Below are 57671 nucleotides of genomic sequence, written 5' to 3'. Positions count from 1 at the left end.
GAAACGCGGTCCATGGGAATGTCGCTCACATCATCTGTCGGGTGTGGGGCTGGGTGGGCAGGAGCCGAGCAGCGTGCCCGGGCTCAGCAGCTTTCCGGGGTCCAGAGCGGACTTGACCGCGCGCATGGCGGCGACCTCGGTGGGTGAGCGGGTCAGGTGCAGGTAGCGGGCCTTGGCACGGCCCACGCCGTGTTCGGCGCTGATGCTGCCACCGGCCTGCGAGACCCGTCGCAGGACCGCCTCGGTGACCGCTTCCTCCTCGCGGACCGGTACGTCGAGCAGGTTGACGTGGACGTTGCCTTCGGCCAGGTGCCCGAAGACGTACGGTCGCGCACGCCCCGCCAGCAGACCCGGCAGGTCGCCGACGAAGCCCGCGAGGTCGGCGAGCGGCACGGTGACGTCGAGCTTGACGGGAACCCCGGCGGCGTTGACCGCCTCGGTGTGCCGCTCGCGGTAGGCCGCGAGCCGATGCCGGTCGGCGTCGCGCAGAGCCACGGCCACTTCGCGCACCGAGGGGTGCTCCACCGCCTCGGCGAGTTCTCCGGCCGTGTCGTGGCGGCCGGCGCACTCGACCAGCACAAGGACGGGATGCGGCGTGCGAAAGGGCGCTGGCAACCCCGTCTTCTCCATGACCAGCCGCAGTCCGTCGGCGGTGAAGAACTCGGCCAGCTCCAGGGACTCGAGCCGGCGCAGCGTCACCAGCAGGGCGACGGCGGCCTCGAGCGAGTCGAGGGCCAGCAGGGCGGTGACGCGGTGGGGGAGGCGGGGGACCAGCCGGAGGCGGGCCCGGGTGATCACGGCGAGAGTGCCTTCGCTGCCGACGAGCAGGCCGGTCAGGTCGTAGCCCGCGTTGTCCTTGGGCAGTCCCGCCAGCCGGTCCATGACGCTCCCGTCCGGGAGCACCGCTTCGAGGCCCGCCACGTTGGCGCGGGTCGTACCGTACCTGACGACGCGTTCGCCGCCCGCGTTGGTGGCCAGCATCCCGCCCAGGGTGGCGGAGTCCCGGGAGGCGAGGTCGACTCCGAACTCCCAGCTCTGCGAGCGGACGTACCGCTGCAGGTCGGCCAGCGTCGTGCCCGCGCCGGCCGTCACCTGCTGCGCGCCGTGGTCGACGGGGCCGACGGAGGTGAGGCGGCGCAGCGACAGGACGACCTCGTCGCCGTCCGGGCCGGGCACCGAACCGCCGACCAGCCCCGTGTTGCCTCCCTGCGGGACCAGCGGGACGCCCAGGTCGTGGCACGCCCGTACCGCTGCGGCGACCTCGGCGGTGTCACCGGGGCGGACCACCAGCCGGGACCGGCCGGTGTACCGGCCGGTGAAGTCGGTCTCGTAGGAGGCGCGTACCTCGGGGTCGGTCAGCACATGGGCGGGCCCGACGACGGCCGAGAGCCGTTCCACGAGTCGGTCGGGATGCATACGGTCGGCTCCTGTCCGTCCTTCTCCGGTCCGGCTCAGAGGGCGGGCTCGAGCACGGGCCCGGTCACCGGGGCCTCCACCTGGATGTGGATGTCCTCGTTGATCAGCCGCTCGCACAGCGACACCGCGGAGTCGGTGTCGGCCGCACGCACCGACACGTAGCCGAGCCGGTCCCAGTTGTCACGGACCGACCGCACCGTGTCCCCCGGCCGTACCGACACGTGCGCGCCGAGCACGTCAGGGTGTGCGGCCACCTCTTCGACACCGGAGACGGCGGTGACGGTGCCCGGGTCGCGCAGCACGAAGCGCACACAGGCCGCGGCCACCGGCCGCGGCTCGCCGGCCAGCTCCTGGACCGCGCGCAGCGGCCAGCCGACCCCGTACGCCGCCAGGTCGATGCCGTACGCCGTCCTGACGAGTTCGCCGATGTGGCCGCCGCCGATCCGGTTGTGGGACTCGATCACCACGGGGCCCCGCGCGCCGAGCCGGATCTCGGTGTGGCTGGGTCCGTCGGCCAGGCCCACGGTGGTGAGGAACTCGGCCACCGCGTCGACCACCGTGGTCCGGTCCGCGGGGGAGAGACGGGCCGGCATCGCGTGTCCCAGCTCGGCGAAGTGGGCCTCGTCCACGAGTTTCTCCGTCACCGCGACCACGACATGGCGGCCGGCGAAGCTGAAGGCCTCGACGCTGAACTCGGGCCCGTCGATGTAGGCCTCCATGAGGAACTCGCTGACCTTGAAGAGCGTCGTGCCGCGGTCGGTGCGGCTGCCGAGGAGTGCGCGCAGGCGCTCCCAGACCGCCGGCAGCTCCTCGGGACCGTTCACCCGCGTCAGGCCGAAACTCGCCGTCGTGTCGGTCGGCTTGACGATGAACGGGTAACCGGCCCGCTCCCCGAAGGCCTCCAGCGAAGCCCGGTCGGTGACGCGCGCGCTCGGGACGGTCAGCCGGCTTCCCGTCGCGGCGAGGTGATCGCGCATCGCGCCCTTGTCACGCAGCCGTTTGATGACCTGGTGCGGCGTGCCGCCGAATCCGAAGTGGTCGTTCAGGCGGGCCGCCGTCTCGAGCCCTCCCTCGGTGAGGCAGACCACGGTGTCGAACCCCCAGACCTCCTTCGCGGCTTCGGCCAGCGGGCGTACGACGTCCCAGTCGGTGTAGTCGATCATCAGGAGCGCGTCGACGAGTCCGGTCTGGAACGCGTTGATCTTCTCCGGGTGCTGAACCAGCACGACGCGCGTGCCGAGGGCGGCGGCCCGTTCGACGTGGGTGTCGGTGCCCCCGAGGAGCAGCATGGTGCGGTCCGTACTCAACGGACGGTTCCTTCCGGTACGGGATCGTTGATGTCCGTCCGCCGCTCGCGCCAGCGGTACGGGCGGCGACGCAGCGGAACGGTCTCCACCAGGGCGCCGAGCCGCCGATGATGACGGGTCAGGGCGCCGAACGGAGCCTTCAGAGGCGCACTATAGGCATCCGTTCTCCGGATACGAAAGCGCGTCAAAGTAAAGGGATGGGTAATTTTCCGCACCCCGCCGCCGGAATGGATATTCCGTTTGTGCAGATGGGTGACGGTAATCAGGGCGAGGCCGGATGTCTTTGGCGCGAATGTGTCTGGCGTGGTGCCGGTTGCTGTGTCGCGGAGGGCTGGAACCCAATCAGGGAGGGGTTGTGGTGGAGGGTGATTCGCCGCAATCGCATGTGCCTGTGCCGACATGACCAGGCTTCGGACCTGCGCACATCGAGTGGAACGCATCGCCGAAATCACGTGCGCGGAAGGCATCCGGCTGTTTATGTTGTCCGTGCACTCCGCACGGGATCGAAAGGGAAGTCCTTGATGATTGCTTCGGTTCAAGACGACACTTCATCGATGCGCGTACATTCGTGACCGCGGGTACGGCTCTCAGGGAACGTCGGTATCGGTTCCTCGTCGCCGGATACGCGGTCTCTTCGTACGGCACCTATCTCAACCTGGTCGCACTGAATCTGTACGTGTACGCGGTGACCGGCCGGGCTCTGGCGGTCGGTATGTTCATGATCGTCAGATTCGCCGCGGGATTCCTGACCGGCCTGGTCTCCGGCCCCCTGCTCGCCCGTCGGTCCGCCAAGGACGTCATGCTCTGGGCGAACGTGCTCCAGGCCGCGGCGATGGGCCTGCTGGTGGTGGCTCCGGACGAGTTCCACACGCCGGCGCTGTTCACCGTCTCCGCCGTGGTCGGCGCCGCAGGCACCGTGTTCATGGTGGCCTTCCGCAGCTCGGTTCCGCACATGGTCGGCAAGGACCGGGCCATGTGGGCGAACTCCCTCATGGTCAGCTGGCGTTCCGCGGCCATGGTGGCGGGGTTCGCCTCCTCGGGCGCGGCGGTCTCCCTGCTGGGCTACACCGCTGCCTTCCTCGTGGACATGGCCACCTTCCTGATCTGTGCCCTCACGGTCGCGCTCGTACCCGTCGCACGGGGCTCGGCCGACCGACCGGAGCAGGAGGAAGGCCGCGAGGGCGGCGGGGCGGAGGGCCGGCCCGCCGCGGCTCTCGCCGTGCTGAGCGCCGTCCCGGCCCTGCTGCTCATGGTGGCGCTGCGCGGCGTCGACGCCCTGGGCTCCTCCTCGCACAACGCGGCCCTGCCCGTGTACTCCACCCAGCTCGACACCTCCGACCCGGCGATCTTCGTCAGTGTCTTCTGGTGCGTATGGGCCATCGGCAACGTCCTCGTCCAACAGGTGCTGCGCCGGTACGAGAAGCGCACGGGGCGCTCGGTCGGAGCGCTCGGGTTCGGGCTCGGCACCATCGCGATGTCCGCCACCTTCATCCTGGCGTTCGCCGGCTTCCCCTGGGCCGTGACCGTCCCGGTCGCCCTGCTCGCGGGCGCGGCGGACGGAATCACCGAAGTGTCGTACACCTCCCACCTGCAGACCCTGCCGAGTGCTCTGCGCGTCCACGCCTTCGGGCTCTCCGCCACCGTGGAGAACCTCGGATTCGGTATCGGCATGATCGCGGTCGCGGCCGCGCTGGACGCCTTCTCACCGCTGTCGGTCGTCGCCGTCGCACACGGCGCGGCCATCGTCGTCGCCCTGGTCTTCGTGGCCCAGGTGCTGGGACGACGCCGAGCGGCAGTGGGCGGCGACGACGAGAGGAACAGCAATGCGGGACCGGCGCGTGGCAGTCATCGGGATGGCGCTCAGGCTTCCGGGGGCTGACACCCCTGAGCAGTACTGGCGCGACATACGGACCGGGGTCTCGCATGTGCGGCCCTTCACGGCAGCCGACTTCGCGGCGGCAGGCGTCCCCCAGGACGTCTACACCGATCCCGACTTCACGGGGTCCAGTGCGCTCCTGCACGGGATCGACGGCTTCGACGCCGCGTTCTTCGGCATGAGCGGCCGAGAGGCGACCCTGACCGACCCCCAGCAGAGGCTGTTCCTCGAGTGCTGCCACCACGTGCTGGAGGACGGGGGATACGCGGGCACAGCCGATCGGGTCGGCGTGTACGCGAGCATCGGATACCGCCTCTACTCGCTCCACAGCTATCTCGCCTCCCAGATAGGGGAGTCGGGTCTCAGCGACGACTGGGTCCGGGTCAAGCAGATCCAGGTCGGCAACTACGCCGACTTCACCGCGAACCGCGCCTCGTACCGCCTCGGCCTGAACGGTCCCGCGGTGAACGTCGCGACGGCCTGCTCCAGCGGGCTCGTCTCCGTCCATCTGGCCTGTCAGGCACTTGTCGCGGGCGACGCGGACATGATGGTGGTGGGCTCGGCGGCGCTGCACCTGCCACAGATCACCGGGCACCGGCACGTCAGGGGATCGACGATCTCCCCCACCGGAGCGGTACGTGCCTTCGACGAGGGGGCGGACGGCACGGTCGGCGGCAACGGGGTCGCCGCCGTTCTGCTCAAGCCCCTGACCGCGGCACTGGCGGACGGGGACACCGTGCACGCCGTCCTCCTGGGTTCCGCGGTCACCAACGACGGCGCGGACAAGGGGGGCTTCGCGGCGCCGGGCGTCGCGGGCCAGCGGGACGCCGTGCTGGGCGCGCTGGACAGCGCCGGAGTCGGGGCGGAGACGATCGGCTATCTGGAGGCACACGGGACCGGCACCTTCAAGGGCGATCCGATCGAGTTCGCCGCGCTCACCGAGGCGTTCCGCCGGGACACCGACCGCAAGGCGTTCTGCGCGCTCGGCTCCACCAAACCGGCCATCGGCCACCTCGACAGCGCCGCCGGACTCGCCGGCCTGATCAAGGCCGTCCTCGTACTCCGGGAGGGGACGGTTCCTCCCCTGGTGAACTTCACCCGGCCCAACCCGCTGCTCGGCGTCGAGGACAGCCCCTTCACACTGCCGCGGCAGGCCACGGCCTGGCCGGCGGGCGGCCCCCGCCGCGCGGGCGTGCACTCCATAGGCATGGGCGGCACCAACGCACACGTCATCGTGGAGGAGCCTCCGCCCGCCCCCGCCCGGCCCCGGGGCGCCCCGCTGCCCGCCCTGCTGCCGCTGTCGGCGCAGAGCCCGCAGGCGCTGGCGGACAGTGCCCGTGCGCTCCTCGACACGTTGCGCGGACGCCCGGATCTCGATCCCGCCGATGTGCTGATGACCCTGGGCGCCGGGCGGCGCCATCTGCGCCACCGGCTGGTCGTCACCGCACCCCCCGAGGAACTGGCCGGGGCGCTGGACACGTTCCTGGACGACCAGGCCGGACGGCGGCCCGCACCGGGGGGAGCGGGTGCCGCGTACCACACCGGAACGGTGGAGGACGGGCAAGAGACCACGTCCGCCTTCGTCTTCAGCGGCCAGGGAAGCGGCCGGCCCGGCATGGCCGCCGCGCTCGCCGGACGCTTCCCCGTGGTGGCGGAGGTCCTCGAGGAGTGCGCCCGGATCCACCGGCAGGAGACCGGAGAGCTCGATTTCCTGGACCGGCTGCTCACCGACGAGGGGCCGCGGCAGTGGGACACCGCCTTCGCCCAGCCGGCGATCTTCGCACTGCAGGCCGCCCAGACCCGTCTCTGGCGGCACCTGGGCGTGACACCCTCCGCCGTCGCCGGACACAGTGTCGGCGAGTACGCGGCCCTGCACGCCGCGGGCGCCCTGTCCGTCGAGGACGGCATGAGGCTGCTCTGCCACAGGGGACGACTCATGCAGAGCACCGAACCCGGTGCGATGCTCGCCGTGTTCAGCCCGTTGGAGAGGGTCCAGGAGCTGCTCGCCGAGCTCAACCGGCCGGCCCGGGGGGCGCAGCCGCACGGCCGGCTCGAACTGGCCGTGTCCAACGGGCCCGCTCAGCACGTCGTCGCGGGCCGGCCGGGGGCGGTGGAGGCCGCGCGGCGCCGGCTCACCGAGACGGGGGAGGCGAGCGAGCCGCTTCCGGTGGACCGCGCCTTTCACACCGCCCTGCTGGACCCGGTTCTGGGGGAGCTGCGCGACCACGCAGCCAAGGTGGTCCTGCGGCCGGTGGAGGTGGAGTTCGTCAGCGGGCTGGAAGGCACCGTCCACCCGCCGGGCTGGCTGCCGGACGCCGACCACCTGGTGCGCCAGGCCCGGGAGCCGGCCGATTTCCACGCCGTCCTGCGGGCGCTGGCGTCCGTCGGCGTCCTGGTCGAACTGGGCCACGGCGCTTCCCTCACGGGTATGGCCCGCAGAGCCTTGCCCGGCACCCCCTGCGTTCCGACCCAGCCCCGCGCCACCGGCCTGGAGGGTCTGTGGGCCGCGGTGGCCCGGCTGCACTGCGCCGGCGCCGGCCTCGACTGGGCGGCGCTGCTGGACGACTCGGCGGGGCGGCGGATCCCGCTGCCGGGATACCCGTTCCAGCACCGGTCGTACTGGACCGGGCCCCCGCCACACCCCCTACCCGCACAGGGCCACTCGCCCACGAACGAAGGTTCCATGGAGGACGGCATGACCGAGCAGGACGTACTCGAGCGGATACTCGAACTCACCGCCCGCCATCTCGGCTACGAGACCGAGGGGGTGGCAGCCCGGCAGACGTTCATAGGCCTCGGGGCGGACTCGCTCCAGCTCATCGGCATGCTGAAGCAGCTGGAGGGCGAGTTCGGGGTGCGGCTCGCGATCCGGGACGTACTGGAGGACGCGGGGACCCCGGAGCTGACAGCCCGTCTGATCATCTCCCGCAGAAACGGGGACGCTCCCGGCGCCGTACCCGCCCCGGCCGCTCCGCCGGCGACGGTCGCCCAGGCCCCGGCCGCACCGGCTGTCGCCGAGATGCCCGCCGACGCGCCCGTGGCGGCGGCAGGAGTCACCGCGGCCGCGGATCAGTACGCGCACCGTTCGGACATCGCCGAGCTCAGCCGCCAGATCGACGTACTGGCCGAGACCCAGGCCGCCATGCTGGTCCAGCTCTCGGAGGCAATCGCCCTTCTCGGTGCCGAGCGTGTGCGATGAGCGGGACCGCGGCGGACCGGTCCGCCGAACTCTCCCGGAAGGTCACCGCGCAACTCGCCGCAGCCGGTGCGCGGCTCCCTGCGCCTTCCGCCGGACGCAGCCCACAGCCCGCCCCCGCCGCGCACGGCCCTCGTGTCGTCCTCCCTCCGGGCTCCGGCATGGCGGGCGACGGCGCCGACGCCGCGCAGCGAGCCCATGCCCAGGACCTCGGGCGCCGGCTCGCCGAGCGCACGCGTACCTCGAAGGAGCTGGCCCAGAGCCGGCGGGCCGTTCTCGCCGACAGCCGGGCTGTCGTCGGCTTCCGCCGCTCCACCAAGGAGACGCTGTACCCACTCGTCGCCCGCTCGGCGCGCGGGGCACGGCTCACGGACGTCGACGGCAACGACTACACCGACATCACCATGGGCTTCGGCGCCCTGCTCTTCGGGCACGAGCCGGAGTTCGTGACCCAGGCGGTGCGGGAGCACCTCGACAACGGCCTGCGCTTCGGCCCCCGGCCCGTCGAGGCCGGCGAGGTCGCCCAGATGCTGGCCGACATCACCGGTCTGGAGCGGGTGGCGTTCGCCAACTCCGGTACGGAGGCCAACTCGGCCGCCCTGCGTCTGGCCCGTGCCGCCACCGGACGCGACCGTGTCGTCATGTTCCGCGGCTCCTATCACGGCCACATCGACTCCGTGCTGGGCCGACCGGGTCCGGACGGCGGACGGGCGGTTCCCGTCACCCGGGGAATCCCGGACAGCGCCGTGGCCGATCTGCTCGTACTCGAGTACGGCAGCGCCGAGGCCCTGGAGACCATCGACGCGCTCGGCGACACCATCGCCGCCGTCGTCGTGGAGCCCGTCCAGTGCCGCAACCCCGGGCTGCGCCCCGTCGAGTTCGTGCAGGCTCTGCGCGCGCTCACCCGGCGGCGCGGCATCGTGCTCATGTTCGACGAGATGCTCACCGGCCTGCGCCCGCACCCGCGCGGTGCCCAGCACCACTTCGGTGTCGTCCCCGATCTCGCGACCTACGGCAAGGCGCTGGGCAGCGGTTACCCGATCGGGGCGATCGCGGGCCGCGCGGACCTGCTGGACGGGGTGGACGGCGGCTTCTGGCAGTACGGTGACGACAGCCGCCCCGAGACCGAGACCACCTTCTTCGGCGGCACGTACATGCAGCACCCGCTCTCCATGGTGGCGGCGAAGGCGGTGCTCACCCGCCTCGGCGCCGAGGGGCCCGCCCTCCAGGAGCGGCTGAGCGCCCGCACCGACGCCTTCGCCAGGGGACTGAACGACTTCTTCCGGGAAGAGGAATTCCCCGTCGAGCTGGCCCACTTCGGCTCCATGTTCCGGTTCACGCACCGGGCCGACATGGAACTCCTCTACCAGCACCTGCTGACGCGTGGTGTCTACGTGTGGGAGTGGCGCAGCTTCTACCTGTCGACCGCGCACACCGACAGCGACATCGAGCGGGTGTCCGACGCGGTGAAGGAGTCGCTGCGCTCTCTGCGTGAGGGCGGCTTCTTCCCGACGACCCGCCCACGCTCCGTGTCGCGGTCCCTGCCCCGTTCGAAGCCCGCACGCCCCCGCCCGGCCCCCGACTTCGGGGTCTACTTCTTCGGCGACTACCCCGACGCCGAAGGCGCCGGGGAGGGACAGCGCCCACCGCTGCCCGCCGACGCCTACGAAGAGATCATCGAGACGGCGCGCTTCGCCGACAGCCACGGCTTCAGCTCGCTGTGGGTGCCGGAGCGGCACTTCCACTCCTTCGGCGGCCTCTTCCCCAATCCCTCCGTGCTGGCGTCCGCGCTGGCCAGGGAGACCAGCCGCATCCGGCTGAACGCGGGCTCCGTGGTCCTGCCCCTGCACGACCCCGTCCGGGTCGCCGAGGAATGGTCGGTCGTCGACAACCTGTCCGGCGGGCGGGTCGGGATCGGCTGCGCGACCGGCTGGCACGCACAGGACTTCGCCCTCCATCCGGACCGCTTCGCGCGCCGCAAGGAGACCGGCCTCGCCCACCTCGACGACGTACGGACGCTGTGGCAGGGCGGGACCCTGCGGCGGACCGCCGGGGACGGCCGCGACACCGACATCCGGATCCACCCCCGCCCCGTGCAGGACGCACCCCCGATGTTCCTCGCCACCTCCGGGCGGCGGGACTCGTACGAGGAGGCGGCGGAGCGGGATCTGGGCATCGTCACCAACCTGATGAACCAGACGGTCGCGGAACTCGCGCAGAACATCCGCCACTACCGCAAGGTGCGTGAACGACACGGTCTCGATCCGGACGCGGGGCGGGTGACCGTACTGCTGCACACCTACCTCGGCGAAACTCACGCGACCGCCCGTGCCCAGGCCCTGGAGCCGATGAGCCGATACCTGCGCGCCTCGCTCCAGATGCGCGCCGCCGCCGGAGCGCTCGGGGGCAGCCCGCAGGACGTGGCCACGGCCAGTGACGAGGATCTGGACTACCTCTTCCGCCGGGCGTACGACCGCTACTGCGACGAACGAGCACTGATCGGCACCCCCGAGACCTGTTCCCCGATCGTGGACGCACTACGGGAGGCGGGCGTCGACGAGATCGCCGCACTGGTCGACTTCGGCATGCCCTCCGACCTGATGCGCGCCGGGCTCGAGCGCCTCGACGCACTGCGTGCCCGGCACCACGACCAGGGCCCCCGCCGGACGGCCGGGGAGCCGGCGCCCGTCACGGAGGCGCAGCGCCGGCTCTGGCTCGCCTCCCAGCTGATCGGCGACCCGGCGGCGTACAACGAGGTCCAGGCCGTGCGGCTGCACGGCACCCTGGACGAGGCGGCACTGCGCGAGGCGGTGGGCGGCCTCGTGGAGCGGCACGCCGCACTACGGACCGTGTTCCGCGCGGGCACCGGGGACGAGACGGTCCAGCAGGTCGTCCGGGACGGTACGCAGGTGGCGCTGCAGGTGTCGGACCTCCGGGGGCAGGACGCCGACGAGGCCGTCGCCCGGGTCATGGCGCAGGAGAGCGGGAGGCCGTACGACCTGGCCGAGGGCCCGCTGTTCACCCCCCGTCTGCTGATCCTCGCCGAGGACGAGCACGTCCTGGTGCTGGGCATGCACCACATCGTCACCGACGGTCACTCCGCCGCTCTCGTGGCGGCCGACCTGGAAGAGCTCTACACCGCTGCGAGCGAGGGCCGTGCCGCGCACTTCGCGAGGCCCGCCGGCACCACCGTCGCGGCAGCCGCAACCGAGCGGGATCCGGCCGACCTGGAGTGGTGGCGGCGCACGCTCCACCCGCTGCCGCCCGTGCTCACCCTTCCCACCGACCGGCCGCGCGGCCGACGCGTGGCGGGGAGCGGCGCGGCCGCGGAGATCCGCTTCGACGCCACGCGCGTGACCCTGCTCCAGGACTGGAGCGGTCAGCGGGGCGTCACCCTCTTCGCCACGCTGCTGACGGGGTGGCAGATCGTCCTGCGGGAGCGGTCCGGACAGGACGAGTTCGTGCTCGGCTCCACCTTCGGACGGCGCACGGCGGAGAACGCCGACACCGTCGGCTTCCACGCCTGTGTGCTGCCCCTGCGCGCGTCGGTGACGGGGACGACGTCCCTGACCGACGCCGTACGGTCGACCCGGGACGCCCTGTTCGAAGCGGACGCGCACCATCAGGTCGACCTGGACGCACTGCTGGCGGCCGTCAACCCCGACCCCGGCAACCCGCGGCCGTTCATCAGGGTGTCGGCCGACCTCGACACCGCTCCCCTGACCCGGATCCGGCTGCCCGGACTGCGCGCGGAAGAGGTCGACGGCGGCACGGAGTCGGCGCCGCTCGAAATGGCCCTGATGGTCATCCGCGCCGGCTCGGACCTGCGGCTGCGCCTACGCTACGACGCGGATCTCTTCAGCCCCGGGACGGCACGGGCGTACCTGGACGATCTCGACCGCGTCCTCGCGGCCATGGAGGGTGGCGGGGCCGAGCTGGTGCGGGACACGGCGGCGCCCACCGCGACAGCCGTGACCGCGTCGCCGGCCGAGGGGCCGGGCACGGAGGAGCTGCGCGCCTTGTGGAAAGCGGTCCTCCAGGCCGATGCCGTCACCGACGACGCGGACTTCTTCGATCTGGGCGGCAACTCGATCGCGGCGATCCGGCTCACCAACCGCGTCCGTGACGAGTTCGACGCCGACCTCGCGCTCCAGGACTTCTTCGCCGACCCCACTCTGGAGGCGATGGCCCGCCAACTCGGGCTCGCCAGGCCTCAGGAACCGGCCGGCGCCGCCACCGGTGCCACGGAACCCGGCGCCCCTGCGGGCACCGCGCCGGCGGACGACGTCGTGGAACGGGCCCCGGTCAGCGACCAGCAGCAAAGGATGATCGCAGGCCACTACTCCGTACCCCAGCCGCAGGTCTGGAACGTACCGACGAGGATCCGGTTCCGGGGGCCCCTGGACCCGGACGCCCTGCGCACGGCCTACGACGAACTGGTCGCCCGCCACTACGCCCTGCGCATGCGCTTCGCGCAGGATGACACGGGGGCCTGGTGGCAGGAGGCACTGGCGGCCGAGCCCGCCCGGCTCCCCGTCGACGACCTGACCCGTCTGTCCCCCGCGAAGGCGTCCGCCCGCGCGGACGCGGTGTGCCGACGGCTGGCCGCCGCTCCCATCGACATCACCCGCTCGACGGTGGCGCCGCTGAGACTGCTGCGCATCGCCGAGGACGAATGGCTGCTCATGTTCGTCCTGCACCACATCTGCGCCGACGGCTGGGCCCACTCGGTGCTCGTCACGGAACTCGCCGAGCTGTACGAGGCGGCCGCGGCCGGCCGGCCGCACGGGCTGACGCCGCCCGCGTCGCAGCCGACGGACCACGCCCGCCGCCAGCGGGAGGGGAACGACCCACGGACCGAGGCCCGCCGCGCCGCGTACTGTGCCGCCTACCTGGACGGCGTGCCCGTCCGGCTCGACCTGCCGACGGACCGCCCCCGGCCCGAGACCCTGAGCGGGAACGGCGACACGGTGCGCGGTGTACTCCCCGGCGAGGTGCGGGCGAGAGTCGAAGCCCTGGCCACCGCCCGCCGGGTGACTCCGTTCGCGGTCTCCGTGGCGGCGCTCGGTGTTCACCTCGCCCGTATCTCGGGCGTGCGGGACATCCTGCTCAGCGTCCCGTACGCGAACCGTGAAGGCGTGGAATCCGAATCGCTCGTGGCGATGACGAGCACGGCCGTGATGGTCCGGGTGCGGGTAGACCCGGAGGAGAGCTTCGCCGAGCTGGTCGGCCGGACGGGAGCGGAGGCCCTGGGCGTCATGGCCAACGTCCTGCCCACCGCGCGCATCATGCAGGCGATGCGGGAAGCGGGGGCGGCAGAGGTTCCCGACCGGGTCCCCTACGTCCTGGCGTTCCAGAACTACCCGGACACCGACATCGAGATTCCCGGCCTCCAGGTGGAGGTGGAGGACCTGGCGCCCCCCGTGGCCCGGGCCGAACTCGTCTTCGGTCTCTCGCCGCGTCGTGACACCGGCCTCGGCTACCGCACCTTCCTGGAGTACTCCGCAGATCTGTGGGACAGGGAGACCGCCGCGGACCTGCTGTCCTCCTACGCGACGCTGATCGCGGACCTGAGTGCCGACCCCGACCGCCGGATCGATTCCCTGCTCAGCACCGACACGACGCCCCGAGAGGCGGATCCCGCATGACCATGGTCACGGACGCATACGACCGCGAGGACCTGCTCGCCTTCCTGCGGTCCAGTTCCTCGCCCTACCACGCGGTCGAGGAGTCCACCCGCCGCCTGGAGAAGGCCGGGTTCCAGGAGCTGCGCGAGACCGATGAGTGGACCGGCGGCAGCGGGGGCAGCTTCATCGTCCGCGCGGGCGCCCTCATCGCCTGGTACGTCCCCGAAGGGGCTCCCGCCCATGCCCCCTTCCGGATCGTCGGCGCACACACCGACTCCCCCAACCTGCGGATCAAGCCGACGCCTGACACGACATCGGCGGGCTGGCGCCAGGTCGCCGTGGAAGTCTACGGAGGAGTTCCCCTCAACACCTGGCTCGACCGGGACCTCGGCATCTCGGGACGGCTCACGACGCGCGACGGCGCCTCCGTGCTCGTCAAGATCGACGAACCTCTTCTCAGGGTCCCCCAGCTGGCCATCCACCTCGACCGCACCGTCAACGACGGACTGGCTCTCGACCGGCAGCGCCAGACGCAGCCGGTCTGGGCCATGGGCGGGGCGGAGCCTGGCGCGCTGCTCCGCCGGGTCGCGACCGCGGCCGAGCTCGACCCGGCACAGATCCTGGGATGGGACCTGATGCTGCACGACATCCAGGCCCCGGGGCTGCTGGGTGCCGAACGCGAGTTCCTGGTGTCCTCGCGTCTGGACAACCTCGTCTCCGTGCACGCGGGTGTCACCGCGCTCACGTCCGCCGCACGGCCGGAGAAGGGCGACCGCACCGGGCCGCTCCAGATCCCCGTGTTCGCGGCCTTCGACCACGAGGAGTGCGGCAGCGGATCCGAGACCGGGGCCCGCAGTCCGATGCTGGAGAGGGTGCTGAGCCGCTCGGTCGGCAGCCGCGGGGGCAGTGGCGAAAGCCTGTCCCGGGCCCTGGCCGGCTCGCTCTGCGTCTCGTCCGACATGGCGCATGCCGTCCATCCCAACTACAGCGAGCGGCACGACCCGGACAACCACCCGCTGCCCAACGGCGGCCCCGTGGTCAAGGTCAACGTCAACCAGCGTTACGCGACCGATGGCACCGGCTTCGCCGCCTTCACGGCTGCGTGCGAGCGGGCCGGGGTGCCGTGGCAGTCCTTCGTCTCCAACAACGCCATGTCCTGCGGCACGTCGATCGGCCCGATCACGGCGGCCCGGCTGGGCGTGACCACCGTCGACGTGGGTGTACCCGGCCTGTCCATGCACTCCGCGCGGGAGCTGGTCGGGGCCGAGGACCCCGGCCACCTCACCAGGGCCCTCACCGAGTTCGTCATGTCGGGCTGAAGGCCGTCCCGCCACCGCCCCGTCCCTTCGAGGAAAGACAGAGCGTGTCCGTAAGAAACTTCGTCATCAGAGGCGCCGCCCCGCAGGACGCCACCCTGCGCGTCGTGCTCGTTCCGCACGCCGGTGGGGGCGCGGGGAGCGGTCTGGCCTTCGCTGAGCAGGCGCCGCCCGAGTGGCTCGTGGCCACGGCCCGCCTGCCGGGAAGGGAGTCGCGGGTCAAGGAGGACGTCCCCGACCTGCCCGGCCTGGTGGACGACGTCGCGTCCGTCATCCGCTCGCTGCCCGGTGACGCCCCTCTGATCGTGGTGGGGGTGTGCTCGGGCGCCGTCATCGGGCTCGAGGCCCTGCGCACCGTGCAGCGGGAGGACGCCGGATGCGTCGCCGGTCTGGTGGCCGTCTCGCAGTGGGCGGTGACGGAACAGACGGGCCCGGGCAGGCGCTCTCTGCGACACACCGAAGACACTTCCCAAGTGCTCGAAATCCTCGAGGAGTTCGGGGGCATCCCGAAGTCGTTGCGGGACAACGCGGAGATGCTGGCGTTGGTACTCCCGGCCGTCGTCGGGGACATGCGTGCCGTCGAGGACTACACGTCCGGTCCCGACCCGGTCCTCCGATGCCCGCTCCTGACCGTGTTCGGTGACGAGGACGAGCTGTGCCCGGACGAGAGGACCGCCGACTGGGCCCTGTTCAGTGAGGACGTCCGCAGGGTCTGGGTGCCGGGTGGCCACATGCTGCTCGCCGAGAGCCCCGGCACCCTGGTGGACGCCCTCGCCGGAAACCTCGACCACTTCACCACCACGCGGCCCTGAGTGTGACCACGGGCCCGGGCCGAGGTGCCCGGCGCCGCCCGGAACGCCGGGCCCGTACTCCGGGACGAGACCGCGCCGCGCACGTCCATGCGGCGCCCCCCGGCCCCGTGGGGCCGGTTCGGAAGCAAAGACCCCAGCCTGTACTGGTTCGCCTGATGTGAGGTTGACTACCATGACGACCGTCGCAGCCGATTCCGGACACCGGATCGATGCCCTCCTGCTCGAGCGGTGGAACCGCCACCCCGAGCTCCCCGCGCTGATCTCCGAAGACACCGTCGTCACCACGGGCGAGCTCAGGGACCGGGTCCTGCGGGCCGCCGCCGCGCTGCGTGCGTGCGGCCTGCGTCCCGGGGACCGGGTCGCGATCTACCACGAACGGTCCGTCGAGTTCGTGGTGGCCATGCTGGCCTCGGTGTTCGCAGGCGCCGCTCACGCAGCCTTCGACGTGCACGAACCGCTGGCGCGGACGCTCGGAACGCTCGACGACTGTGCCCCACGGGTCCTGCTGACCAGCTCCGCGCTCCGGTCCCGTTTCTCCGGCGTCCCGGACCTTGTCGTACTGACCGACGAGGAGTGTGCGGCCCACCTGCCGGAAGCGGACCGACTCCCCGGCCCCGCGTCGGCGGACGACCCCGCGGTCGTCATCTACACCTCCGGCTCGACAGGACGTCCCAAGGCCTCGCTGATCAGCCACCGAGCCCTCGTCTCCCGCCTGCGCGCCCTGCAGGGCACGCACCGCATGGACGAGCACGACCGGATGATCCACCACACGGTGTGCACCTTCGACATGTACCTCAGCGAGTTGTACTGGCCCCTGTTCGCCGGGGCCGTGGTCGTGATCGCCGAGCCGGGACGCCAGCGCGACGCCGACCACCTTGCGGGGCTGATCCGGGACCACCGCGTCACCACGTTCTACTGCGTGGTGACCCTGCTGGAACTCTTCCTGCTGACACGCCCTGAGACCGAACGCTACGACGGCCTCCGGCAGGTGCTCACCGGCGGCGAGCCACTCGCCCCCGAGCTGGTCAAGCGGTTCCACGCACGCTCCACCGCCACACTGACCAACCTCTACGGCCCCAGTGAGTGCACCATCTACTGCACCGCCTGGGTGTGCCCGCGTGATCCCGGACTCGATACGGTGCTCATCGGCACGGGCATCCAGGACACCGAGCTGTGGATCCTCGACGAAGCCGGCGTTCCCGTCGCGGACGGCGAACCGGGCGAGCTCCACATCGGGGGAGCGGGCCTCGCCCTCGGGTACCTCAACCGGCCCGAACTCACCGAGGAACGCTTCCTGGCCGCCCCGCCCGTGAGTCCGCACAGCCGCCTCTACCGGTCCGGTGACCTCGTCAGAGCCCGTCCGGACGGTGCCCTCGAATTCCTGGGCCGCATCGACCGTCAGGTCAAGATCCGGGGTATCCGCATCGAGCTCGGGGAGATCGAGACCACCCTCACCCTGTGTCCGGGGGTCCGTCAGGCCGCCGTCGTCGCGCACGGCTCGGGTAGTGCGAAGCAGCTCACGGCGTACGTGGTGCCAGGGCAGGAGGGGATGGCCGCGGAGCTGGCTTCAGCCGTACGGAAGACGCTGGTCGCCCGGCTTCCGCACGCCATGGTGCCGTCGTCCATCGAGGTGGTCGGGGAACTGCCGCTGACGGCCAACGGCAAGCTGGACCGCTCCCTGCTGGAGGAACGCGCGGCGAAGCGCCTGGCCGACGCACCCCGTCCCGGCCCGGAGCAGGCCGCGGTCGGCGTGGACGACGCGCGAGCCGATCTGGAGGCCACGGTGTCCCAGGTCTGGCGCGAGGTGCTCGGCGTGGCCGACGTCGGTGGTGACGAGGACTTCTTCGACCTGGGAGGCAACTCCTTCAAGGTGGTCGAGGCCGTGGAACGGCTACGACAGCGGCTCGGCGCCGACATCCCCCTGGCAGCACTGCTGGCCGAGCCGGCCTTCGCGTCCTTCACGCAGGAGCTGCGGCGCATCATGGATCTGGAGACGGCATGTTGAAGCCCGCAGCGCACGGTGCTCTCATACGGTCGTTCGGCGACCTCTCGTCCCGGCGTTTCGACCGGGCGCGCCCCGTGGTCACCCTCTTCAGCGGAGGCCTCGACAGCAGTTATCTCCTCCACCGGCTGGCGGAGGACGGCTTCACCGACATCCACGCCGTCAGTGTCGACCTCGGTGCCGGAGAGGAGGTGGAGGAACTGCGCCTCGTCGCGGACCAACTGGGCGTACACCTGCACGTCCTCGACGGGCGGCAGAGGTTCGCCGAGGAGTACGTCCGTCCTGCCATCGCGGCGCAGGCCGTGTATCTCGGCACGCATCCGATCAGCTCGTCCCTCAGCAGGCCCCTCATCGTCGAGCTGGCCATGGAGCTGGCGGACACCCTGGACGCGTCGGGCATCCTGCACACGGCGAACCGTTCGCAGAACACCCTCCGCAGGCTCAACGGCGCCTTGCGCCTCCTCGGTTACCAGGGTGCTCACGGCACTCCCTACGACCTCGACCCGGTGGACCGCGAGGAGAAGGTCCGCGCTCTGGAGGAGATCGGGCTGGTCCACATGAGCAAGCGGATCGCCAGTATCGACGCGAATCTGTGGTGCAGGGAGTTCGAGTCGGGGATTCTCGACGATCCCGAGGAGCACACCGTTCCGGAGCACCTCTACCACTGGAGTGCCCGCGGACGGCACGTCGCGCAGGAGAGCGTCGAGATCGGTTTCGCGGCAGGTGTACCCGTCTCCGTCGACGGGACCGGTGTCGCCCTGTGCTCGTTGGTGGAGAGCCTGAACCACCGGGTCGGCGCCCACGGGATAGGCCGCTACAGCGGGCTCGAGCACCTGCCCGGTGGGCAGAAGGTGCTCGAACTGCGCGAGATGCCTGCCGCCGAGATCCTGTTGAGGAGCTACCGGCACCTGGAGACGGCGACGCTGGACGCGGAGACGATCAGGGAAAAGATGCATCTCGAGCAGATATGGGTGCGCGAGGCCCTCGAAGGACGCTGGTTCGGTGAGCTACGCGGAGCGGCCCAGTCCTTCATCGACACGTGCGCCACAGCGGTCACCGGAACCGTCCGCTGGCGTCTGGGGCTGGGCTCGGCAGAAACGCAGTCGATTTCCGCGGCCGCCCCCCTTTACGTGCGTAATCGGGAGGACTGGGAAAAGGAATCGATCCGCGACCACGGATGAGCAGCCGTTGCCGTGGCAGGCGGCAGGGGAGAATGCGCGGGACGAGGACGCCCGGACCACTGGATTCCGTTTTCCGGGGCCGCCGGCGCTCGGCAGGAGCAGGAGGCCCCGGCGCCCCGGGGCCTCCTCTTTTCAGCCGGAAGCGACTGTGGTATCCGCACCGTTCACCGGTACGGGGTCGCGATTCCATTCGCCCTTGGTGGCCTGCCAGACATCCTCGTCCGCACCCCGTCGCCAATACCCGGAAACCGAAAGCTGTTCGGGAAGGAGTCCGCGGTCCGCCCGCAGATGACGTCGGAGTTCCTTGACGAAGTGGGCCTCCCCGTGAATGAAGACCTGTACCGGTCCGTCGGGAAACTCCAGCCCGGTGACGGCCTCGACCAGAAGGGTGCCGACGGTCGCCGCCCCGCGGTGCAGCCAGACGAGTTCGAGGTCCGCCGCCGACTCGATCACCTGCTCGTCCCGGGCGTCGCCGATTTCGATGAACGCCCGCGCTCTCGCACCGGCCGGCATGGATTCCAGAGCCGCCGCGACGGCCGGCAGGGCGCTCTCGTCGCCGGCCAGCAGGTGCCACCCGGCCTCGGCCGACGGCGCGTAACCGCCGCCAGGGCCGGAGAAGGCGATGACGTCGCCCGGCCGGGCAGAGGCCGCCCACGGCCCAGCGACCCCGGTGGTGCCGTGGTGCACGAAGTCGACCGTCAGTTCACGTGCTTCCGCGTCCCAGTCACGGATCGTGTAGGTCCGGGTCCGGGGCCACCGGTCCCGCGGCAGGTCCCGGCGTATCGCCGCGATGTCCGTGGGATCCGCGTATTCCACGCCGGGCAGCGGGAAGTGCATCTTGATGTAATGGTCGGTGAATTTTCCGGCCTCGAGCCGGTCGAGGCCGTCACCGCCCAGAACGACGCGGATCATGTGTGGCGTTATCCGCTCCGTGCGGATGACCCGCCCTCGATGCACGACGGGCTTCTTTACCTGTGTGTCCGGCATTCGCTGTCCCTTGCTCGCCTTCTCGGTGTGGCCACCATCCCGCGCGGGCTGATGCCGCATACCGGATGAGACTTGGTGAAAACTGATCAATCAGGCCGACTGTATATGGCTGAAAAGCGCCGTGACGACGTCCTCTGCGTCGAGAATCACCTCGAACTACCGCCCGGTGATGTCCGTCGGGGCGCTAAGGTCTTCCGTTTGGATCAGGGCGAGCTCGCACGCCGTCCCGATCGGAACGCGAGGCCCTAGTCTCATGGGCTGTTGACCTATCCCTGGAGACCCTTTTGTCCTTCCTACGCCCCCGTTTCCCGGGCGAACGTGCCCTGGTCACGGGAATCGCCATCGACGCACTGGGCTCGGGGATGTACATCCCATTCAGTCTGGTGTTCTTTCAGAATGTAACCCGGCTGTCACTTCCTCTGATCGGGATGGTACTCACGGTCACGGGGCTGATAGCCATGGCCGCGCTGCCCGTGGCCGGTGCTGCGGTCGACCGCTTCGGTGCCAAGAGGATGCAGCTCTTCCTCTACACGCTGCGCGGAGTCGGCTTCGCCCTGTACCCGCTGGCCCACGGGCTGGTTTCCTTCGCCGTGCTGGCGCTGGTCACCGCCGTCGGGACCAGGGCGTTCCCCGGCACCCAGCAGGCCCGGCTCGCCGAACTCGTCGACAACGAGGACCGGGAGAGGATGCAGGCCCTCACGCGGAGCCTCAGCAACGCCGGCCTCGGAGCCGGGGCCATGGTCGCCTCCCTGCTCATCGCCACGGCCGGCAGCTCGGGGTACGTCATCGCCGCCTGGCTGAACGCCGCCAGCTTCCTCTTCGCGGCGCTGCTGGCCCTCCGCACCCCCCCGAGCCCGCATGTCGTGCGCAACAAGGCGGACAACCGCGGGGGTTACCTGCTCATCGCCAAGGACCGTCCGTTCCTGACGCTCACTCTGGCGAACTTCTTCGTGGCTCTCGGGTACGCCTCACTCAGCGTGCTGCTACCCGTCTTCGCCGTCGACTGGCTGAAACTGCCCGAGGGGCTGACAGGGAGCGCCTTCATGGTCAACACCGTGCTCTGCGCCACCCTCGGTGTGCCGGTCGCGGCCCTCGTGCGGAGGCGCTTCGCGACGCGTAACCGCGCAGCGGCCATGGGCGCGGCCCTGTTCGTGATCGGGTTCCTCGGACAGGTGCTGCTGGGCACCGTCCGACCCGAGAGCGTGGTGCTGATGATGACCGGCCTGATCGCGTCCGTCGTCATCGTCACCGCGGGCGAGCTGGTGCACGGTCCGTCCTCGGGGGCGTTGTCCCAGTCCGCGGCCCCACAGGATCTGCGCGGGCGCTACATGGCGGCGTACCAGCTCTCCTGGTCACTCGCCTACAACCTGGCTCCCACCGTGTTCACCCTGCTCGTGGCCTTCGACGGCCGACTGCCCTGGCTGGTGGTCGCGACCACCGCGTTGCTGGGTGGCCTGATGCTGCTGCGTGTCGAGCGCGCGCTGCCGGCCGAGGCCGTCGCCTACCCGGCGCAGCCCGCGGTTCGGAGCAAATCCGAGGTCGCCAAGGCCTGACGCGGTCCGCCGTACGGCAGGCCGGGCTCACCGGACGGGCACGTGGCCCGCGCCCGCGAGTGAGCCCGGCACTTCTTCAGCGGATCGAGCCGGCTGCCGGCCCGGAGCCACCGAAGGCGCGGCGCGTGCGGCGCGCGCCCCGTACGACGGCGAACCCCTTGGTGAGCGCCCGGTCCACCCCGAAGGCCCGGGCGACCGCCCGGCCCTCGACGAGCCGCGCGAACTCGGCGGGGCCGGTGCTCCGGCGGACGGTCACCCGCTCCAGGGCGTACGGGCCCTGGCGCCGGCGTGCCAGGGCGTTGCCGACGGCGAGTGACTGCGCGAAGCCCGCCGCCCGCACCGACTGCCGCACCCGGCGGGTGGAGTAGCCGTAGGGATAGGCGAAGGACACCGGGGGAGCGCCCATTTCGGCCTCGACGATCTCCCGGCACCGCACGGTCTCGGCCCGCAGGACCGCATCGTCGAGCTGGTCCAGTTGCGGGTGGGTGTGACTGTGGCCCCCTATCTCCACTCCGACGGAGGCGAGTTCGCGCACCTGACCCCAGTCGAGCATGGTGTCCAGGGCGCCGCCCTCGTCGTACGCCCCGCGCAGCCAGCCGGTGGTCACGAAGACGGTGGCCGCGAAACCGTGCTCGGCGAGCTCCGGCAGGGCATGCCGGTGCACTCCCTCGTAACCGTCGTCGAACGTGATCAGCACCGGCCGGGGCGGCAGGGGCCGCCCCGTGCGCCAGCTCTCACCCAGCGCGGCCGTGGTGAGCGGGGTGAAGCCGCGCCGGGCCAGGATCTCCATCTGTGTACGGAAGGCGCCGGGTGACACGGAGAGGCCGTACGCGCCGTCGGCCGGGCGGTGGCCGACGGCGTGGTACATCAGGATCGGCACGGCGCCGCTCCCCGCGCCATCGACGCTCACCGGGCTCCTTTCGCTCACCGCACCTCCTCAGGAGCGCCCGCCGCCGGTTCGATCGCCGGTACGGCGAAGGACGCGCCGTCACGCCGGACCCGTACGCTCCCCACCGCGTAGCCGGCCGCCGCCGCCAGCACCCCCGTCACGACGGCGCCGGCGCGGCCTGCTCCGCCGGGACGGCCGAGCAGGAAGTCCCGTACACCCCGCAGGACTCCGGCCGGGAGGACCCGGGTGGTGTAGCGGCGCTCGGACTCGAGTCCCCTGTCCGCACCGACGCTGCGGGCGACGAGCGCCTTGGAGAGCCCTTCGGCGTACGTACGGGTACGGAAATAGCCGAAGCGCTCCCGTACCCCGGGGACCTTGTGGTGGATCACGGCACGGTCGTCGATCAGCAGGACGGCGTGGGGGAGTGCGCGGCTCAGCCGGATGCAGAGCTCGGTCTCCTCACCGCCCAGCGGCCGCTTGTCGCCGTCCCGCCCGATGCCGGTGGCGAAGCCGCCCGCCGCGTCGAACGCCGTACGCCGGAACGACGCGTTGCCGCCGAGGACGTTGCGGACCCGGGCGGTGCCGGACGGCAGCCCCAGGTAGGTGCATCCGACCACCCAGTCGAACTCCTCCGGGAACCAGACCGGCCTGCGGCCCGAGGCCCATGAGGGCAGGGTCCGGCCGCCGACGGCCATCACCCGCGGATCGTCGTAGCCCTTGTCGAAGTGGCGCAGCCAGTCCCGCTCGGCCACCGCGTCGTCGTCGAGGAAGGCGACGACCGTGCCACGGGCGGCGGCGATACCCGTGTTGCGGCCGGCCGAGAGGCCGCGGGGGCCCGCGTTCGCGAGCACCCGCACCCCAGGACGGTCCCCGTATTCCTTGGCCAGTCGGCGCAGCAGCACCGGATTGTGATCCACCACCAGCAGGATCTCCTCCGCCGGCAGGGACTGTGCGCGGACCGAGGCGACGGCCTCGAGGATGTCGTCCCAGCGCTCCTCGGTGTAGGCACAGATGACGACGGAGAAGCCGCGTGAGCTCACGGAGTCCGTCGCCGGCCGTGAGCTCACAGCACCTGCCCCCGGCCGATGACGGCGGGCACGGCCGTCACCCGGCGCCCGCCGCGGCGCACCCGCTTCTCCGTGAGGATCACCCTGAGCACACGGAGCCCGTCCCGTACGGCGCTGAGATTGCTGACGCCGTGGATGCGGTTGTACTCGTGGCTGGGCACCTCCTGGACCCTGAGGCCGGCCTTGACCACCCGGATGTTCATCAGGGTCTCGATCTCGAAGCCGGTGCAGTCCAGGGTGATCCTGTCCAGGCAGTGCTTCCAGAAGGCGTTGTAGCCGTAGCAGAGGTCGGTGTAGCGGGCCCCGAACTTGCGGTTGACCACCGCGCAGAGCGCCCAGTTGCCGAGCTTGCGGACGGGCGTCATGTCGTCCGTGCCGCCGCCGTTGGCGAAGCGCGACCCCTTGGCGAAGTCGGCGCCGCCGACCAGGGCGGAGACGTAGCTGACGATCTCCTCACCGTCCGCCGAGCCGTCCGCGTCGACCATCACGATGATCTCGCCGGTGCAGGCGGCGAAGCCACTGATCAGGGCGTCCCCCTTGCCCTTGCCGACCTGTTTGACGACCACGACGTCCGGCCGGAGTTCACGGGCGACCCGGACGGTGTCGTCGGTCGAATTGCCGTCCACGAGCACGACTTCATGAATCCAGTCGGGCAGGGTCTTGAACACATAGGGAAGATTCTCCGCCTCGTTCATGGCGGGGATCACGACACTTACCGGCGGCGCTATGGCGAGATGGGAAGAGATCGGCCGGTATTCGTTCTCTATTCGAACGGCTTCGGTCTCTTCGACGGCAGGTCTGATCGAGGAAGGCAGGACTGAACTCATGAGTGTTTACCCTCTCGTCCGGTGGACGGCCCGCCCCCGGGCTGTCCGCATAAGGTCCGGTTCGAAAGGGGGGCTCTCACCCCGGCCATGACGGCATGGCACTCCGAGCTGGCTGGATGAGCTGGCACAACTGGCCGCGCGACGACCGGCTCGAACGAGCCCGGCCGTTGAACACGGCACCCCCCTACCGTGCCCCGCTCCGGTATCCACCGCGGCTGCCTGAGCCCTCCCCTGGAGCCGCATGCGTGATGGACCGTTACGGGCTGATCACCAACGGTATTGACGAGGGGAACTGTATGACAAGACATGCGATGACGTCTCGTCCTTTTCGGACTTTGACGGAACTGTCACATACGGCCACGGAATTGGCCATTCCTGGTTCCTGGCGCGCCCGGGGCTTTTGGGGTCCTCGGGGTCTCCGAGGTTTTCGAGGCATGTGCTGGAAGATGGATGATCGGCGCGGAAACGGAAACGGGCAGGACGTAATTCCGTGCGGACCCGGCGTTCGGTGCCGACATGGTGTGCGCCACCAGGAGTTTGACCACGAGTGCCCCGGCGGCCGAGGCGGTGAGCCGGTCCAGTCCCGGCGGCCAGGCGTACAGTGCGGCGGCCGGGGTCGCGAAGAGGTGGAAGAGCGTGAAGGGGGTGCGCAGGGGTGAAACGAATCCGGCGAGTGCCGGTACGACGCCCACTCCGGCCACCGCGACCGCTCCGCCCGCCGGAACGGTCAGCGCCTCTGTCCTGACTGTCCCCGTCTCGCACGTGATGATCCGTATAGGCGACTATGCACCCCGGTGTGCAGGATGCCGGATTTCGGTGTGACGCGCCGCCAGGGGGGCGTCAGGGAGACGCCGTTGCAGGTATTGGCATGCACACTTCCGGAACCCGGGTCGGTACTGCTACCACGGAGCAGGCAGAGATCCTGCCCAAGGAGGTTCCATGAAAATGTCCAGACTCGTGGCGTTCTCGTCCTCTCTCCTGCTCGGTACCGTTCTCGCTCTGACCGGTGCGGGGGTCGCCCAGGCTCAGGAATCCGCACAGTCCGTCGACTACGTCGCCCTGGGTGACTCCTACTCGTCGGGTGTCGGTGCCGGCGGTTACGACAGTGCGAGCGGCGACTGCAAGCGCAGCACCCGCGCGTATCCCGCCCTGTGGAAGGCGGCCAACAGTCCCGCCTCGTTCGCCTTCACCGCGTGCTCGGGGGCCAGGACGGGCGATGTCACGGCCGGTCAGCTCGGTCCTCTGAACTCCGCCACCGATCTCGTCTCGCTCTCCGTCGGCGGCAACGACGCGGGTTTCGCCGATGTCATGACCACCTGTGTCCTGCAGTCCGAGGCCACCTGTCTGAGCCGGATCGCCACCGCCCGCGCCTACGTCGACTCGACCCTCCCCGGCAAGCTGGACTCCGTGTACGCGGCGATCAGCGCCAAAGCACCCTCGGCCCACGTCGTCGTCCTCGGATACCCCCGCTTCTACAAGCTGGGCGGTGGCTGTGTCGCCGGTCTCAGCGAGAAGGAACGCTCCGCCATCAACGGCGCCGCCGACCACCTCAACGCCGCCACCGCCAAGCGGGCGGCAGATCACGGCTTCACCTTCGGCGACGTCACCTCGACCTTCACCGGGCACGAGATCTGCTCGGGCAGCGCCTGGCTGCACAGCGTGAACTGGCTGAACATCGGGGAGTCCTACCACCCGACCGCCGCCGGGCAGTCCGGCGGCTACCTGCCCGTCCTCGACGCCAAGGCCTGACCGCCCCGCCTCCGACCCCGCCGCCGGGGAGGAGGCTCCGCCCCGCGGAGCCTCCTCCCCGTACGTTCACGAGAACGCGACGACGCCCGTCGAGGCCTTCCCGCCGCCTCTCTCGTCCGTGTCGTCGTCGCCCGACAGGGCCCAGGCGAGACCTCCGGCGATGAGCAGGGCGACGGCGGCTCCGACGGCCACCAGGACACCCGTGCGCCTCGTGCGCCCGGCGGATTCCGGCCGGTCCCCGGCCGGTTGGGATATCCCGTGCACCCCGGCCGTCGCGGCCGGGCCGTCCGGCGGCGGCAGCGACGGGTCGGTGGCTCCGCCGCTCGGTGAGCCCGTCCCGCCCGCGGCCAGGATCCGCAGCCTGTGCTCGGTCTCCACGGCGGTGAGCCGCTCGGCCGGATCCTTGCGCAGCAGCCCCTCGATGACCGGGGTGAGCGCACCCGCACGCCCCGGTGATGGCGGTTCCTCCTCGCGCACCGCGCGCAGGGTGTCCTGCGGAGTGCCCCGGCCGAACGGTTCCCGCCCCTCGGTGGCGGCGTACAGAAGCACACCGAGCGACCAGAGGTCGGATGCAGGCCCCGGCGTGCGCCCCAGCGCGCGCTCGGGCGCAAGGTATGCCGGTGCGCCGATGGGTTCACCCGTCCCGATGAGGCCGGGCGATCCGCCGGACGGGGTGATACCGAAGTTCTTCAGCATCACCCGTCCGTCGTTGGCCAGCAGCACGTTGCCCGGCCTGACGTCGCGGTGGAGCACCCCGGCCTCGTGGGCGACGCGCAGTGCCGCGAGCAGTTCCGCGCCGACCCGGGCCGCACGCCGCGGGGGCAGCGGACCGTCGGCGTCCAGTGCGTCGGACAGGGCGATCCCGCGGATCAGATCCATGACGATCCAGGGCCTGGAGTCCTGGCTGACCACGTCATGGACGGCGACGGCGTTGCGGTGCGAGACGCGGGCCGCCGTCCGGACCTCCCGCTCCAGCCGGGAGTGCAGCCGCTCGGCTTCGGTGGCGGGCAGGGTGGCCGGAACCCGTACCTCCTTCACGGCCACCTCGCGCCCCAGTACCTCGTCCCGGGCGCGCCACACGATGCCCGTCGCGCCCTCGCCCAGCGGGTCCTGGAGACGGTAACGATCCGCGATCACACGTCCGGTGCCCGGGACCTCGCTCATCGGTGACCCTCCATCAGCAGCTGTGCGCAGTACGGACGAATCCCCTCCAAGCTAACTCAACTCCCCTGAGGTCGACAGAGTTTGGTAACGGGCCGTCAACCTCCGCACACGCGTGTGCAATCCTGCGGCCGGGATACACGTGTGTCAGCGCGGGACGATAGGGTTAACCTGCCCGGGCCGGGTGCCCTCGTACGGGTGGGGAGTGACATGGAACAGATAACGGTGCGCAGCAGGCCGCGTGTGCCTGCCATCACATGTGGGAGTGGAGCGACCAGTTCGCGCCTCGACCGCCATCTCGCAGTGCTGGGCGGCCCCGCCGTTCCGCAGCGCGAGTCGGCGGAAGCGACGCTGCTGATGCTCGAACTCACCTCGCGCGACGCCGCGCACACCCGCAGGAGCAGGAGCGCGCGTGTCTCGCTCTTCGCCCCCCTGCGGCGGCTGCGGCGTTCGCTCTTCGGCAGCCGCCACTGACCGACGGCTGTCACGACCGGCCGGCCCTCCGCTCAGGGCCGAGTCCAGATCACTCCGTTCCGGCGCAGTGCTGCTCTCCGCCCGTCCGTCATCCCCAGGGCCGGCAGCGTTGCGTCGGTGTGTTCCCCAGGTGCGTCCCCGGCGTCGGTACAGCACCCATCGGCACCGGCGCCCGCCCGGCCCCCGAACCAAGGGCCGGCCTTTCGACCGCCCCCGTCCGCTCCCGGTACGCCGTCTCACAGCAGAGCGAACTGCCCCTCCGGCCCCTCCTCCTGATGGTCCAGCACGGACGCGGGGAGCCGCGCCGACGCGGGGACGGGAAGCACCCCGGCCGAGCGCAGCCCGTCCCGGGTGAGCGTGCCCGCCTGCTCCAGCCGTTCCCGTAGCGCCTGCTGCCGGGGCCGCAGCCCGGTCAGCAGCGTCAGGACGGTGATCAGTTCCAGCAGCTGCGAGGTCCGCTCCTGCGGCCAGCCGCGCGGTCCCACCGCTGCCAGGCCTTCCGCCGTCGCCGTACGGCGCTGGACCCAGAACTCCAGCACGCGTACCCCGCCGACCCGGAAGTCCCATGCCCCGGCGGGCACGGGTGAGACACGTCCCTCGCCGAGGACGAGCGTCTCCTCGTCGGCGTCGTAGCGCAGCCCGTCCGGCCGGGGCGGCACAGCGGCCCGCACATAAGGGCGCCGGCCGCCGGGCAGGCGGGGGCGCGCCCCGCCGCGCGCCCCGCGCAGCTGGAGCCGCAGCAGCTCCTGGCCGAGTTCCACGCCGTGTGCCCACAGCGCGCCGTCGGCGGGCAGCGGGACGAGCGGGCCGGCGGGGGAGGGCAGGGCGGCCGCGAGGGTCCAGGCCAGGGCGTCTGCGGCGGTGACCGGTACGCCGTACCGGGCGGTCAGCAGAGCGGCCAGTCCCGGGGTGAGATTGGGTTCCCGTCCGCCCGGCCGCCGGTAGAGCGGCCGGATGCGGCCGGGGCGCCCGGCGGGGGAGTGCCCGTCGGGCAGCAGGGCGGTGGCGGACAGGGCGGGGCCGCTGTCCTGGGGCACGTATCCGTGCTCGACGGCGTAGAGCTGGTGTCCGTCGGCGACCCGCCACAGCTCGGGACGGGCCGCGTCGAGCAGCCGGTGGTCGGGAATCAGCCACTGTTCGTCGAAGGGGCCGTGCTGGATGCGCACCGGTTCGGGATACGGGCCAGGGTCGCGGGCGAACGCACGCGTGCCGGTGGAGGTGCCCGGCAGTGCCGCCGCGGGGGTCAGCGGCGTACGGGAGCGGCTGGGCCGGAACAGCCGCTCCTGCTCGGCGCCTTCCGACCGCGCCAGCAGGTCCCAGCGGGCCCGGAGCGAGGCGGCGTCGGGAGCCGTCACCCAGGGGCGCCCCGTTCTCAGGGGACGCACCGACCAGGGCATCAGGTCGTCCAGCAGGGGGAACGCGTCGCCCTCGCCGGCTTCGGCCGCCACCCGTGCTGCCACCGTGCCGTCCTCCCCGTCGCCACGTCCGCCGCTCCCGGCATGGTAACGACCGCTCGCCGTCCGCACGACCGACCGTCCTCGTGGCCGACCGCCGTCGTGACGACCGCCCCGTGGCCGTGGCGACCGCCGGCCGCGGCTCCGCCGTCAGTGCGCGTCGACGGTCACGGAGAAGGAGAAGCGGTCGCCCCGGTAGCGGATGCGTGCCACGTCCACCACCGTGCCGTCCTCGTCGTACGTCACGCCGGTGTAGTGCAGGATCGGGCTGAGCAGCGGGATCTGGAGCAGCTCGGCCGTGACGGGGTCGGCGAGGCGCGCCTCCACGGTGTCGGTGATCCGCGAGATCCGTACGCCGATGGCGTCGCGCAGCACCTTGGTCATCGGCCACCGCTCGAGATCGGCCACGTCGAGCCCGGCCGCGATCTCGGGGCGCACCGCGTTCTCCGCCCAGTTGGTGGGCTCGCCCGTCCCCTCGTCGCAGCGGAGCCGGCGGTAGCGGACCACCTCGGGGCAGTCCGGGAAGAACTCGGCCAGATCGCCGGGCACGGGCGCCCGTCCGTGGCCGAGCACGGTCGTCCGCTCGCCCGACTGCTGGGCGACGATCGTGTCGATCGAACCCAGCAGTCGGACGGGTGACACGCGCCGGGCCCGCGGCTCGATGAACGTGCCGCGCCGGCGGTGCCTGCTGATCAGCCCCTCGCTCTCCAGCTCCTTGAGCGCCTGGCGCATGGTGAGGACGCTGACGCCGTAGTGCGCGGCGAGCTGTTCCTCGGTGGGCAGCCGCGTCGAGGCGTCCTGGGGGCGGCCCAGTATGGAGGCCCGGAGGGACTGCGAGACCTGGTACCACAGGGGCAGCTTCCGGTTCAGCACCAGGGAGTCGGGGGCGAAGCCGGGCCGGCCGGCCTCGTTCACCTGATCCATCCGGTTCACCCGATCTCTCTGCGGAGCGGCCGGCGGTGCGGTCTCACGGCCGGAAGTTGCGGCTCAGACCCTGCCACACGTCGTCGTATCCGCGCTGGAGCAGGTCCGGACCGGCGGCCTGCGCGGTCGCCGTGACCGGCCAGCGGGTCTCGAACATGAAGGCCAGCCCGTCGTCGATCTTCTGCGGCTTCAGCTCCGCCGCGCTCGCCCGGTCGAAGGTCGCGCGGTCCGGGCCGTGTGCCGACATCATGTTGTGCAGCGAGCCGCCGCCCGGCACGAAGCCGCCCGCCTTGGCGTCGTACGCGCCCTCGATCAGGCCCATGTACTCGCTCATCACGTTGCGGTGGAAGTACGGCGGGCGGAAGGTGTCCTCGCCGACCAGCCAGCGCGGGGCGAAGACCACGAAGTCGACGCCGGCGAGCCCCGGGGTGTCGGACGGCGAGGTCAGCACGGTGAAGATCGACGGGTCGGGGTGGTCGTAGCTGATCGTGCCCATCACGTTGAAGCGGCGCAGGTCGTAGACGTACGGCGTGTGGTTGCCGTGCCAGGCGACGACGTCGAGCGGGGAGTGGCCGTACGTCGCCGACCAGAGGTTCCCGCAGAACTTGTTGACCACCTCGACCGGGCCCTCCCGGTCCTCGAACGCCGCGACGGGTGCCAGGAAGTCCCGCGCGTTCGCCAGTCCGTTGGCGCCGATCGGGCCCAGGTCCGGCAGGACGAAGGGCTGGCCGTAGTTCTCGCAGACGTAGCCCCGGGCGGCGCTGTCCAGCAGCTCGACACGGAAGCGGACGCCGCGTGGGATCAACGCGACCTGGCCGGGACCGGCGGCCAGCAGGCCCAGTTCTGTGCGCAGCAGCAGGCCGCCGCGCTCGGGGACGATCAGGAGCTCGCCGTCGGAGTCGCTGAAGACCCGGTCCGTCATGGAGGAGTTCGCGCTGTACAGGTGCACGGCCATGCCGGTGCGCTGGGTGGCGTCGCCGTTGCCGCCCAGCGTCCACAGGCCGGTCAGGAAGTCCGTGCCGGGCGCGGGGTCGGGGAGCGGGTCCCAGCGCAGCCGGTTGGGGTCGGGGACCGTCTCGGTGAAGGGCGCGGTGCGCAGGGTGCCGTTGTCGGTGCGGACGAAGGCGGGATGGGCGGCCGAGGGCCGGATCCGGTAGAGCCAGGACCGGCGGTTGTGCGCGCGGGGCTCGGTGAAGGCCGAGCCGCTGAGCTGCTCCGCGTACAGCCCGAGGGGGGCGCGCTGGGGCGAGTTCCTGCCGTGCGGCAGCGCGCCGGGGACGGCTTCCGTGCTGTGCTCGTTGCCGAAGCCGGAACTGTGGCGGAGACCCTCCGCCGTTTTCCTCGCCTGTTCGATGCCGCTCACCATGTGCTCCCGGTGGATGAGGAATCCCGTGGATTCCCTGACGAAGAATCCTATGGATCACCGTAGGAATCGAAACGTGGCCCGTCAACGGCATACAGGCATGATGGGGCCGTGTCCCACGCTCATACGAACCTCCGACGCGTCCCCGTGCAGCAACGCAGCGCCGACCGTCTCGCCCGCATCCTCGACGCCGGAGCCGCGCTGCTCGACGAGACCGGCTACGAGCAGCTCTCCACCCGGGCGGTGGCCGACCGGGCCGGTGTGCCCATCGGCTCCGTCTACCGCTTCTTCCCCAACAAGAGGGCGCTGGTCGACGCCTTGGCCGAGCGCAATCTGGAGGTCTACGCCGGACGGGTCGTCGCCCGGCTCGAAGCGATACCCGAGCGGGAGTGGCGTGCGGCCCTCGACGCCGTGCTCGACGAGTACCTGGCGATGAAGCGCTCCGTCCCCGGGTTCGCCCTCGTCGACTTCGGTCCTCCCGTGCCCGCCGCCGGCCCGCTCGACGAGGAGGTGAACCGCCTCGTCGCGGGGCGTCTGGCGGAGCTGCTCTCCGGCCATCTCGGCCGGGGTCCCGACGGAGCCGTCGCCGTCGACGCCACGCTGAGACGCACGGTCCTGGTCTGTGTGCAGGCGGCCGACGCCCTGCTCCAGCTCGCCTTCCGCGCCGACCCGGCGGGCGACCCGGACCTGATAGCGGAGACCCGGGTCCTGCTCCAGGCGTACCTCGCGCGGGTCCTCGAGTAGGGCCGCCTCTCGTTCGGATCATGCCGGGGTCTCGTGCCCCGGCCCCTGGTCCGGTCTGATCCGGACGAAAGGCCCTGGCCCCGTGAGGCCGTGGGGAACGGGTCGGCTCCGGCGTCTCGCCAGCATCCGTACCGGTCGGTATGCTCGGTGCGCCGGGAGCCCGCGCCCGCCGAGTGCGCCGCGGGACGCCGGATCGCACCCGCGCGCCACCGCTGCCGCCGCCCCGGGGAGGGCCCATGTCCCACGCATCCCGTACCGCTCTGCGCGTCTGCCCGCTCTGCGAGGCGACCTGCGGACTCACCCTCACCATCGAGGGGACCGAGGTCACCGGCGCCCGCGGTGACCGCGAGGACATCTTCAGCAAGGGCTTCATCTGCCCCAAGGGCGCCTCCTTCGGCGGCCTCGACGCCGACCCCGACCGGCTGCGCACCCCACTCGTCCGCACGGACGGCGTCCTGCGCGAGGCCTCCTGGAGCGAGGCGTTCGACGTGATCGCCGCGAAGATCCCGGCCCTGGTCCGGGAACACGGCGAGCAGGCCGTCGGAGTCTTCCTCGGCAACCCCAACGTGCACACGACGGCCGGCGGGCTCTACCCGCCGCTGCTGCTGTCCGCGCTCGGCACCCGCAACGTCTTCACCGCCAGCACCCTGGACCAGATGCCCAAGCACGTCTCCAGCGGGCTGCTCTTCGGTGACGCCAACGCCATCCCCGTGCCGGACCTGGACCGCACCGCCCATCTGCTGCTGATCGGCGCCAACCCGCTGGAGTCCAACGGCAGTCTGTGCACCGCCCCCGACTTCCCCGGCAAACTCAAGGCGCTCCGCCGGCGCGGCGGCACCCTCACCGTCATCGACCCGCGCCGCACCCGCACGGCCCGCCTCGCCGACCGGCACGCCGCGATCCGGCCCGGCACCGACGCCCTGCTGCTCGCCGCGCTCACCCAGGTCCTCGTCGAGGAGAAGCTCACCGATCCCGGGGCGCTCGCCGAGCACCTCGACGGGTACGACGAACTCGCCGGAGCCATGGCGGACTTCACCCCCGAAGCGGTGGCCGCCGCCTGCGACCTGGACGCGGACACCATCCGGGAGATCGCCCGCGAGCTCGCCGCCGCCCCCGCCGCGGCCGTCTACGGGCGCATCGGCAGCTGCACCGTCGAGCACGGCACCCTCGCCAGCTGGCTCGTCGACGTACTCAACATCCTCACCGGCAACCTCGACCGCCCCGGCGGCGCGCTCTTCCCGCTCTCCGCCACCGCACGCACCCCGCGCGCCGCCGCCCCGGGGAAGGGATTCGCCCTCGGCCGCTGGAGGAGCCGCGTCTCCGGCCACCCCGAGGCCAAGGGTGAACTGCCCGTCACCGCACTCGCCGAGGAGATCGAGACGCCGGGCGAGGGCCGGATCCGGGCGCTGATCGTCATCGCGGGCAACCCGGTGCTCTCCGCCCCCGACGGGGACCGGCTGGACCGGGCACTCGCCGACGGCCTCGACTTCATGATCAGCGTCGATCCGTACCTCAACGAGACCGCGCGCCACGCGGACGTCGTGCTCCCCCCGCCGCCGCCCTCGCAGAGCGCCCACTTCGACTTCGCGCTGAACTCCCTCGCCGTCCGCAACCAGGTCCGCTACAGCCGTCCCGCCGTACCTCTGGAGGACGGGCGCATGGACGAGAGCGAGATCCTCGCCCGGCTCGTCCTCGCAGTCGGCGGCAGGCACGGCACCCCGCCCGAGGCCGTCGACGACCTGGTCATCGCCACGACGCTCGGCAAGGCAGGGCTCCCCGAGTCGTTCGCCGACGGCCTGACCGGCCGCACCGGCGCCGAACGCCGCCTCGACCTGATGCTGCGCCTCGGCCCGTACGAGCTCACCCTGGAGCAGCTCCTCGCACATCCGCACGGCATCGACCTCGGCCCGCTGCAGCCACGCCTTCCGCAGGTGCTCAGGACCCGCAGCGGCCGCATCGAGCTGTTCCCGGCGCCGATCGCGGCCGATCTGCCCAGGCTCCGCGCGTCGCTCGGCGCACGGCCCGCCGGACTCGTCCTCGTCGGCCGCCGTCATCTGCGGTCCAACAACAGCTGGATGCACAACGTCGCCTCACTGCGCGGCGGTTCGAACGTCTGCACCCTGCAGATCCACCCCGACGACGCGGCCCGGATCGGGATCACCGAAGGCGGCACGGCCAGGATCACCGCTGCGGGCGGCGAGGTCGAGGCGCCCGTCGAGATCACCGAAGCGGTACGTACCGGGGTCGTGAGCCTTCCGCACGGCTGGGGTCACAGCCGCCCCGGCACGCGCATGTCGGTCGCCGGAGCGGAGCCGGGCGTCAACGTCAACCAGCTCCTGGACGGCACCCTTCTGGACCCGCTGTCCGGTACCGCCGTGCTCAACGCCGTCCCCGTCTCCATAGCGCCAAGTCGTTGACCTGGGGTTTTGCTCGTATTGCTCACACGTCAACATCTTGTTAACGCCGCTTCAGGGCCCCTAACGTCATCCGGACGCCGGCATCGGTGAGAGTTCAAAGGTGAACGTTAGGTAGCCCATATGTTGACAATCCTCGGCTTTGCCATGATCGCGACCTTCCTGGTCCTGATCATGACGAAGAAGATGTCGCCGATCGCGGCGCTGGTCCTGATCCCCGCCCTGTTCTGCGTGGCCGTCGGACAGGGCGCACAGCTCGGCGACTACGTCATCGAAGGGGTCGGCACCCTCGCGCCGACTGCGGCGATGCTGATGTTCGCCATCGTCTACTTCGGCGTGATGATCGACGTCGGCCTCTTCGACCCGATCGTCCGGGGCATCCTGCGCTTCTGCAAGGCCGACCCGATGCGGATCGTCGTCGGTACGGCGCTGCTCGCCGCGATCGTCTCGCTGGACGGTGACGGTTCCACCACCTTCATGATCACGGTCTCGGCGATGTATCCGCTCTACAAGCGGCTGAAGATGAGCCTGGTCGTGATGACCGGTGTCGCCGCCACCGCGAACGGGGTCATGAACACCCTGCCCTGGGGCGGCCCCACCGCCCGCGCGGCCACCGCGCTGAAGGTCGACGCGGCCGACATCTTCGTCCCGATGATCCCGGCTCTCGCCGTCGGCCTCCTCGCCGTGATCCTCCTCGCCTTCGTCCTGGGCCGTCGCGAGCGCAAGCGGCTCGGCATGCTCACGCTCGACGAGGCGCTGGTGACCGAGACCGTCCTCGTCGGTGCGGGCGGCGGCGACCGGCTCACGAAGGCCCCGAACGGCGGTGGCACCGGCAGCGGCACCGGCAGCGGCACCAGCACCGGCAGCGGCACCAGCACCGGCGGCGTGGACGACGACGAGGAGGAGGAGGAGTTCAAGGGCCTCGACCCCAACCGGTCCACGCTCCGCCCCAAGCTCTACTGGTTCAACGCCGGCCTCACCGTCGCCCTGCTGGCCGCGATGATCCTGGAGCTCATGCCGATCCCGGTGCTCTTCCTGCTCGGCGCGGCCCTCGCCCTCACCGTCAACTTCCCGCACATGCCCGACCAGCGCGCCAGGATCGCGGCCCACGCGGACAACGTGCTCAACGTCTCCGGCATGGTCTTCGCCGCGGCCGTCTTCACCGGCGTGCTCACCGGCACCGGTATGGTCGAACACATGGCGGACTGGCTCGTCGGGGCGATCCCCGACGGAATGGGCCCGCACATGGCCGTCGTCACCGGTCTGCTGAGCCTCCCCCTCACGTACTTCATGTCCAACGACGGCTTCTACTTCGGAGTGCTGCCCGTGCTTGCCGAGGCCGGCGCCGCCCACGGCGTCTCCCCCCTGGAGATCGCTCGCGCCTCCATCGCGGGACAGCCGCTGCACATGTCGTCCCCGCTCGTGCCCGCCGTGTACGTCCTGGTCGGCATGGCCAAGGTCGAGTTCGGCGACCACACCCGGTTCACGGTCAAGTGGGCCGTGCTCACCTCGCTGGTGGTCCTCGGCGCCGGAATCCTCTTCGGGATCATCTGATGCCTCCGCGACCGCGGCCCGGCAGGGGCTGGCTGCTGCGCCTCGTCATCGCCTTCGCCTTCGCGCAGGGGGCGGTGTCGATGGCGCGGCCCGCCGTCTCCTACCGGGCGCTCTCGCTGGGTGCCGACGAGCGCGCGATCGGCGTCATCGCCGGTGTGTACGCGCTCCTGCCGCTGTTCGCCGCGGTGCCGCTGGGCCGGCGGACCGATCACGGCCGCTGCGCGCCGCTGCTGCCCGTCGGTGTCCTGCTGATCGGCGCCGGCTGCGCGCTCAGCGGAGCCGCCGGCTCCCTCGCGGCGCTGGCGGCGTGGAGCGGGGTCATGGGCCTCGGGCACCTCTGCTTCGTGATCGGCGCGCAGTCGCTCGTCGCCCGGCAGTCGGCCCCCGCCGACCAGGACCGCAACTTCGGCCACTTCACGATCGGCGCTTCCCTCGGCCAGCTCGTCGGCCCGATCGCCGCGGGCTACCTCATCTCCGAGCGGGACGGCGCGATGGCCCGTACGAGCGCCCTCGCCCTGCTCGTCTCGGCGGTCGTCGCCGCCGTCTCCCTCACCTCGCTGTGGCGCATCGAGCACCGGAAGACCGCCGGACCGCCCCGGACATCGGCCGACAAGGTGCCGGTCGGCAGCATCCTGCGTACCCGGGGGGTCCCGGCCGGCATCTTCATCAGCCTCGCCGTGCTCAGTGCCACCGACATCCTCACCGCCTATCTGCCGGTCGTCGGGGAACACCGCGGCATCGCGCCCGCCACCGTAGGCCTGCTGCTCAGCCTGCGGGCCGCCGCGACCATCGCATGCCGGCTCGTCATGGCACCGATGCTGCGCCGGGTGGGAAGGACCGCCCTGCTCTCCACGACCTGCCTGCTCGGCGGCCTGCTCTGTGCGGCCATCGCCCTGCCCGTCCCGGTGTGGGGGCTGGCCGTCGTGCTGGCGGTGCTGGGCTTCTGCCTGGGTGTCGGCCAGCCGCTCTCCATGACCACCGTCGTCCAGGCGGCCCCTGCGGCGGCCCGCTCCACCGCGCTCGCCCTCAGGCTCACCGGTAACCGGCTCGGCCAGGTCGCGGCTCCCGCCTCGGCCGGGCTGATCGCCGGGGTCGCGGGCACGGCGGCCCCGTTCGTGATGCTGGGCGCGCTGCTCGTCGGTGCGGCCGGACTCGGTCTGCGGGGCGGCGGGCCGAGGGCGACGGCGGATCCGGCAGCCGAGGAGCCCGAGCCCCGCGCCGAACGCCCCCGCGCCGAACGCCCCCGCGCCGAACACCCCTGTGCCGAACGCCCCTGTGCCGAGCGGGACTCCCCCTGACACGAGGCGGCCGACGCCTCCTTCCAGGGCCGGGTCCCGACCGCTCCGGGACGCCCCGGACGCCGGCGTCCGACGTCGCCGTGGTCCGCGCGTGATCTGTGTCTCCGGCCGTTCCCTGGCGCCGAAAAACTAACAGCGCTAGTTTGGGCCGGGACGGCATCCGTCCGTACGCCGCACGGCTTCGGCGGCAGGCACAGCGAGCCCGGGAGGGACAGCCATGAAGGCGCATGACGGGATGTACATCGGCGGGGAGTGGCGGCCCGCCTCCGGCCGGGACACGATCGCGGTCGTGAACCCGGCGGACGAACAGGTCATCGGTCACGTCCCGGCGGGCACCGCCGAGGACGTCGACGCCGCGGTGCGTGCCGCACGTGCCGCGTTCCCCGGCTGGGCGGCCACCCCGCCCGCCGAGCGCGCCGAGAGGATCGCCGCCCTGCGCGACGTGCTCGCCGCACGCAAGGACGAGATCGCCGAGACCGTCACCGCCGAGCTCGGCTCGCCGCTGCCGCTGTCCCGGACGGTGCACGCGGGCGTACCGGTGCTGGTCGCCGGTTCGTACGCCGAGCTGGCCGCCTCGTACTCCTTCGAGGAGAAGCTCGGCAACTCCACCGTCCTGCTGGAGCCCGTCGGCGTCGTCGGCGCGATCACGCCCTGGAACTACCCGCTCCACCAGATCGTCGCCAAGGTGGCGCCCGCGCTGGCCGCCGGCTGCACCGTCGTCCTCAAGCCCGCCGAGGACACCCCGCTCACCGCTCAGCTCTTCGCCGAGGCCACCCAGGAAGCGGGGCTCCCGGCCGGCGTCTTCAACCTCGTCACCGGCATCGGGGCGGTCGCCGGCCAGGCGCTCGCCGGGCACGAGGACGTCGACCTGGTCTCCTTCACCGGATCCACGGCCGTCGGCAAGCGGATCGGGGCCACCGCGGGAGCGGCGGTCAAGCGCGTCGCGCTGGAGCTCGGCGGCAAGTCCGCCAACGTGATCCTGCCCGGCGCCGACCTCGCCAGGGCCGTCAACGTGGGCGTGGCCAACGTGATGTCCAACTCCGGGCAGACGTGCAGCGCCTGGACCCGCATGCTGGTCGACGCCGAGCGGTACGAGGAGGCCGTGGGCCTCGCCACCGCGGCCGTCGCCAAGTACGTACCCGGGGAGCGCGTCGGCCCCGTCGTCAACGCCAAGCAGCAGGCCCGGGTCCGGGGTTACATCGAGAAGGGCATCGAGGAGGGCGCCCGCCTCGTCGCGGGAGGCCCCGAGGCGCCCAGGGACCAGGGCTACTACGTCCGCCCCACGGTCTTCGCCGACGTCACGCCCGGCATGACCATCGCGCGGGAGGAGATCTTCGGCCCGGTGCTCTCGATCCTGCGGTACGAGGACGTGGACGACGCCCTGCGCATCGCCAACGACACCGTGTACGGGCTCGCCGGCGCCGTCTGGGGCGCCGACGACGAGGAGGCCGTGGCCTTCGCCCGCCGCATGGACACCGGGCAGGTCGACATCAACGGCGGACGCTTCAACCCCCTGGCGCCCTTCGGTGGTTACAAGCAGTCCGGGGTGGGCCGAGAGCTCGGCCCGCACGGCCTCTCCGAGTACCTCCAGACCAAGTCCCTCCAGTTCTGAGCCTCTCCGACCCACCGAGGAGTCTGTTCGTGGTCCGCGCCGCTGTACTGCCCGCCGTCGGAGCTCCTTTGGAGATCACCGACATCGAACTCCCGGAACCCGGCCCCGGCCAGGTGAGCATCGGTCTCGCCGCCGCCGGCGTCTGCCACTCCGACCTGTCCCTGACCAACGGCACCATGCGGCTGCCCGTGCCCGCCGTCCTCGGCCACGAGGGGGCGGGCACGGTGCTCGCCGTCGGTGACGGGGTCACCCACGTCGCCGCGGGCGACCCGGTGGTCCTCAACTGGGCGCCGTCCTGCGGAGCCTGCTTCCACTGCGGGATCGGCGAGGTGTGGCTCTGCGCGGACGCGCTCAAGGGCGCGGCGAACATCCACGCCCGTACGGCCGACGGCACCGAGCTCCACCCGGGCCTCAACGTCGCGGCCTTCGCCCAGGAGACCGTCGTCGCCGCCAACTGCGTGCTGCCCGCCCCCGCCGGCATCCCGCTCACCGACGCCGCGCTGCTCGGCTGCGCGGTACTGACCGGATACGGGGCGGTGCACCACTGCGCCCGGGTCCGCGAGGGCGAGAGCGTCGTCGTCTTCGGCATCGGCGGGGTCGGCCTCGCCGTCCTGCAGGCCGCCCGTATCGCCGGTGCGTCGAAGATCATCGCCGTGGACGTGTCACCGGAGAAGGAGGAGCTCGCCCGCCGGGCCGGTGCCACCGACTACGTCGTCGCCTCCGACACCACACCGCGCGCGGTCCGCAAGCTCACCGGGGGCCAGGGCGCGGACGTCGCGGTGGAGTGCGTGGGGCGGCCCGCCACGATCCGCGGCGCCTGGGAGTCCACCCGCCGCGGCGGCCGCACCACGGTCGTGGGCATCGGTGGCAAGGACCAGCAGGTGACGTTCAACGCCCTGGAGATCTTCCACTGGGGCCGCTCCCTCACCGGCTGCGTCTACGGCAACAGCGACCCGGCCCGCGACCTGCCGGTGCTCGCCGAACACATCCGCGCCGGACGGTTCGACCTCTCCATGCTGGTGACGGAGCGGATCGCGCTGGACGGCATCCCGGCGGCCTTCGAGAACATGATCGCGGGCAAGGGCGGGCGCGCGCTGGTCGTGTTCTAGCGTCTCGCGCGAGGAGGTCCGTCCAGATCCGGCGGCTCAGGTCCGGTCGGCCGGCACCTGCTGGGCGCCGGCCGGCGGATCCCCGGCCGCCTGGTCACGCCGTGCGCGGGACCGGGAGACCGCGACCCCGGCCAGGCAGAGCAGCCCGCCTGCGACGGTGAGCAGCGCGGGGACCTCGTCGAGCAGCAGCCAGGACATCAGCACCACCAGCGCGGGTACCGCGTACGTCGTCGCGCCCATCCGGCCCGCGGTGGTCCTGGCCAGGGCGTAGGCCCAGGTGGTGAAGGCCAGCGCGGTCGGGAACACGCCGAGATAGATCATGTTGAGCGTGGCGGACACAGGGGCGTCGGCCGCCTCGGAGACCAGCACCCCGGTGAACGGCAGGCAGGCGACCGTACCGATCAGACAGCCGAACGTGGTGATCTGGAGCGGGGATCCGTGCCGCAGCGCGGGCTTCTGGATGACCACCCCGCCCGCGTACGACACGGCGGCCAGCAGACACAGGAGTACGCCGAGAACCGAGGAACTCCCGTGGCCCGACATGGAGAGACCGACGACGACCGCGCCCGCGAACGAGACCGCCATGCCCGTCACGAGCCGGCGCGGCAGCGCCTCACCGAGCAGCCGGGCACCCAGCAGCGCCATCAGGATCGGCCCGACGTTCACGACCATGGCCGCCGTGCCCGCGTCGACCTGCTGCTCACCCCAGTTGAGTACGACCATGTAGAGCCCGAACCAGAGCAGCCCGGACCCGATGATGCCCGGCCACGCCGCCCGCGACGGCAGCCCCTCGCGCCGTACGAGCAGGATCGCTCCGAGTGTCAGCGTGCCCGCGAGGAGCCGGCCCAGTGCCAGTGCCCCCGGTGAGTACGACTCGCCCGCGCTGCGGATGGAGACGAATGCGGAGGCCCACAGGATGACCGTGGTGCACGCGGCGGCCGGAGCGCGCCAGTCGCGTCCGGGGGTGGCAGGCGAGGCGGGGTGCGCTGCCGGTGGCGGTGTCGTCGTCATGGTCATGACGATAAGCCGTGAGCTGTCCGGGCCCCACCCAATTGTCAGCTCGCGTCAATCGTCGCCGGCTCGATGCCCGGATGCGCCGACGGGGCGCGCGGCACGGCGAGCCGGGGCGCGGCCGAGAGCGTGCGGTGTCGTTCGGGCCATGGGCCCAGTATGCGTCAGGCACCGTTCGGCGCGGGCCGAACCGTGCGGCCGGCGGCCCTCTGCTCGTACTGGATCGTGAGGCCGTCCAGCAGTGCGCGCAGCCCGGTCTCGAAAGCGCCCTCGTCGACCTGGTGGCGGCGGTCGGCCAGCAGATGGGCCTGGCCGAGGTGGGGATAGTCGGCGGGGTCGTACGCCGTCTCGTCGTCGACGAATCCGCGGGCGAAGGAGCCGAGCGCGGACCCGGTGATGAAGTAGCGCATCAGAGCGCCGATGTAGGTGGCCTGGGCGGGCGGCCAGCCGGCCCGGACCATGGCGCCGAAGACCGCGTCGGCGACCCGCAGCCCGGCCGGGCGGCGGCCGGGCCCCTGGGCGAGCACCGGGACGATGTGCGGGTGCGCGGCGAGCGCCGCACGGTAGGAGACGGCCCAGTCGTGCAGGGCGGCGGACCAGCCGCGCTGGTCGGCCTCCTCGAACATCGACAGGTCGACCTGCGCGGACACGGCGTCGGCGACCGCGTCCAGGATCTCGTCCTTGTTCCGGAAGTGGTTGTAGAGCGAGGGTCCGCTGACCCCCAGCTCGGCGGCGAGGCGGCGGGTGGAGACGGCGTCCAGCCCTTCGGCGTCGACGAGCGCGCCCGCCGCCTCGATGATGCGGTCTCTGCTGAGGAGGGGCTTGCGCGGTCGGGCCATGCGGCACATAGTAGGGCCTGCAAGCCTAAAACTAGCAGTGCTAATTTATAGTGGGGTGGCGCAGGATGAACCTGGAGCTGAGTGAGGAGCAGGACGCCGTCCGGCAGCTCGCCGAGGACTTCGTGGCACGGGAGATCACCCCGCATGTCGTCGAGTGGGACCGTGCCGAGAGTGTCGACAAGTCGATCGTCAAGAAGCTGGGAGCCCTCGGCTTCCTGGGGCTGACGATCCCGGAGGAGTACGGCGGTTCCGGTGGCGACCATCTCGCCTACTGCCTGGTGACCGAGGAGCTCGGCCGCGGTGACTCCTCGGTGCGCGGCATCGTGTCCGTCTCGCTCGGCCTGGTCGCCAAGACCGTCGCGTCCTGGGGCAGCGAGGAGCAGAAGCAGCGGTGGCTGCCGGAGCTCACCGCCGGCGAGGCCGTCGGCTGCTTCGGTCTCACCGAGCCGGGCACCGGCTCCGACGCCGGGAACCTGACCACCAGGGCCGTGCGGGAGGGCGACGCCTACGTCATCAACGGCTCCAAGATGTTCATCACCAACGGCACCTGGGCCGATGTGGTCCTGCTGTTCGCCCGCACGAACGACACCCCGGGCCACCGGGGCGTCTCCGCCTTCCTGGTGCCGGCCGACACCCCCGGCCTCACCCGGCGCACCGTCCACGGCAAGCTCGGGCTGCGCGGCCAGGCCACGGCCGAACTGGTGCTGGAGGACGTCCGGGTGCCCGCCTCCGCCCTCCTGGGCCCCGAGGGCAAGGGCTTCTCCATCGCCATGTCCGCCCTGGCCAAGGGCCGGATGTCGGTCGCGGCCGGCTGTGTCGGTATCGCCCAGGCCGCCCTGGACGCCGCCGTGCGCTACGCGGGCGAGCGTGAGCAGTTCGGCAAGTCCATCGCGAGCTATCAGCTCGTCCAGGAGCTCATCAGCGACATCTCCGTGGACGTCGACGCCGCCCGCATGCTGACCTGGCGCGTCGCCGACCTCGTCGACCGCGGCCAGGACTTCGCCACCGCCGCATCCACCGCGAAGCTCTTCGCGTCCGAGGCCGCTGTCCGCGCCGCGAACAACGCCCTGCAGGTGTTCGGCGGTTACGGCTACATCGATGAGTATCCCGTCGGCAAACTGGTCAGGGATGCCCGTGTGATGACCCTGTACGAGGGCACCAGCCAGATCCAGAAACTGATCATCGGCCGGGCGCTGACGGGGGTCTCCGCCTTCTGAGCCCGCCGCCCGAACTCATGAGTACCGGCTGAGTACGCCGACGGATACCCGCGTACACCACAGCCGCCCATGCTGTGCGACATGAGTGAGACACCATCGGTCAAGCAGCAGAACACCACCGCCTTCTACGGACAGGCCGTCCTCTCCTTCGGGGTGGCGTCGGGCGCGGTGGCGCTCGGCATCTTCTTCCTCGACGCCGACGCCTGGGTGCGGGCTTTCCTCGCCATCGGCGTGCTCTATCTCGTCACCTCGTGCTTCACCCTCGCCAAGGTCATCAGGGACCGGCAGGAGGCGGGGCAGATCGTCAGCCGGGTCGACCAGGCCAGGCTGGAGAAGATCCTCGCCGAGCACGACCCCTTCCAGAAGCTCTGACGTCTCACCCGCCGAGCGATCTAAGCGCTTGCTCAGGTTCGCGGTATGGTGTTCGTCCTGCCAGCGGAAAGGGGCATGTGGCGATGAGCACGGCGGAGGAGACCGACGGCGACAGCGCGCCGTGGAGCGAGGTCACGCCCGAGGCGGCGAGGCGGCTGCTCGTCGCGGCCGTCGAGGCCTTCGCCGAACGGGGCTACCACGCGACCACCACCCGCGACATCGCCGGCCGTGCCGGGATGAGTCCGGCCGCGCTCTACATCCACTACAAGACCAAGGAGGAGCTGCTCCACCGGATCAGCAGGATCGGTCACGACCGCGCCCTGCTCCTGCTGGAGACGGCCGCCGACAAGGACGGCACGGCGGCCGAGCGGCTCGCGGACGCGGTCCGGTCCTTCGTCAGCTGGCACGCCGAGCGGCACACCACGGCCCGGGTCGTGCAGTACGAGCTGGAGGCGCTCGGCGAGGAGCACCGCGCCGAGATCGTCGGCCTGCGCAGGAGGAGTGACGCCGCGGTGCGCCGGATCATCGGCGACGGCGTCCGGGCGGGCGAGTTCGACGTACCCGACGTCCCGGGCACCACGCTCGCCGTGCTGTCGCTGTGCATCGACGTGGCGCGCTGGTTCAACGCGCAGGGCAGCCGGACGCCCGAGGAGGTCGGCACCCTCTACGCGGACCTCGTCCTGCGCATGGTGGGCGCCCAGAAGTGACGGCGGGTGCGCCGGGCGCCCACGCCGGCCCGGCGCACCACGTACGTACCCGGACCGGCGTCCCCGCTCAGAAGTAGTAGCGCGAGACCGACTCCGCGACGCAGGCCGGCTTGTCGCCGCCCTCGCGCTCGACCGTGACGAGAGCGGTCACCTGCACGCCGCCGCCCGCCTCCTCGACGCTCTTGAGTACCGCCGTGGCCCGCAGGCGCGAGCCCACCGGGACGGTCGACGGGAAGCGGACCTTGTTGGTCCCGTAGTTGATGCCCATCTTGGCGCCCTCGACCCGCAGGACCTGCGGGACGAGCACCGGCAGCAGCGACAGGGTCAGATAACCGTGCGCGATCGTCGTTCCGAAGGGGCCGTTCGCGGAGCGCTCCGGGTCCACATGGATCCACTGGTGGTCACCCGTGGCCTCGGCGAACTGGTCGATCCTCTTCTGCTCGATCTCCAGCCAGTCGCTGTGACCGAGCTCCTCGCCCACCCCGTCCCGCAGCTCCTGTGCGGACGTGAAGATCTTCGGCTCTGCCATGTTCCTGGTCCCTGCCTTCCGGGCTGTCGGTCGCCCCTCACGGGCAATGTCTAAGCGCTTGCTCAGCATGGGTGGGTCATGCCTCCCTGTCAACGACGGACCGGCCGGGTTTTCGAAGAAGCGGTAGCGGCCGAGGCGTGGCCACTAGGGTTGGGGGAGTGCCACAGATCCCGCAGACCTACCAAGAACTCACCGTCGGCCAGCTCTCCGCCCGTAGTGGCGCCGCGGTGTCCGCCCTGCACTTCTACGAGACCAAGGGCCTGATCAGCAGTCGACGCACCAGCGGCAACCAGCGCCGCTACACCAGGGAGGCGCTGCGCCGGGTGGCGTTCGTCCGCGCGGCGCAGCGGGTGGGTATTCCGCTCGCCACGATCCGGGAGGCGCTGGCCGAGCTGCCGGAGGAGCGCACGCCGAACCGTGAGGACTGGGCCAGGCTCTCCCAGGCGTGGCGCTCGGAGCTGGACGACCGCATCAAACAGCTGGGGCGACTGCGCGACCATCTCACCGACTGCATCGGATGCGGTTGCCTGTCACTGGAGACCTGCGTGCTGTCCAACCCCGACGACGTCTTCGGTGACCGGATGGCCGGGTCGCGTCTGATGCCCGAGCTGGGCGGGGCCGACCCCTCCTGAGCGCGCCCCCGCCGGTCGCCCGGCCACCCGCGGCCGGCCCCTCAGGCCGCTGACGCCGTCAGGTCCCCCGTCCGTGCTCGTCCGGCCCTGGCCAGCGCGCCCGCCGTCAGGACCGGCCGGGGGACCACGATGCCGCAGCCGGTGCACACCGGACCGGACCGGGGCTCGCGGTCCAGGTCCTGCCGCCAGACGATGCCCGTGCCCGTACAGACCGGGCACGCGGCGCCCGGGTTCGCGCCCAGGGCCGCGATCAGCCGTCCCAGGACCTCGGCCAGGGGTGCGCTGGGGTGGATGCCCGGGTCCTCGCAGTGGGCGATCCCGTTGCCGCCCCAGGTCCGCCGGTGCCAGTCGTCGAAGGTGCCGGGCCGGCGCAGCCCGTCGTGTTTCTCACGGCGCCTCCGCTCGGCGAAGCCCGCCTCGTACGCGAGCCAGACGGCCCGCGCCTCCTCCAGTTCCTCCAGGGCGCGGATCAGGCGTATCGGTTCAGGTGCCCGGTCCTCGGGCTCGATACCGTGCCGGGCACACAGGTGATCCCAGGTCGCCCGGTGGCCGTAGGGGGCGAACCGCTCCAGGCATTTGCGCAGCGAGTACCGCCGCAAGGCCAGATCGCCCCGTGGATCGCGGACCTGTCTCGCAAGACTCCGGAAACCGGCCATGGCACTGCCACCTCCGTCGCTCGTTCTTCGGCGTCAAGGGATGGACGTACGACTGCCCGATCTGGCTCCATCCAAGGGCGAAATGTGTCCACGGGCTGAGACGGGCCGTGCGGGAGCGCCTGTGAGCGTGTGGTGATCCGTCAAAAGTGACCGAGGTTCATCTTACCGGCGCGGCGTACCGCCAGTAACCTCCGGCGCATCGGCCACCCGGAGGAACACGCATGCCCCCACGCACCCGCACGCTCTCAGCCGCCACAGTCGCGGCCGTCCTCGCCCTCGGCACGTCCCTGCTCGCCTCGGCGCCCGGCGCCGGAGCGGCGGAGCCGGAGCCGTTCGCCGTCACCGATCACTGCGGGAACCGGTGCGCGGACATCCTGCCGCCCGGCGAGAACGGCAACGCCACCCTCGTCGAGATCCTCGGCAACAAGGCATTCGGCACGCACCCCGCGCACAGCGACGACCAGCTCGACCGCTACGACGGCCTGGTCGCGGGGCACACGGGCCTCACCGACCAGAAACTGACCGACTTCTTCAACGACGCCTCCTTCGGGGTCGCCGCCGACCAGGTCGAGTCGGTGACCAGGCCCCGCGAGGACGTCACGATCACCCGGGACAAGAAGAGCGGTGTGCCCCACATCAAGGGCACGACCCGCTACGGCACCGAGTTCGGCGCCGGGTTCGCCGCCGGACAGGACCGGCTGTGGCTGATGGACCTCTTCCGGCACATCGGTCGCGGACAGTTGACCTCCTTCGCCGGCGGAGCACTGGCCAACCAGGGTCTGGAGCAACAGTTCTGGCCACAGGCCCCGTACACCGAGGCGGATCTCGAGGCCCAGGTCGAACGGATCAGGACCACCGAGGGCGCACGCGGTGAGCAGGCGATGGCCGACGCCCAGGCCTACGTCGACGGGATCAACGCCTACCGCGAGAAGTCCAAACAGGGCCGCTACTTCCCGGGCGAGTACGTCCTCACCGGGAAGATCGACTCCCTCACGAACATCGGCGAGATCCAGCCGTTCAAGCTGACCGACCTGATCTCGATCGCCTCCGTCGTCGGCGGTCAGTTCGGCGGGGGCGGCGGCGGCGAGGTCCAGGCCGCGCTGTCGCTGCTCGCCGCCCAGCAGAAGTACGGCGTCCAGGAGGGCACCCGCGTCTGGGAGTCCTTCCGCCAGCGCAACGATCCCGAGGCCGTCCTCACCGTCCACGACGGCACCTCGTTCCCCTACGCGGGCAAGCCCGACAAGGCCCGGGGCACCGCCCTTCCCGACGCGGACTCCGTCACCCCGGAACCGCTGATATACGACCGCACCGGCTCGGCGGGCACGGACAGGAAGGCCCCCGTCGACGCGCCGGACGCGCTCGCGCCGCTCCAGGGGATGTACGACGACGGCGTCATCCCGGAGGGGGCGCTGCCCGGATCGGGTGACGGCGCCCAAAAGCGCGGGATGTCCAACGCCCTCCTGGTGTCCGGCAAGCACACCGCGAGCGGCAACCCGGTCGCCGTCATGGGCCCCCAGACCGGGTACTTCGCCCCGCAGCTGATGATGCTCCAGGAACTCCAGGGCCCCGGTATCAGCGCCCGCGGCGTCTCCTTCGCCGGAGTCGGCATGTACATCCAGATGGGCCGTGGCCAGGACTACGCCTGGAGCGCCACCTCGGCGGCGCAGGACATCACCGACACGTACGCCGTCGAGCTCTGCGAACCCGGCGGTTCGGCCCCCACCAAGGACTCCACGCACTACCGGAACGACGGCGCCTGCACGGCCATGGAGAAGCTCGAGCGCGTCAACTCCTGGAAGCCCACCGTCGCCGACTCCACGGCCAAGGGCTCCTACCGGATGCAGGTGTGGCGCACCGACTACGGCATCGTCACCCACCGCGCCACGGTGGACGGCAAGCCCGTCGCGTACACCTCGCTGCGCACCACCTACCGGCACGAGGCCGACTCGATCATCGGCTTCCAACTGCTCAACGACCCGGCGTACGTGACGGACGCGGCCTCCTTCCAGCAGGCGGCGAGCCATATCGACTACGCCTTCAACTGGTTCTACGCGGACTCGCGCACCACGGCCTACTACAACAGCGGCATGAACCCCGTGCGCGCGCCCGGGGTGGACGCGGCGCTGCCGGTCAAGGCCGAGAAGGCGTACGAGTGGCAGGGCTACGACCCGGCTGCCAACACCACCGACCACACCCCGTTCGCCGAACACCCGCACTCCAGCGGCCAGGACTACTACATCTCCTGGAACAACCGTCAGGCCCAGGACTACTCCACCGCCGCGTTCGGCTTCGGCGCCGTGCACCGGGGTGACCTGCTGGACGACCGGGTGGCCGAACTGGTCGAGGAGGGCGGCGTGACCCGCTCCTCCCTCACCCGAGCGATGGCGGACGCGGCCCTCACCGACCTGCGGGGCGAACAGCTGCTTCCCGAGCTCCTGAAGGTGCTGCGCTCCCAGCCGGTCACCGACCCCGAGCTGAAGGCGGTGGTCCAGCAGCTGGATTCCTGGCGGGCGGCCGGGGCGCAGCGCAAGGAGACCAGCTCCGGATCGCACACGTATACGCACGCCGACGCGGTACGGATCATGGACGCGTGGTGGCCAAAGCTGGTCGAGGCGGAGTTCCGTCCGGGCCTCGGTGACGACCTCTACACGGCGTTCACCGCGAGCCTGGCCACCGACGAGTCCCCGGCCGCCAGTCACGGGCCGAGCGGCGCGCACAGCGGCTCCGCCTTCCAGTACGGCTGGTGGGGCTTCGTCGACAAGGACCTGCGCAAGGTCCTCGGGCAGCCCGTCGAGGGGCCGCTGGCGAAGACGTACTGCGGAGGTGGCGACCTGAGCGCCTGCCGGGCCGCGCTGCTCGCCACCCTGAGGGAGGCGGTGGCCACACCGGCCACCGAGGTCTACCCGGGTGACGACACCTGCGAGGCCGGTGAGCAGTGGTGCACCGACGCGATCATCCACCGCCCGCTGGGCGGGATCTCGCAGAAGTCCATCCACTGGCAGAACCGGCCCACCTACCAGCTGGTCGTGGAATTCCCCTCGCACCGGTAGCCGACCGGAGCGGCCCGGGCCCGGCCACCGGACAACGCGTGGCCGGGTCCTGCGGGCACGGATACGGTGAGGGACGTTCGTGTCCCCGGGCGAACTGGACCTCACCACCCGGGCGTCGCCGTGCCCGCGCCCACACCCTCCAATGCCCGCGCCGACGTCCGTGGCCGGCACGGCCGGCACCGAGGCGCGAGGTCAGCCGCGGTACAGCAGGTACGACCGCCGCACCGCACGGAACGCCGCGAGGTCCGCCTCCCAGGCGCCCACCACCTCGTCCGTGTCCGCGCCCGCGTCGATCATCGTGCGGACCCGGGTGTTGCCCGTGAGCTTGTCGATCCAGTTGTCCGCCCGCCAGGCGAATCCGCTCCATGTCCGCTTCGCCGTGACCAGCAGCGCGATCCCGGTGCGTACGGGGTCGAAGGCATCCCGGTCCTGGACGTGTACCTGTACCCCGCCGACCGTCTTCCCCTGGAACTTCGAGAACGTCGGCGCGAAGTACGCCTCACGGAACGCCACACCCGGCAGCTCCAGCGCGTTCGCCGCCGCCGCCCACCGGTGGTCGATCCCCTCCGCGCCCAGTAGTTCGAAGGGGCGGGTGGTGCCCCGGCCTTCGGAGAGGTTCGTGCCCTCGAACAGGCAGGTGCCCGGGTAGACCAGCGCCGTGTCGGGCGTCGGCATGTTCGGGCTCGGCGGCACCCACGGCAGGCCCGTCGTGTCGAAGAAGTCCGCCCGCCGCCACCCGGACATCTTCACGACGTCCAGCTCCACCGGCCCGGACGCCAGGAACCGCGCGTTGAACAGCAGCGCCAGCTCCGCCACCGTCATCCCGTGCGCCTGGGAGATCTCCCGCCGCCCCACGAACGTCGCGAACGCCGGGTCCAGCACCGGCCCCGACGCGGCCCGCCCCGTCACCGGGTTCGGCCGGTCGAGGACGACGAACCGTTTGCCCGCGAGCGCCGCCGCCTGCATGCAGTCGTACAGGGTCCAGATGTACGTGTAGAAGCGGGCGCCCGCGTCCTGGATGTCGAAGACCACCGTGTCCACACCGGACGTGGTGAAGATGTCGGCCAGCGGCTGCCCGCTCTTCAGGTACGTGTCGTAGACCGGCAGCCCGGTCGCCGGGTCGTCGTACCGCCCCTCCGAGCCGCCCGCCTGCGCGGTCCCCCGGAAGCCGTGCTCGGGGCCGAAGACGGCCGTCAGGTTCACCCGCTCGTCCGGATGCATGACGTCGACGACGTGCTCGACGTCGGAGGTGATCCCGGTGGGGTTGGTGACGATGCCGACCTTCTGACCGGCCAGCAGCCGGTAACCGTCGGACGCCAGCCGCTCGAAGCCGGTGCGGACCCGGGCGCGCCCGCCGGGCCCCCGGCCTGCGGCCGCGGCCGTCCCGGGTCCCGCGGTGGTCGCCGCGAGAGCTCCCATCGCGCCGCCGACGGCCAGCACACCACGTCTGGACAGGGTCATTCCGCTACCTCCATGATCGCGCCGACAGTCATGGCCACGCACGCTAGCGCGGGCGCGGTCCGCGCGGAACGGCCGGGACCGGGCAGATTCCCAGTCCTGCCCCCCACCCCTTCCCCGATCACATACCGACTGGTTAGTCTGCTGGGGAAGACGGCTGAGAGAGGCGGGACCGATGAGTACGGTGCGGGGCGCTGGCGTAGTGGTGACAGGAGCCGGAGGCGGCATCGGGGCCGCCCTGGCCCGCAGATTCGCCGCCGAGGGCGCGCGGGTCGTGGTCAACGACCTCGACGCCGACCGGATCAAGCCGCTCGCCGAGGAGATCGGCGGCACCGTCGTGGCCGGCGACGCCTCCGGCATCGTGGACGCCGCCCGTGACGCGCTCGACGGCACGGTGGACATCTACTGCGCCAACGCCGGACTCGCCTCGGGCGGAGACGCCTTCGCCGAGGAGGACGTCTGGGCCAGGGCCTGGGACGTCAACGTCATGGCGCACGTCCGCGCGGCCAAGGCGCTCCTGCCGGACTGGCTGGAGCGCGGCAGCGGGCGCTTCGTCTCCACCGCGTCCGCGGCCGGGCTGCTGACGATGATCGGTGCCGCGCCGTACAGCGTCACCAAGCACGGTGCGGTCGCCTTCGCCGAGTGGCTCTCGCTGACCTACCGGCACCGGGGCGTCAAGGTCCACACGATCTGCCCCCAGGGGGTGCGTACGGACATGCTCACGGCGGCCGGCTCCGCGGGCGACCTGGTGCTCGCGCCCACCGCCATCGAGCCGGAGGCCGTCGCCGACGCCCTGTTCGACGCGATGGAGCAGGACCGCTTCCTCGTCCTGCCGCACCCGGAGGTGGCCGGCTACTACCGCGCCCGCGCCAAGGACCCCGACCAGTGGATCGGCAACATGAATCACCTGCAGCAGAAGTGGGAGGGGGCCGGCGCATGACCGACTCGATCTACGCGGCGAAGCCCTGGACCGCCTTGCTCAGCGAGGCCCAGCTCGCCCCCGTCCATCCGGCCGAGACCGTGGTGCACGCCTTCCGCGAGGCCGTCGGGCGGGCCCCGGACCACACGGCACTCGCCTACTTCGACGGGCGTCTCAGCTACCGGGAGACCGACGAGCTGTCCGACTCCGTGGCGGGACACCTCGCCGCCGAGGGGCTGCGGCGCGGAGACCGGGTCGCGATCATGCTGCAGAACACCCCGCACTTCGTCCTCGCGCTGCTCGGGGCCTGGAAGGCCGGCGCGACCGTCGTCCCGCTCAACCCGATGTACAAGTCCGGCGAGGTCGGGCACGTGCTGAAGGACGCCGAGGTCACCGCGCTGATCTGCTCGGACCGGATCTGGGAGTCGTATCTGCGGGCCACCGCCGAGGCGGCTGTGAGCGTGAGGATCGCCGTCACGGCCTGTGAGCTCGACCTCCAGTCGGCCGACGACCCGCGCGTGCTCGGCTTCGAGCGGCTCCCCGCGCCCGGCCCCGACGCGTGGGCCCGCGACCTGGTGGCCGTGGCCCGGCGAGGCCTCGCCGCCCCCGGGGACCGGGAACTCACCGCCGCCGACACCGCCCTGATCAGCTACACCTCCGGGACGAGCGGCACCCCCAAGGGGGCCATGAACTCCCAGGGCAACATCATGATCAACGCCGAGCGTCAGCGGGCCGGCCACCCGATCGGCGAGGGCGCGGCCTACTTCGCGCTGGCCCCGCTCTTCCACATCACCGGCATGGTGTGCCAGCTCGCCGCCTGCGTCGCCAACGCGGGCACCCTGGTCCTGGCCTACCGCTTCGAGGCGAGCGTCGTCCTGGAAGCCTTCGCGGAGCACCGCCCGGCCTACACCGTGGGCCCGTCGACCGCCTTCATGGCGCTCGCCGCGCACCCGGACGTCACCCGGAAGCACTTCGCCTCCTTCGAGGTGATCTCCTCGGGCGGTGCGCCGCTGCCGCCGGCCCTGGTCGAGAAGTTCCGGGCGGACTTCGGCCCGTACATCCGCAACGGCTACGGACTCACCGAGTGCACCGCGCCCTGCGCCGCCGTGCCGCCGGAGCACGAGGCGCCCGTCGACCCCGTGTCCGGGACCCTCTCCGTCGGTGTGCCCGGCCCCGACACCCTGGTCAGGATCATCGACGAGAAGGGCGACGACGTCCCCTTCGGTGAGCAGGGCGAGATCGCCGTGCGGGGGCCGCAGGTCGTCTCCGGCTACTGGAACCTGCCCGAGGCCACCGAAGCCGCTTTCCCGGACGGGGAACTGCGCACCGGGGACATCGGATTCATGGACACCGCGGGCTGGCTCTACGTCGTGGACCGTAAGAAGGACATGATCAACGCCTCCGGCTTCAAGGTGTGGCCCCGGGAGGTCGAGGATGTCCTCTACACCCATCCGGCGGTCCGTGAGGCGGCCGTCGTGGGTGTCCCCGACGCCTACCGGGGGGAGACCGTCCGGGCCTACGTCAGCCTGCGGCCGGGCGCCGGGACGGAACCCGGCGAGCTCAGCGCGTACTGCAAGGAACGGCTGGCCGCCTACAAGTACCCGCGCGAAGTGGAGATCCTGACCGAACTCCCGAAGACGGCGAGTGGGAAGATCCTCAGGCGAGAACTGCGTTCCCCCCGTTAGAACAGTTCACGCGCGGTACGAGAGGGCAGGTGGCGGCAATGGCCAAGGCGACGGACGAGAACGGTACGCCCGTGCCCCAGAGGCTGCTGGCCGCCGCCACCCGGCTCTTCGCGGAACAGGGCTACGACCGCACCTCCGTCCAGGAGATCGTCGAGGCGGCGGGTGTCACCAAAGGGGCGCTCTACCACTACTTCGGCTCCAAGGAGGACCTCCTCCAGGAGGTCTACGCCCGCGTGCTGCGGCTCCAGCAGGAGCGCCTCGACGCCTATGCGAACGCCGAGGCGCCGATCGAGCGGCGACTGCGTGACGCGGCGGCGGACGTCGTCGTCACGACCATCGACAACCTCGACGACGCCTCGATCTTCTTCCGCTCCATGCACCATCTGAGCCCGGAGAAGAACAAGCAGGTCAGGATGGAGCGCCGCCGGTACCACGAGCGTTTCCGGGCCCTGGTCGAGGAGGGGCAGCGGGCGGGTGTGTTCTCCACGGCCACCCCGGCCGACCTGGTCGTCGACTACCACTTCGGATCGGTCCACCACCTGTCCACGTGGTACAGCCCTGACGGCCCGCTCAGCCAGCAGGAGGTCGCGGACCATCTGGCCGACCTGCTGCTGCGGGCCCTGCGCCCCTGACGCCCCGGCAGTCCCCGAGCCTGGTTCCTCCCGCACGGCGGACTCGGCCGCGAACCGGTCCAGCGGTGTGCCGAAATCGTCGGCCATGTCGCGTTCGACCCCGCCAAGAGGCCCGGCCCCGGCGCGCGAGGTGCCTGAGCAGGTAGGACACCGCGTACGAGCGCCCCGGCGCTCGCCCGGCCACCGAGCGCTCCGGCACACGCGGAGGCCGGCCCGACCCGGGGTGTCCGATGAGCGGACGCCGTTGTCCGAATTCCACTCTTGACGGTGCTCGGTCACTTACTCGAGCATCGGGGGCGCACTTCCCGCCCCACCGCTCCAGGCCCCGGTCGTGCACGGCCGGGGACCCCCGCACGTTCCGTCAGTCCCCGAACGGAATCCGGAGCCCTTCATGAGACCTGCCCGACGCAGACTCCTGCCCGCCGCCGTGATCGCCGGCGCGGCGCTGCTGGCGACCGCCGCGCCGGCCGTCGAGGCCGCGCCCGTAGCCGTCGCCGCGGCCCCCGACATCCCGCTCGCCAACGTCAAGGCGCACCTCACCCAACTCCAGTCGATCGCCACCGCCAACGGCGGCAACCGGGCCCACGGCAGGGCCGGTTACAAGGCGTCCGTCGACTACGTGAAGGCCAGACTGGACGCCGCCGGATACACCACGACGCTCCAGCAGTTCACCTCCGGCGGCGCCACCGGGTACAACCTGATCGCCGACTGGCCGGGAGGTGACCCGAACCAGGTCCTCATGGCCGGATCCCACCTCGACTCGGTGTCCTCCGGCGCGGGCATCAACGACAACGGCTCCGGATCGGCCGCCGTGCTGGAGACCGCTCTCGCCGTCTCCCGCGCCGGGCTCGCACCGGACAAGCACCTGCGCTTCGCCTGGTGGGGCGCCGAGGAGCTGGGGCTCGTCGGCTCGAAGTACTACGTCAACAACCTGGCCACCACCGAGCGTTCCAAGCTCTCCGGCTACCTCAACTTCGACATGATCGCCTCGCCCAACCCCGGCTACTTCGTCTATGACGACGACCCGGTCATCGAGCGGACCTTCAAGGACCACTTCGCCGGCCTGTCAGTACCCACGGAGATCGAGACCGAGGGCGACGGCCGCTCCGACCACGCGCCGTTCAAGAGCGCGGGCGTGCCCGTGGGAGGCCTGTTCACGGGGGCGAGCAACACCAAGTCCAGTGCCCAGGCCCAGAAGTGGGGCGGGACGGCGGGCCAGGCCTTCGACCGCTGCTACCACTCCTCGTGCGACACGACGGCGAACATCGACGACACCGCCCTGGACCGCAACAGCGACGCGGTGGCCCACGCGATATGGACCCTGTCCGCCGGGACGGTCACCCCGCCCACCGGGACCGTCTTCAGCAACGCCGACAACGTCTCCGTGCCGGACAACGGATCCGCCGTGACCTCCTCCGTCGCGGTCACAGGCCGTACGGGCAACGCCCCGTCCGCACTCAAGGTCGGGGTCGACATCAAGCACACCTACCGCGGTGACCTCGTCGTCGACCTGCTCGCACCCGACGGGAGCGCGTACCGGCTGAAGAACTCCAGCGGCAGTGACTCGGCCGACAACGTGATCACGACGTACACCGTCAACGCGTCGGGGGAGACCGCGAACGGGACCTGGAAGCTCCAGGTCCGGGACGTCGCCGCACAGGACACCGGCTACGTCGACAGCTGGCAGCTCACCTTCTGACCCGCCGGGGAGGCGGCCGGCGCGGCGCCTCCCCGCTCACGGGCTCAGAGGTACTTCTTGATCTCGCGCCGCGCCAGCGACCGCTGGTGCACCTCGTCCGGTCCGTCCGCGAGCCGCAGGGTCCGGGCCGACGACCAGAGTTCCGCCAGCGGGAAGTCCTGGCTCACACCACCGGCGCCGTACAGCTGCACCGCCTGGTCGAGGATGTCGCAGACCGCGCGCGGGGTGGCGATCTTGATCGCCTGGATCTCGGTGTGCGCGCCCCGGTTGCCCACCGTGTCCATCAGCCAGGCGGTCTTCAGGACCAGCAGCCGCAGCTGCTCCACCGTCACCCGGGCGTCCGCGATCCAGTTCTGTACGACGCCCTGCTGGGCCAGCGGTTTGCCGAAGGCCGTACGGGCCACGGCCCGCTTGCACATGAGCTCGATCGCGCGCTCGGCCATCCCGATCAGCCGCATGCAGTGGTGGATCCGGCCCGGTCCCAGCCGCGCCTGGGCGATGGCGAAACCGCCGCCCTCCTCACCGATCAGGTTCGCGGCGGGCACGCGTACGTCGGTGAAGACGACCTCGGCATGGCCGCCGTGCGAGTGGTCCTCGTAGCCGTACACCCGCATCGCGCGGCGCACCTCCAGGCCCGGGGTGCCGCGAGGGACGAGGATCATGGACTGCTGGCGGCGGATGTCCTCACCGTCCGGGTCCGTCTTCCCCATCACGATGAAGATCGCGCAGTCCGGGTTCATCGCCCCGGAGATGTACCACTTGCGCCCGTTGATGACGTAGTCGTCGCCCTCCCGGGTGATCCTGGTCTCGATGTTCGTCGCGTCCGACGACGCCACGTCGGGCTCCGTCATCGCGAACGCCGAACGGATCTCCCCGGCGAGCAGCGGCTCCAGCCACTGCTTCTTCTGCGCCTCGGAGCCGAACTGGGACAGCACCTCCATGTTCCCGGTGTCCGGGGCCGCGCAGTTCAGCGCCGTCGGCGCCAGGTGCGGGCTGCGGCCGGTGATCTCGGCCAGCGGGGCGTACTGGAGGTTCGTCAGCCCGGCACCGTACTCCGCGTCGGGCAGGAAGAGGTTCCACAGGCCCTGGGTGCGCGCCTCCGCCTTCAGGTCCTCCATGACCTCCGGGGTGTCCCACGGAGAGGCCAGCCGCGCGCGCTGCTCCTCGGCGACCTCCTCGGCGGGGTACACGTGCTCGTCCATGAACGTGAGCAGCCTGGTGCGCAGCTCTTCGGTGCGGGCGTCGAATGCGAAGTCCACGGGGGATCAGCCTTCCTGGAGGGTGGTGAGGCCGTGCGCGATGAAGACCGGGACCAGGTCGCCGATGCGGTCGAAGCCGGCACCGACGGTCTGGCCCAGGGTGTAGCGGTAGTGGATGCCCTCGAGGATCACGGCGAGCTTGAACCAGGCGAAGGCCGTGTACCAGGAGATGGCGGAGGTGTCGCGGCCCGAACGGGCGGCGTAGCGCTCGATCAGCTCGGCGGGTGCGGGGTGGCCCGCGGCGCCGCTCGTGGTGGAGACCGGCGACTCGGGCAGGTCCAGGTCGGAGCTGTACATCACCAGCAGACCGAGGTCGGTGAGCGGGTCGCCGAGGGTGGACATCTCCCAGTCCAGGACGGCCTTGATCCGGTCGTCCTGACCGATCAGGACGTTGTCCAGGCGGTAGTCACCATGCACGACGGTGGGCGCGGGGGAGACAGGCAGCTGCCGGCCGAGCGCCGCGTGCAGCTCGTCGATGCCGGCGAGCTCACGGTTGCGGGAGGCGTCCAGCTGCTTGCCCCAGCGCCGGAGCTGCCGGTCCAGGAAGCCGTCCGGACGCCCGAAGTCGCCGAGGCCGACGGCCGCCGGATCCACGGCGTGCAGATCCACCAGGGTGTCGACGAGCCCCAGCACGACGGCCCGGGTGCGCTCGGCGCCCAGCGGGGAGAGCTGCTCGGCCGTGCGGTAGGGGGTCCCCTCGACGTACTCCATGACGTAGAACGGTGAGCCGATCACCGCGTCGTCCTCGCAGAGAAGGAGAGTCTCCGGCACCGGGACCGCCGTGGAGTGCAGGGCGCTGATCACCCGGTGCTCGCGCTTCATGTCGTGCGCGGTGGCGAGCACATGGCCCAGCGGGGGTCTGCGCACGACCCACTTCCCGGAGCCGTCGGTGACGACGTAGGTGAGGTTCGAGCGGCCGCCCTCGACGACCCGGGCGTCGAGCGGTCCGTTCACCAGCCCCGGCCGCTCACGGTCGAGATGGCCGCGCAGCAGGTCGAGATCGAGACCTGGCGGGTGGACTGGGCTCATGGGGCGCACCTCCGGGACGTTGAACGGTCGGGACCATGATGCCGACCAGTCGGTATGTCGTCCAG

General features: G+C 71.4%; 44 protein-coding genes (1 of these 44 cut by a window edge). 25 read left to right on the top strand and 19 right to left on the bottom strand.

Translation table 11 applies throughout. From position 1 onward, the window contains the following. The 4 genes in view from ACFYSH_RS24780 to ACFYSH_RS24765 are tightly spaced (at most 35 nt apart) and all read right to left on the bottom strand, a layout consistent with a single transcriptional unit that may run on beyond the window. Positions 1–14, bottom strand: the 5' portion of a protein-coding gene (locus ACFYSH_RS24780; protein WP_388755286.1) for a hypothetical protein. The gene continues 1357 nt to the left of window position 1, outside the view; the window shows 14 of its 1371 coding nt (coding positions 1–14); the start codon lies at positions 12–14; the stop codon falls past the left edge of the window. A 16-nt stretch (positions 15–30) separates the two neighbouring features. Beyond that, positions 31–1416 carry an FAD-binding oxidoreductase gene (locus ACFYSH_RS24775; RefSeq protein ID WP_388755284.1) on the bottom strand — a complete coding sequence of 462 codons (1386 nt, stop codon included), beginning with the start codon at positions 1414–1416 and terminating at the stop codon, positions 31–33. A 35-nt stretch (positions 1417–1451) separates the two neighbouring features. Next, entirely contained in the window at positions 1452–2723 is a 1272-nt protein-coding gene (locus tag ACFYSH_RS24770; RefSeq protein WP_388755281.1) for an ATP-grasp domain-containing protein, read from the bottom strand. Continuing rightward, on the bottom strand, positions 2720–3124 hold the full coding sequence (locus tag ACFYSH_RS24765; RefSeq protein WP_388755278.1) for a hypothetical protein: 405 nt from the start codon (positions 3122–3124) through the stop codon (positions 2720–2722). The genes ACFYSH_RS24770 and ACFYSH_RS24765 overlap by 4 nt, the downstream gene beginning before the upstream one ends. Positions 3125–3291: 167 nt before the next feature. Between ACFYSH_RS24765 and ACFYSH_RS24760 the strand changes: the two genes are divergently transcribed. From ACFYSH_RS24760 to ACFYSH_RS24730, 7 genes are all read left to right on the top strand, one after another. Further along, on the top strand, positions 3292–4602 hold the full coding sequence (locus ACFYSH_RS24760) for an MFS transporter (RefSeq protein ID WP_359470950.1): 1311 nt from the start codon (positions 3292–3294) through the stop codon (positions 4600–4602). After that, positions 4562–7798 carry a beta-ketoacyl synthase N-terminal-like domain-containing protein gene (locus ACFYSH_RS24755; protein ID WP_359470952.1) on the top strand — a complete coding sequence of 1079 codons (3237 nt, stop codon included), beginning with the start codon at positions 4562–4564 and terminating at the stop codon, positions 7796–7798. The genes ACFYSH_RS24760 and ACFYSH_RS24755 overlap by 41 nt, the downstream gene beginning before the upstream one ends. After that, positions 7795–13443: a MupA/Atu3671 family FMN-dependent luciferase-like monooxygenase gene (locus ACFYSH_RS24750; protein WP_388755274.1), complete on the top strand. Its 5649-nt coding sequence runs from the start codon at positions 7795–7797 to the stop codon at positions 13441–13443. The genes ACFYSH_RS24755 and ACFYSH_RS24750 overlap by 4 nt, the downstream gene beginning before the upstream one ends. After that, a complete protein-coding gene (locus ACFYSH_RS24745) occupies positions 13440–14741 on the top strand; it encodes a M18 family aminopeptidase (RefSeq protein ID WP_359470957.1) in 1302 nt (433 codons plus the stop codon). The genes ACFYSH_RS24750 and ACFYSH_RS24745 overlap by 4 nt, the downstream gene beginning before the upstream one ends. Positions 14742–14785: 44 nt before the next feature. Next, the gene (locus ACFYSH_RS24740; RefSeq protein ID WP_359470961.1) at positions 14786–15550 is read left to right on the top strand and encodes an alpha/beta fold hydrolase; all 765 of its coding nucleotides are present in this window, start codon (positions 14786–14788) and stop codon (positions 15548–15550) included. Positions 15551–15722: 172 nt separating this feature from the next. Next, entirely contained in the window at positions 15723–17555 is a 1833-nt protein-coding gene (locus ACFYSH_RS24735; RefSeq protein ID WP_359470970.1) for a non-ribosomal peptide synthetase, read from the top strand. Then, positions 17549–18733: an argininosuccinate synthase-related protein gene (locus ACFYSH_RS24730; protein WP_359470973.1), complete on the top strand. Its 1185-nt coding sequence runs from the start codon at positions 17549–17551 to the stop codon at positions 18731–18733. The genes ACFYSH_RS24735 and ACFYSH_RS24730 overlap by 7 nt, the downstream gene beginning before the upstream one ends. Positions 18734–18865: 132 nt before the next feature. Here the strand turns inward: ACFYSH_RS24730 and ACFYSH_RS24725 are convergent, their stop codons facing one another. Further along, a complete protein-coding gene (locus ACFYSH_RS24725; protein WP_388755269.1) occupies positions 18866–19720 on the bottom strand; it encodes a siderophore-interacting protein in 855 nt (284 codons plus the stop codon). Between the two features lie 284 nt (positions 19721–20004). On the opposite strand from ACFYSH_RS24725, the gene ACFYSH_RS24720 reads away from it, so the two are divergent. Further along, the gene (locus ACFYSH_RS24720; RefSeq protein WP_359470979.1) at positions 20005–21273 is read left to right on the top strand and encodes an MFS transporter; all 1269 of its coding nucleotides are present in this window, start codon (positions 20005–20007) and stop codon (positions 21271–21273) included. 76 nt (positions 21274–21349) lie between these two features. Here ACFYSH_RS24720 and ACFYSH_RS24715 read toward each other — a convergent pair whose 3' ends face one another. The 3 genes from ACFYSH_RS24715 to ACFYSH_RS24705 are packed head-to-tail and all read right to left on the bottom strand — an operon-like array spanning position 21350 to position 24056. Beyond that, positions 21350–22141 (bottom strand): polysaccharide deacetylase family protein, encoded by a 792-nt coding sequence (locus tag ACFYSH_RS24715; RefSeq protein ID WP_359471072.1) that lies wholly within the window; start codon positions 22139–22141, stop codon positions 21350–21352. Positions 22142–22197: 56 nt separating this feature from the next. Continuing rightward, positions 22198–23202: a glycosyltransferase family 2 protein gene (locus ACFYSH_RS24710; protein WP_359470982.1), complete on the bottom strand. Its 1005-nt coding sequence runs from the start codon at positions 23200–23202 to the stop codon at positions 22198–22200. 23 nt (positions 23203–23225) lie between these two features. Continuing rightward, the gene (locus ACFYSH_RS24705; protein ID WP_359470985.1) at positions 23226–24056 is read right to left on the bottom strand and encodes a glycosyltransferase family 2 protein; all 831 of its coding nucleotides are present in this window, start codon (positions 24054–24056) and stop codon (positions 23226–23228) included. Positions 24057–24995: 939 nt separating this feature from the next. On the opposite strand from ACFYSH_RS24705, the gene ACFYSH_RS24700 reads away from it, so the two are divergent. Then, positions 24996–25805 carry an SGNH/GDSL hydrolase family protein gene (locus ACFYSH_RS24700; protein WP_359470988.1) on the top strand — a complete coding sequence of 270 codons (810 nt, stop codon included), beginning with the start codon at positions 24996–24998 and terminating at the stop codon, positions 25803–25805. A 66-nt stretch (positions 25806–25871) separates the two neighbouring features. On the opposite strand, the gene ACFYSH_RS24695 is transcribed toward ACFYSH_RS24700, so the two are convergent. Next, positions 25872–26969: a serine/threonine-protein kinase gene (locus ACFYSH_RS24695; RefSeq protein WP_388755265.1), complete on the bottom strand. Its 1098-nt coding sequence runs from the start codon at positions 26967–26969 to the stop codon at positions 25872–25874. 207 nt (positions 26970–27176) lie between these two features. Between ACFYSH_RS24695 and ACFYSH_RS24690 the strand changes: the two genes are divergently transcribed. Further along, positions 27177–27440, top strand: coding sequence for a hypothetical protein (locus tag ACFYSH_RS24690; protein WP_351279918.1), 264 nt, complete (start codon positions 27177–27179; stop codon positions 27438–27440). A 236-nt stretch (positions 27441–27676) separates the two neighbouring features. Here the strand turns inward: ACFYSH_RS24690 and ACFYSH_RS24685 are convergent, their stop codons facing one another. The 3 genes from ACFYSH_RS24685 to hmgA all read right to left on the bottom strand — a co-directional run bounded on the left by ACFYSH_RS24685 (position 27677) and on the right by hmgA (position 31181). Beyond that, positions 27677–28900, bottom strand: a complete 1224-nt coding sequence (locus ACFYSH_RS24685) for a type ISP restriction/modification enzyme (protein ID WP_388755261.1) — start codon at positions 28898–28900, stop codon at positions 27677–27679. Positions 28901–29044: 144 nt separating this feature from the next. Continuing rightward, entirely contained in the window at positions 29045–29818 is a 774-nt protein-coding gene (locus tag ACFYSH_RS24680) for a GntR family transcriptional regulator (protein ID WP_388755258.1), read from the bottom strand. 43 nt (positions 29819–29861) lie between these two features. Beyond that, the gene (gene hmgA, locus ACFYSH_RS24675; protein ID WP_359471000.1) at positions 29862–31181 is read right to left on the bottom strand and encodes a homogentisate 1,2-dioxygenase; all 1320 of its coding nucleotides are present in this window, start codon (positions 31179–31181) and stop codon (positions 29862–29864) included. 111 nt (positions 31182–31292) lie between these two features. Between hmgA and ACFYSH_RS24670 the strand changes: the two genes are divergently transcribed. The 6 genes from ACFYSH_RS24670 (at position 31293) to ACFYSH_RS24645 (ending at position 39912) form a co-directional block, all read left to right on the top strand. Further along, positions 31293–31925: a TetR family transcriptional regulator gene (locus ACFYSH_RS24670; protein ID WP_388755256.1), complete on the top strand. Its 633-nt coding sequence runs from the start codon at positions 31293–31295 to the stop codon at positions 31923–31925. Positions 31926–32161: 236 nt separating this feature from the next. Continuing rightward, complete coding sequence (locus ACFYSH_RS24665) at positions 32162–34342, top strand: molybdopterin oxidoreductase family protein (protein ID WP_388755253.1); 2181 nt, start codon at positions 32162–32164, stop codon at positions 34340–34342. Positions 34343–34462: 120 nt separating this feature from the next. Next, positions 34463–35893, top strand: a complete 1431-nt coding sequence (locus ACFYSH_RS24660) for a CitMHS family transporter (protein WP_388755251.1) — start codon at positions 34463–34465, stop codon at positions 35891–35893. Next, positions 35893–37191 carry an MFS transporter gene (locus tag ACFYSH_RS24655; protein ID WP_388755248.1) on the top strand — a complete coding sequence of 433 codons (1299 nt, stop codon included), beginning with the start codon at positions 35893–35895 and terminating at the stop codon, positions 37189–37191. Before ACFYSH_RS24660 ends, ACFYSH_RS24655 begins: the two co-directional genes overlap by 1 nt. A 217-nt stretch (positions 37192–37408) precedes the next feature. Continuing rightward, positions 37409–38803: an aldehyde dehydrogenase family protein gene (locus ACFYSH_RS24650; protein WP_388755245.1), complete on the top strand. Its 1395-nt coding sequence runs from the start codon at positions 37409–37411 to the stop codon at positions 38801–38803. 29 nt (positions 38804–38832) lie between these two features. Next, entirely contained in the window at positions 38833–39912 is a 1080-nt protein-coding gene (locus tag ACFYSH_RS24645; RefSeq protein ID WP_359471015.1) for a Zn-dependent alcohol dehydrogenase, read from the top strand. A gap of 36 nt (positions 39913–39948) precedes the next feature. Here the strand turns inward: ACFYSH_RS24645 and ACFYSH_RS24640 are convergent, their stop codons facing one another. Then, positions 39949–40923: a DMT family transporter gene (locus ACFYSH_RS24640; protein ID WP_388755241.1), complete on the bottom strand. Its 975-nt coding sequence runs from the start codon at positions 40921–40923 to the stop codon at positions 39949–39951. A 164-nt stretch (positions 40924–41087) separates the two neighbouring features. Next, on the bottom strand, positions 41088–41762 hold the full coding sequence (locus ACFYSH_RS24635; RefSeq protein ID WP_388755238.1) for a TetR/AcrR family transcriptional regulator: 675 nt from the start codon (positions 41760–41762) through the stop codon (positions 41088–41090). Positions 41763–41827: 65 nt separating this feature from the next. On the opposite strand from ACFYSH_RS24635, the gene ACFYSH_RS24630 reads away from it, so the two are divergent. From ACFYSH_RS24630 to ACFYSH_RS24620, 3 genes are all read left to right on the top strand, one after another. Then, positions 41828–42979 carry an acyl-CoA dehydrogenase family protein gene (locus ACFYSH_RS24630; protein WP_359471021.1) on the top strand — a complete coding sequence of 384 codons (1152 nt, stop codon included), beginning with the start codon at positions 41828–41830 and terminating at the stop codon, positions 42977–42979. 81 nt (positions 42980–43060) lie between these two features. Continuing rightward, positions 43061–43351: a YiaA/YiaB family inner membrane protein gene (locus ACFYSH_RS24625; protein ID WP_359471023.1), complete on the top strand. Its 291-nt coding sequence runs from the start codon at positions 43061–43063 to the stop codon at positions 43349–43351. Between the two features lie 83 nt (positions 43352–43434). After that, the gene (locus ACFYSH_RS24620; RefSeq protein WP_359471025.1) at positions 43435–44058 is read left to right on the top strand and encodes a TetR/AcrR family transcriptional regulator; all 624 of its coding nucleotides are present in this window, start codon (positions 43435–43437) and stop codon (positions 44056–44058) included. A 67-nt stretch (positions 44059–44125) separates the two neighbouring features. Here ACFYSH_RS24620 and ACFYSH_RS24615 read toward each other — a convergent pair whose 3' ends face one another. Then, entirely contained in the window at positions 44126–44587 is a 462-nt protein-coding gene (locus ACFYSH_RS24615; RefSeq protein WP_359471028.1) for a MaoC family dehydratase, read from the bottom strand. Between the two features lie 158 nt (positions 44588–44745). On the opposite strand from ACFYSH_RS24615, the gene soxR reads away from it, so the two are divergent. Then, positions 44746–45219, top strand: a complete 474-nt coding sequence (gene soxR / locus ACFYSH_RS24610) for a redox-sensitive transcriptional activator SoxR (protein ID WP_359471030.1) — start codon at positions 44746–44748, stop codon at positions 45217–45219. A 41-nt stretch (positions 45220–45260) separates the two neighbouring features. Here soxR and ACFYSH_RS24605 read toward each other — a convergent pair whose 3' ends face one another. After that, positions 45261–45875 carry a hypothetical protein gene (locus tag ACFYSH_RS24605; RefSeq protein ID WP_359471032.1) on the bottom strand — a complete coding sequence of 205 codons (615 nt, stop codon included), beginning with the start codon at positions 45873–45875 and terminating at the stop codon, positions 45261–45263. Between the two features lie 221 nt (positions 45876–46096). On the opposite strand from ACFYSH_RS24605, the gene ACFYSH_RS24600 reads away from it, so the two are divergent. After that, positions 46097–48925: a penicillin acylase family protein gene (locus ACFYSH_RS24600; protein WP_388755232.1), complete on the top strand. Its 2829-nt coding sequence runs from the start codon at positions 46097–46099 to the stop codon at positions 48923–48925. 192 nt (positions 48926–49117) lie between these two features. On the opposite strand, the gene ACFYSH_RS24595 is transcribed toward ACFYSH_RS24600, so the two are convergent. Continuing rightward, the gene (locus ACFYSH_RS24595) at positions 49118–50386 is read right to left on the bottom strand and encodes a DUF1343 domain-containing protein (protein ID WP_359471036.1); all 1269 of its coding nucleotides are present in this window, start codon (positions 50384–50386) and stop codon (positions 49118–49120) included. Between the two features lie 172 nt (positions 50387–50558). Here ACFYSH_RS24595 and ACFYSH_RS24590 point away from each other — a divergent pair, with 172 nt between their 5' ends. From ACFYSH_RS24590 to ACFYSH_RS24575, 4 genes are all read left to right on the top strand, one after another. After that, positions 50559–51323: an SDR family oxidoreductase gene (locus tag ACFYSH_RS24590; protein WP_359471039.1), complete on the top strand. Its 765-nt coding sequence runs from the start codon at positions 50559–50561 to the stop codon at positions 51321–51323. Further along, positions 51320–52987 (top strand): AMP-binding protein, encoded by a 1668-nt coding sequence (locus ACFYSH_RS24585; RefSeq protein ID WP_388755228.1) that lies wholly within the window; start codon positions 51320–51322, stop codon positions 52985–52987. The genes ACFYSH_RS24590 and ACFYSH_RS24585 overlap by 4 nt, the downstream gene beginning before the upstream one ends. A gap of 38 nt (positions 52988–53025) precedes the next feature. After that, a complete protein-coding gene (locus tag ACFYSH_RS24580; protein ID WP_359471043.1) occupies positions 53026–53619 on the top strand; it encodes a TetR/AcrR family transcriptional regulator in 594 nt (197 codons plus the stop codon). A 391-nt stretch (positions 53620–54010) separates the two neighbouring features. After that, positions 54011–55318, top strand: coding sequence for a M28 family metallopeptidase (locus tag ACFYSH_RS24575; protein WP_359471045.1), 1308 nt, complete (start codon positions 54011–54013; stop codon positions 55316–55318). Positions 55319–55362: 44 nt separating this feature from the next. Here the strand turns inward: ACFYSH_RS24575 and ACFYSH_RS24570 are convergent, their stop codons facing one another. Both ACFYSH_RS24570 and ACFYSH_RS24565 read right to left on the bottom strand, forming a co-directional pair. Next, positions 55363–56577, bottom strand: a complete 1215-nt coding sequence (locus ACFYSH_RS24570) for an acyl-CoA dehydrogenase family protein (RefSeq protein WP_359471047.1) — start codon at positions 56575–56577, stop codon at positions 55363–55365. A gap of 6 nt (positions 56578–56583) precedes the next feature. Then, the gene (locus ACFYSH_RS24565) at positions 56584–57606 is read right to left on the bottom strand and encodes a phosphotransferase family protein (protein ID WP_359471049.1); all 1023 of its coding nucleotides are present in this window, start codon (positions 57604–57606) and stop codon (positions 56584–56586) included. Positions 57607–57671 lie beyond the last annotated feature (65 nt).

Source organism: Streptomyces sp. NPDC005791 (genome assembly GCF_042871485.1).
GTDB lineage: Bacteria > Actinomycetota > Actinomycetes > Streptomycetales > Streptomycetaceae > Streptomyces.
The sequence above is the reverse complement of the archived record's forward strand: the minus strand, read 5'-3'. Positions and strand labels throughout refer to the sequence as shown.

Bases quoted from the DNA above. Each gene is read 5' to 3' on its own strand.
- ACFYSH_RS24775 (WP_388755284.1), bottom strand. From the start codon at position 1,416: ATGCATCCCGACCGACTCGTGGAACGGCTCTCGGCCGTCGTCGGGCCC.
- ACFYSH_RS24765 (WP_388755278.1), bottom strand. From the start codon at position 3,124: ATGTCGGCACAGGCACATGCGATTGCGGCGAATCACCCTCCACCACAA.
- ACFYSH_RS24750 (WP_388755274.1), top strand. From the start codon at position 7,795: ATGAGCGGGACCGCGGCGGACCGGTCCGCCGAACTCTCCCGGAAGGTC.
- ACFYSH_RS24745 (WP_359470957.1), top strand. From the start codon at position 13,440: ATGACCATGGTCACGGACGCATACGACCGCGAGGACCTGCTCGCCTTC.
- ACFYSH_RS24735 (WP_359470970.1), top strand. From the start codon at position 15,723: ATGACGACCGTCGCAGCCGATTCCGGACACCGGATCGATGCCCTCCTG.
- ACFYSH_RS24730 (WP_359470973.1), top strand. From the start codon at position 17,549: ATGTTGAAGCCCGCAGCGCACGGTGCTCTCATACGGTCGTTCGGCGAC.
- ACFYSH_RS24725 (WP_388755269.1), bottom strand. From the start codon at position 19,720: ATGCCGGACACACAGGTAAAGAAGCCCGTCGTGCATCGAGGGCGGGTC.
- ACFYSH_RS24715 (WP_359471072.1), bottom strand. From the start codon at position 22,141: ATGTACCACGCCGTCGGCCACCGCCCGGCCGACGGCGCGTACGGCCTC.
- ACFYSH_RS24705 (WP_359470985.1), bottom strand. From the start codon at position 24,056: ATGAGTTCAGTCCTGCCTTCCTCGATCAGACCTGCCGTCGAAGAGACC.
- ACFYSH_RS24700 (WP_359470988.1), top strand. From the start codon at position 24,996: ATGAAAATGTCCAGACTCGTGGCGTTCTCGTCCTCTCTCCTGCTCGGT.
- ACFYSH_RS24695 (WP_388755265.1), bottom strand. From the start codon at position 26,969: ATGAGCGAGGTCCCGGGCACCGGACGTGTGATCGCGGATCGTTACCGT.
- ACFYSH_RS24690 (WP_351279918.1), top strand. From the start codon at position 27,177: ATGGAACAGATAACGGTGCGCAGCAGGCCGCGTGTGCCTGCCATCACA.
- ACFYSH_RS24680 (WP_388755258.1), bottom strand. From the start codon at position 29,818: ATGGATCAGGTGAACGAGGCCGGCCGGCCCGGCTTCGCCCCCGACTCC.
- ACFYSH_RS24665 (WP_388755253.1), top strand. From the start codon at position 32,162: ATGTCCCACGCATCCCGTACCGCTCTGCGCGTCTGCCCGCTCTGCGAG.
- ACFYSH_RS24660 (WP_388755251.1), top strand. From the start codon at position 34,463: ATGTTGACAATCCTCGGCTTTGCCATGATCGCGACCTTCCTGGTCCTG.
- ACFYSH_RS24655 (WP_388755248.1), top strand. From the start codon at position 35,893: ATGCCTCCGCGACCGCGGCCCGGCAGGGGCTGGCTGCTGCGCCTCGTC.
- ACFYSH_RS24650 (WP_388755245.1), top strand. From the start codon at position 37,409: ATGAAGGCGCATGACGGGATGTACATCGGCGGGGAGTGGCGGCCCGCC.
- ACFYSH_RS24640 (WP_388755241.1), bottom strand. From the start codon at position 40,923: ATGACGACGACACCGCCACCGGCAGCGCACCCCGCCTCGCCTGCCACC.
- ACFYSH_RS24635 (WP_388755238.1), bottom strand. From the start codon at position 41,762: ATGGCCCGACCGCGCAAGCCCCTCCTCAGCAGAGACCGCATCATCGAG.
- ACFYSH_RS24630 (WP_359471021.1), top strand. From the start codon at position 41,828: ATGAACCTGGAGCTGAGTGAGGAGCAGGACGCCGTCCGGCAGCTCGCC.
- ACFYSH_RS24625 (WP_359471023.1), top strand. From the start codon at position 43,061: ATGAGTGAGACACCATCGGTCAAGCAGCAGAACACCACCGCCTTCTAC.
- ACFYSH_RS24620 (WP_359471025.1), top strand. From the start codon at position 43,435: ATGAGCACGGCGGAGGAGACCGACGGCGACAGCGCGCCGTGGAGCGAG.
- ACFYSH_RS24615 (WP_359471028.1), bottom strand. From the start codon at position 44,587: ATGGCAGAGCCGAAGATCTTCACGTCCGCACAGGAGCTGCGGGACGGG.
- ACFYSH_RS24605 (WP_359471032.1), bottom strand. From the start codon at position 45,875: ATGGCCGGTTTCCGGAGTCTTGCGAGACAGGTCCGCGATCCACGGGGC.
- ACFYSH_RS24600 (WP_388755232.1), top strand. From the start codon at position 46,097: ATGCCCCCACGCACCCGCACGCTCTCAGCCGCCACAGTCGCGGCCGTC.
- ACFYSH_RS24595 (WP_359471036.1), bottom strand. From the start codon at position 50,386: ATGACCCTGTCCAGACGTGGTGTGCTGGCCGTCGGCGGCGCGATGGGA.
- ACFYSH_RS24590 (WP_359471039.1), top strand. From the start codon at position 50,559: ATGAGTACGGTGCGGGGCGCTGGCGTAGTGGTGACAGGAGCCGGAGGC.
- ACFYSH_RS24585 (WP_388755228.1), top strand. From the start codon at position 51,320: ATGACCGACTCGATCTACGCGGCGAAGCCCTGGACCGCCTTGCTCAGC.
- ACFYSH_RS24580 (WP_359471043.1), top strand. From the start codon at position 53,026: ATGGCCAAGGCGACGGACGAGAACGGTACGCCCGTGCCCCAGAGGCTG.
- ACFYSH_RS24575 (WP_359471045.1), top strand. From the start codon at position 54,011: ATGAGACCTGCCCGACGCAGACTCCTGCCCGCCGCCGTGATCGCCGGC.
- ACFYSH_RS24565 (WP_359471049.1), bottom strand. From the start codon at position 57,606: ATGAGCCCAGTCCACCCGCCAGGTCTCGATCTCGACCTGCTGCGCGGC.